The organism is Rhodococcus sp. ARP2, from assembly GCF_001029585.1.
Classification (GTDB): domain Bacteria; phylum Actinomycetota; class Actinomycetes; order Mycobacteriales; family Mycobacteriaceae; genus Rhodococcus_F; species Rhodococcus_F erythropolis.
In genome coordinates this window covers 1-50,005 of sequence record NZ_LEKE01000073.1, presented here as the reverse complement: position 1 = coordinate 50,005, position 50,005 = coordinate 1, and the positions used below count along the sequence as shown (strand labels likewise).

Annotated in this window: 23 protein-coding genes; 6 read left to right on the top strand and 17 right to left on the bottom strand. The window is 61.8% G+C overall.

What is annotated here, in order from left to right; all coding sequences use genetic code 11:
* The 8 genes from ABX74_RS19925 to ABX74_RS19890 form a co-directional block, all read right to left on the bottom strand.
* A partial coding sequence (locus ABX74_RS19925) for a non-ribosomal peptide synthase/polyketide synthase (protein ID WP_144419590.1) occupies positions 1 to 22,042 on the bottom strand: 22,042 nt, incomplete at its 3' end.
* A 459-nt stretch (positions 22,043 to 22,501) separates the two neighbouring features.
* Complete coding sequence (locus ABX74_RS19920) at positions 22,502 to 23,107, bottom strand: 3-oxoacid CoA-transferase subunit B (RefSeq protein ID WP_176749024.1); 606 nt, start codon at positions 23,105 to 23,107, stop codon at positions 22,502 to 22,504.
* 41 nt (positions 23,108 to 23,148) lie between these two features.
* Positions 23,149 to 23,904 (bottom strand): CoA transferase subunit A, encoded by a 756-nt coding sequence (locus ABX74_RS19915; protein WP_007730192.1) that lies wholly within the window; start codon positions 23,902 to 23,904, stop codon positions 23,149 to 23,151.
* A 3-nt stretch (positions 23,905 to 23,907) separates the two neighbouring features.
* Positions 23,908 to 24,735 (bottom strand): HpcH/HpaI aldolase/citrate lyase family protein, encoded by an 828-nt coding sequence (locus ABX74_RS19910; protein WP_047889534.1) that lies wholly within the window; start codon positions 24,733 to 24,735, stop codon positions 23,908 to 23,910.
* Complete coding sequence (locus ABX74_RS19905; protein WP_047889533.1) at positions 24,732 to 25,220, bottom strand: MaoC family dehydratase; 489 nt, start codon at positions 25,218 to 25,220, stop codon at positions 24,732 to 24,734. The genes ABX74_RS19910 and ABX74_RS19905 overlap by 4 nt, the downstream gene beginning before the upstream one ends.
* Positions 25,217 to 26,380 (bottom strand): acyl-CoA dehydrogenase family protein, encoded by a 1,164-nt coding sequence (locus ABX74_RS19900; protein ID WP_047889532.1) that lies wholly within the window; start codon positions 26,378 to 26,380, stop codon positions 25,217 to 25,219. The genes ABX74_RS19905 and ABX74_RS19900 overlap by 4 nt, the downstream gene beginning before the upstream one ends.
* The gene (locus ABX74_RS19895) at positions 26,380 to 28,419 is read right to left on the bottom strand and encodes an acetyl/propionyl/methylcrotonyl-CoA carboxylase subunit alpha (RefSeq protein ID WP_029254902.1); all 2,040 of its coding nucleotides are present in this window, start codon (positions 28,417 to 28,419) and stop codon (positions 26,380 to 26,382) included. The genes ABX74_RS19900 and ABX74_RS19895 overlap by 1 nt, the downstream gene beginning before the upstream one ends.
* Before the next feature lie 5 nt (positions 28,420 to 28,424).
* Positions 28,425 to 30,014, bottom strand: coding sequence for a carboxyl transferase domain-containing protein (locus tag ABX74_RS19890; protein WP_021334316.1), 1,590 nt, complete (start codon positions 30,012 to 30,014; stop codon positions 28,425 to 28,427).
* A gap of 98 nt (positions 30,015 to 30,112) precedes the next feature.
* On the opposite strand from ABX74_RS19890, the gene ABX74_RS19885 reads away from it, so the two are divergent.
* Both ABX74_RS19885 and ABX74_RS19880 read left to right on the top strand, forming a co-directional pair.
* Entirely contained in the window at positions 30,113 to 30,712 is a 600-nt protein-coding gene (locus ABX74_RS19885; RefSeq protein WP_047889531.1) for a TetR/AcrR family transcriptional regulator, read from the top strand.
* A gap of 48 nt (positions 30,713 to 30,760) precedes the next feature.
* On the top strand, positions 30,761 to 31,507 hold the full coding sequence (locus tag ABX74_RS19880) for a GTP pyrophosphokinase family protein (RefSeq protein WP_029254901.1): 747 nt from the start codon (positions 30,761 to 30,763) through the stop codon (positions 31,505 to 31,507).
* A gap of 158 nt (positions 31,508 to 31,665) precedes the next feature.
* Here the strand turns inward: ABX74_RS19880 and ABX74_RS19875 are convergent, their stop codons facing one another.
* Positions 31,666 to 31,926: a GlsB/YeaQ/YmgE family stress response membrane protein gene (locus ABX74_RS19875; RefSeq protein WP_021334317.1), complete on the bottom strand. Its 261-nt coding sequence runs from the start codon at positions 31,924 to 31,926 to the stop codon at positions 31,666 to 31,668.
* A gap of 188 nt (positions 31,927 to 32,114) precedes the next feature.
* Between ABX74_RS19875 and dctA the strand changes: the two genes are divergently transcribed.
* Positions 32,115 to 33,512, top strand: a complete 1,398-nt coding sequence (gene dctA, locus ABX74_RS19870) for a C4-dicarboxylate transporter DctA (protein WP_047889530.1) — start codon at positions 32,115 to 32,117, stop codon at positions 33,510 to 33,512.
* A 569-nt stretch (positions 33,513 to 34,081) separates the two neighbouring features.
* The gene (locus ABX74_RS19865; protein ID WP_230091115.1) at positions 34,082 to 34,915 is read left to right on the top strand and encodes a glycosyltransferase; all 834 of its coding nucleotides are present in this window, start codon (positions 34,082 to 34,084) and stop codon (positions 34,913 to 34,915) included.
* Positions 34,916 to 34,932: 17 nt separating this feature from the next.
* On the opposite strand, the gene ABX74_RS19860 is transcribed toward ABX74_RS19865, so the two are convergent.
* Positions 34,933 to 35,235: a hypothetical protein gene (locus ABX74_RS19860; protein WP_047889529.1), complete on the bottom strand. Its 303-nt coding sequence runs from the start codon at positions 35,233 to 35,235 to the stop codon at positions 34,933 to 34,935.
* Positions 35,236 to 35,596: 361 nt separating this feature from the next.
* Here ABX74_RS19860 and ABX74_RS19855 point away from each other — a divergent pair, with 361 nt between their 5' ends.
* The gene (locus ABX74_RS19855; RefSeq protein WP_047889528.1) at positions 35,597 to 36,484 is read left to right on the top strand and encodes a glycosyltransferase; all 888 of its coding nucleotides are present in this window, start codon (positions 35,597 to 35,599) and stop codon (positions 36,482 to 36,484) included.
* A 197-nt stretch (positions 36,485 to 36,681) separates the two neighbouring features.
* Here ABX74_RS19855 and ABX74_RS19850 read toward each other — a convergent pair whose 3' ends face one another.
* From ABX74_RS19850 to ABX74_RS19840, 3 genes are all read right to left on the bottom strand, one after another.
* Complete coding sequence (locus ABX74_RS19850; RefSeq protein WP_047889527.1) at positions 36,682 to 38,046, bottom strand: PQQ-binding-like beta-propeller repeat protein; 1,365 nt, start codon at positions 38,044 to 38,046, stop codon at positions 36,682 to 36,684.
* Positions 38,043 to 39,482, bottom strand: a complete 1,440-nt coding sequence (locus ABX74_RS19845) for a hypothetical protein (RefSeq protein ID WP_047889526.1) — start codon at positions 39,480 to 39,482, stop codon at positions 38,043 to 38,045. Before ABX74_RS19845 ends, ABX74_RS19850 begins: the two co-directional genes overlap by 4 nt.
* A 183-nt stretch (positions 39,483 to 39,665) precedes the next feature.
* A complete protein-coding gene (locus ABX74_RS19840) occupies positions 39,666 to 41,912 on the bottom strand; it encodes an MMPL family transporter (RefSeq protein ID WP_047889535.1) in 2,247 nt (748 codons plus the stop codon).
* 224 nt (positions 41,913 to 42,136) lie between these two features.
* On the opposite strand from ABX74_RS19840, the gene ABX74_RS19835 reads away from it, so the two are divergent.
* Entirely contained in the window at positions 42,137 to 43,585 is a 1,449-nt protein-coding gene (locus ABX74_RS19835; protein WP_047889525.1) for a hypothetical protein, read from the top strand.
* 54 nt (positions 43,586 to 43,639) lie between these two features.
* On the opposite strand, the gene ABX74_RS19830 is transcribed toward ABX74_RS19835, so the two are convergent.
* The 4 genes from ABX74_RS19830 to ABX74_RS19815 form a co-directional block, all read right to left on the bottom strand.
* Positions 43,640 to 44,752: an NDMA-dependent alcohol dehydrogenase gene (locus tag ABX74_RS19830; RefSeq protein WP_047889524.1), complete on the bottom strand. Its 1,113-nt coding sequence runs from the start codon at positions 44,750 to 44,752 to the stop codon at positions 43,640 to 43,642.
* A 48-nt stretch (positions 44,753 to 44,800) separates the two neighbouring features.
* Complete coding sequence (locus tag ABX74_RS19825; protein ID WP_019744236.1) at positions 44,801 to 46,300, bottom strand: aldehyde dehydrogenase family protein; 1,500 nt, start codon at positions 46,298 to 46,300, stop codon at positions 44,801 to 44,803.
* Positions 46,301 to 46,408: 108 nt separating this feature from the next.
* On the bottom strand, positions 46,409 to 48,076 hold the full coding sequence (locus ABX74_RS19820) for a sigma-54-dependent Fis family transcriptional regulator (RefSeq protein ID WP_047889523.1): 1,668 nt from the start codon (positions 48,074 to 48,076) through the stop codon (positions 46,409 to 46,411).
* A gap of 4 nt (positions 48,077 to 48,080) precedes the next feature.
* Positions 48,081 to 49,718, bottom strand: a complete 1,638-nt coding sequence (locus ABX74_RS19815; protein ID WP_029254895.1) for an AMP-binding protein — start codon at positions 49,716 to 49,718, stop codon at positions 48,081 to 48,083.
* Positions 49,719 to 50,005: the final 287 nt, after the last annotated feature.

The following is a 50,005-nucleotide window of genomic DNA, read 5'->3' as shown; positions in this document are numbered from 1 at the left end:
ATACGAACTCCCCATACGAAAGCACCTCATCCCCACACACCACCGCCCGCGACCCCGAAGAAACCCCCACCACAGAATCAAAACCATCCAACAACAACCCACCCACAACCGGACGAGACGTGTCGTTCCACGACTCGAGCACCAACGCGCGCTCAGGCGCCGTCATGACCTCGACGTCACCGACTGCAGTAGACGGCGTTTCACCGATTTCGGTCAGCAGAGTCTCGAGGCGACCCAGCAGGGTCTGCGCGTACGACTCGTCGAAGAAGTCGGGTAGGTAACGAAGCGTCAAGTGCAGTTGGTCGTCGAGACCGATCAGCAGTGTGAGCGGGTAGTTCGTGGAATCGTCGGAGGCGACATCATCGATCACCATGCCATCCAAGAACTCTGCTTGCGCTGCAAGACCGTCACGGTCGACCGGGTAGGACTCGAAGATCACCAGAGTGTCGAAGAGTCCGCCGACGCCCGCGGCGCTCTGCACGTCGGTCAGGCCGAGGTAATGGTGATCGAGCAATCCCGCCTGTTCGATCTGAACCCGTGAGAGCAATGCCTCGACGGACTCGGCCAGATCCAGTTGGACACGAACGGGCAGCGTGTTGATGAACAGACCCACCATCTTCTCGACGCTGTCGAGTTGTGGCGGACGGCCGGAGACCGTGGCACCGAAGACAATGTCCTGGCGACCGGTCATGCGTCCCAGCAGAATTGCCCAGGCAGCCTGGACGATCGTGTTGGCGGTAACGCCGGTCCTCGATGCCAAACCGGTCAGTGTCGCGGTCACCGATTCGCTGAGCGAGATCTGCAACTTCTGCGACAGCGCACTGAATTCCTGACCAACGACGGTGGGAGCCAACAACGTCGGCTCTTCGACGCCGCCCAGCGCTTTCGCCCAGGCATCCATGGACACACTGCGATCCTGCTGGACCAGCCACGCGAGGTAGTTCCGGTAGCTCAGTGACCGCGTCTGAGCGGGAATGTTCCCACGCATGGCGTAGTGGCCGAGGAGCGTCTGGAGCAGCAGCGGCATGGACCAGCCGTCGAGGATGATGTGGTGGTTTGCCACAACAAGGCGGTATTCGCTCGCCGCGATCTTGATCAGCGTGAACTTGATCAACGGCGGGTTCGACATGTCGAAGTGCGTGGCCTGGTCCTCGGCAAGAATCCGATCCAACTCGCGGCGTCGTTCTTCGCTGTCGGCGATTGTGGTGAGATCCAGTTCGCGCCACGGCACGTCGATGTCACCGAGAACTACCTGGACCGGCGTACCCGTTCCGTCGACCACAAATGCGGTGCGCAGGTTCGGGTGACGATCGATGATGGCCTGTGCTGCGGCGTGGAGGCGATCCGCGTCGACGCGGCCGGACAGCGAGAGAACCATCTGCACGGAGTACAGGTCGACGGTGGACTCGGCCATGACAGCGTGGAACAGCAGACCCGACTGCAGCGGAGCCAGCGGCCAGACGTCCTGCACCGCGGGGAAACGCTGCTCGAACCCGTCGAGATCCTGCTGGGTCAGCGTTACCAGCGGCACGTCCGACGGCGTGAGTCCGCCTGCGCCGACGGCCTGTGCGTGCTGCGCCAGCGCTGTGAGTGCTCCGACCCACAGGTCGGCCAGGGCTTGCACCTCGGTGGCGCTCAGCAATCCGTTCGGGAAGGCAAACGATGCTTCGAGCACCGCGCCGTCAGGGCCGTCGTTGACGATGGCATTGATGTCGACAACCTTGTTGGCCGGCATGTCCGGGTCTTCCGGCGCAGCGACATCGGAGAAGTCGCGTGCCGGAATCCATCCGAGGCCTTGCGCTGCAGCCGGAATATCCTCCGCCACAATGCGACCCAGGTAGTTGAAGCTGACCTGCCCGCTGCTCAGCTTCGACAGCTCAGTGCAGGTGTCGTCGTTGACGTACCGCAGCAGTCCGTAGCCGACACCCTTGTCGGGAGCGGCGAGCAACTGCTCCTTGACTGCCTTGATCGCCGCTCCCGCAGCAACTCCGGCGTCGAAGGCGTCGTCGATGTCGATACCGGCAAGGTCGAGTGCGACGGGGAAGGCCGCCGTGAACCAGCCGACGGTGCGTGAGAGATCGGCACCCGGGACGACGCCCTCTTCGCGGCCGTGGCCCTCGAGCTGGAGCAGTGCCGCTTCGGTGTCGATGCCCCGCTCACGGCGCCAGCGCACCAGTGCCAGAGCAAGTCCGGCCAGCAAACCGTCGTTGGCTCCGCCGCGGAACACCTCGGGCAGAGTTGTCAGCAGGGTCTCGGTGACGCCTGTGGGCACCTCCACGCGCACACGCTCGACTGTTGCCGCAACGTCGACGGACGGATCGAACGCCCGCGAACCGAGAATCGGGTCTGGAGTCGACAGCGTCTTGCGCCAACGTGGCAGTTCTGCCAGTCGCTTGTCTGATCGTGATTCCGCAGCGAGCGAGTGCGCCCAGGTACGCATGGACGTGCCCGTCGGTTCGAGCACGGGTGCACTTCCGCCACTGCGCTGAGCCCACGCGGAAATCAAGTCCGGCACGATGATCCGCCAGGAGACGCCGTCGACGATCAGGTGATGCGCAGCCATGATCAATCGGCCGGTGCGTGTGTCACCGAAGTCGATCCACACGAACTGAGCCATGACACCGGCGGCCGGATCCAACCGGCCGAGAGCGTCGTCGAGAGCACCCGACGCGATGGCCGTCAGGTCTGCGCCCGAAATCGCGGGGTCCACCAGCACCCGTCGCACCAAAGAATCAACGTCGACGGTTCCGGGCGCGGACACAGCCATGCCCGGACCACGCTGATCATCGACCAGACGCGAACGGAACATGTCGTGGTGATTGATGACGGCAGCCAGTGTGTCGACAACACCGGTCCGGTCGATGCCGAGCGGCAACTCCAGCGTCAACAACTGGTTGAAACGCTGGAAGCTGCCGGGCCGTTCGAACATGAATCGCTTGATCGGCGTGAGCGGCATCCAACCGATGCCGCCGCCTTCGATCTCGGCGAGAACAGTGATCGCATCGGCGTCGGAGCCGACGACGGCAACCTCTGCCAACTCAGCCACCGTCTTGTTCTCGAACACGTCCTTGGGCGTGAACAGAACACCGCGGGCCTTGGCCCGGGACACCAACTGGATCGACATGATCGAGTCTCCGCCCTGAGCGAAGAACGAATCGTCGGTACCGATCTGATCGAGGCCGAGAACGTCGGCAAAGACCTCGCTGAGGACGCGTTCCATCTCGGTCGTGGGAGCGCGGAACTCCTTGACCTCGAATACCGGCTCCGGCAGAGCCTTTCGGTCCAGCTTGCCGGCCGGGGTCAGCGGCATGTCGGTCAGAACCATGATCGACGCAGGCACCATGTGCGCCGGCAGAGTGCGTGAAACGAACTCACTCAGATCCGCCGAGCTGACAGCAGATTCCTTGCCGACAAACACGTACGACACCAGCGCCGGAGCACCGGACGTCAGCGTGGTGCCCATCGTCGCGGCGAACTCGACGTCCGAATGTGCCGTCAGTGCCGCGTCGATCTCACCGAGCTCGATACGGAACCCACGGATCTTCACCTGGAAGTCGTTGCGGCCCACGTACTCAACCTGGTAACGGTCAGTCCAACGCACAACATCACCGGTGCGGTACATGCGCTCACCGGACAGGCCGTGCGGGTTGGCAACAAAGCGATCCGCGCTCAATCCCGGGCGGCGATGGTATCCGCGGGTGACCTGGGGACCCGACAGGTACAGCTCACCGGCAACGCCAACCGGAACGGGCTGCAGACGTGTGTCGAGAACAAACGCGGCCATGTCGCCGATGGTTTCGCCGATGGTCATCCGGTCGCCCGGCATCAGCGGCACACTGACGTTGGTGACGATAGTGGTCTCGGTGGGGCCGTAGACATTGAGGAACGTACGTCGACGGTTCGGCTGATCCGCCCACTTGGCCATCAACTCCGGCGAGTACGCCTCGCCGCCGACACCAACCACCTCGAGATCGTTCAGGCCAGACGGATCCATGGAAGCCAACGCCGCCGGCGTGATGAAGGCGTGTGTGACGCGTTCGGACTTGAACAGCGCAGTCAACTCGTCGCCGCCGAAGATCGACGTCGGGACGATCACCATGGCAGCGCCTGTCGCGACAGCCAGGAACAGTTCGAGCATCGACGCGTCGAAACTCGGCGACGCGAAGTGCAGCGTGCGGGAGTTCGGCGTCACCAGGTAGTGCTGTGCCTGCGTTGCACTGAAGCTCGCGAGGCCTGCTCCCGTAGCAACAACACCCTTGGGCAAGCCTGTTGTGCCCGACGTGTAGATCACCCAGGCCGGATGCGCCGGAAGGACGGGGCGCACACGCTCATCTTCACGAATCGGTGAACTATCCTGCGCTGCCATCAGTTCCGCGCAAGCAGCACTGTCGATCGCGAGCCACTCCACGGTGTCGGTAAGCCCTGCGAGTTCAGCTTCGAGAGTCAGACCGACCGAGACGCCCGAGTCGGAGACCATATGCGCGATGCGGTCGGCCGGGTAGTGCGGATCGATGGGAACAACCGCGGCACCTGTCTTGGATACCGCCCACACCAGCAGGACCGATTCGATGGAACGCGGAATCGACACTGCGACCAGGTCTTCGGCGCCCAGACCGCGAGCGATCAGGACGCGGGCGAGGCGCGACGACCACTCGTCGACCTCGGCGTACGTCATCGACCGATCCTGGTAGCGGAGAGCTTCGTTGGAGGGATACAGCAACGCGGTCTCGGCCAGGATGTCGGCCAACGGCTTCGGCTCGATGCCCGAGGACGCTCGGCGACTGGTCAGTTCGATACGCTCAGGCGCTTCGAGGATGTTGATGTCGCCGACAGCCTGCGTCGCATCCACGGCGACGGCCTCGAGAATTCGAGTCAACCGCTCGGCGAAGGAGACAACTGTCCCCTCGTCGAAGAGATCCGTCGCATAAGTGAAGGTCGCCGTCATGCCGTGACCATCGGCAGCTTCCACCAGAGTCAACTGAAGGTCGAACTTCGCTACAGTTTCCGCGATATCGAATTCAGTGATATCGAGTCCCGGCAGCGTCAGGTTATTCTGCCCCAGGTTCTGGAATGCCAAGGCAACCTGGAACAACGGGTTGTGCGCTTGCGAGCGCACCGGATCGAGAACCTCGACCAGCCGCTCGAACGGCACGTCTGCGTGAGCGAAAGCCGCGAGATCACTCTCACGCGCCGACGTAAGCAGATCGAGGAAACGCATCCCCGGATCGACCTCGGTGCGCAGCACGAGCGTGTTGACGAACATGCCGATCAGATCGTCGAGCTGCGCTTCGCCGCGACCGGCCACCGGGGTACCGACTGCGATGTCGGTGGTGCCGGACAACCGGGCAAGAAGTGTTGCCAACGCCGAGTGCATCACCATGAACAGCGATGCCTGGTGCTCGCGACCCACAGCAGCCAGTCCGCGGTGAACATCCGCGGAAATCGGGAAGCTGTAGGTGGCTCCCCGTCCGGTGAACACGGCTGGACGCGCGCGGTCACTGGGCAAGGTGATCTGGTCCGGAACTCCGTCGAGAGTTTTGGCCCAGTAGCCGATCTGCTCTGCGAGTACGGATTCCGTGTCACCCTCGGAACCGAGAACCTCGCGCTGCCACAACGCGTAGTCGGCATACTGCACCGACAACGGCGCCCAGGTCGGGGCTTGACCCTGTGAGCGGGCGTAGTACGCGGTCATCACGTCGCGGATCAACGGACCCATCGAGAAACCGTCGGTGGAGATGTGGTGAATCACTATCGCCAGTACAAACGAGTCCTCCGCGAGCTGGAAGAGCTTGGCCCGCAATGGAACCTCAGCGGTGACGTCGAAGCCTGACGTGACGAAGTCCGTCACCGCCGCCACGATGTCGGATGCTTCGATTTGCACGGGAGCCAGATTCACCGGAACTGCCGCCACCGGCAAGATCCGCTGGTAGCCGGCACCGTCGACCTCGGGGTAGACCGTGCGCAGAACCTCGTGACGCTTCAACACGTCCACGACAGCGTCGTACAACGCCGCCTGATCCAACTCGCCAGTGAGAGTGATCGCCATCGGAATGTTGTTGGCTGCCGATTCGCGGTCCAATTGGTTGAGGAACCACATGCGCTGCTGCGCAAACGACAACGGCACCTGCGCCGGACGCACCTGCGCAGTCAACGCCGCACGCGAACCGCCACCAACACGAGAACCGAGGCGAGCAGCCAAACCCTCCACCGTCGACGCCTCGAACAACTCCCGCACCGACACCGAAGCATCCAACGCCTGACCCAACCGAGACGTCACCTGCGTCGCAATCAGCGAATTACCACCGAGCGCGAAGAAATCATCATCCAAACCAACACGCTCAACGCCCAGAACATCCGCAAACGTCTGCGCCACAACCTCTTCCACCACCGACGTCGGAGCCCGGAACACCGCAACCTGCAACGACGGAACCGGCAACGCCCGACGATCCAACTTCCCGTTCACCGTCAACGGAATCGCATCCAACACCACAAACGCCGACGGCACCATGTACTCCGGCAACAACGAACCCACCGACACCCGAAGATCGTCGACCGAAACGCTCACACCCGCAGCCGAAACCACATACGCCACCAACCGCTGATCACCCGGAGAATCCTCACGAACAACCACCGCCGTCTGCGCCACCGACACATCCGCCAACACCGCAGACTCGATCTCACCGATCTCGATCCGGAACCCACGGATCTTCACCTGATCATCCGCGCGACCCAGATACTCCAAATCACCAGCACTGTTCCACGACGCCACGTCACCCGTGCGGTACAACACCTCACCAGCAGCAAAAGGACTCGCCACAAACCGCGTCGACGTCAACCCCGCCTGACCCAGATAACCCCGAGCCAACTGCACACCCGAGACATACATCTCACCCGCGACACCAACCGGCACCGGAGCCAAACGCGTATCGAGCACAAACACCTGCAGACCCGAAATAGCCTGACCCACAACACTCGCCGACGCATCCGCCGCCAACGCAGCATCCAACACACGATGGCTCACATGCACCGTCGTCTCCGTGATGCCGTACATGTTCACCAACGTCGGCGCAGAGTCACCGCGGCGGCCATACCAATCCGACAAGCGTCGAAGCTCGAGCGCCTCGCCACCGAAAACAACCCACCGCAACGACAACTCGGCAGCCAGACCGGATTCCGACGCCAACCGATCAGCCTCGGCCAACTGATAGAACGCCGACGGCGTCTGATTGAGCACCGTCACCCGCTCAGCAGCAAGCAACTCCAGGAACTGCTCCGGCGACCGCGACGTCACATAGTCCACGACGACCAACGTGCCGCCGTACAACAGCGGACCCCACAACTCCCACACCGAGAAGTCGAACGCATAACTGTGGAACATCGTCCACACATCCGACTCGTCGAACCCGTACACACTCTCGGTATTCGCAAACAACTTCGCCACCGTGATGTGCGGAACCTGCACACCCTTCGGGCGACCCGTCGAACCCGACGTGTAAATCACATACGCAACATTCGACGACCGCAACGGCGACACACGATCAGCATCCGTCACCACCGAACCATCGAACTCCGACACATCCACCGCGTCGATATCAACCACCGGCAAACCAGCGGGCAACACCAACTCACGCCCGGACCACGAAATCGCAGCCACCGGAGCAGCATCAGCCAACATGAACTCGACACGATCAGCCGGATACGACGGATCCACCGGCAAATACCCCGCACCGGACTTCACCACCGCCAACAACGCCACCACAAGATCAGCCGACCGCGGCAACGCCACCGCCACCAACGACTCCGGACCACAACCCTGAGCAATCAACCTGCGCGCCAACCGATTCGACCGAACCGACAACTCCGCATACGTCAACGACTCGCCACCGAACCGCACCGCGGTCCGATCACCAAACCGCGCAGCAGCATCATCGAACCACGCCGACAACGTCGACTCCACACCACTGTCGACACCCGTGTCGCTCCATGACAGAACGCGATCCAACTCACCGGCGGTCAGAACATCCACGTCGCCAACGGCAGCGGCCGGATTCGCGACAACGCCACGGAGGACGGACACGAAGCGATCAGCGAACTCGGCCGCTGTCGCCGCGTCGAACAGATCCGTCGCGTAGGTCAGGGTGCCGGACATACCGGCGTCAGCGGCGTCTTCAAGAGTGAATTGCAGATCGAACTTGGCCAGTGCTGCGTCGAATTCCACAGCAGCGGCGGTGAGTCCGGGCAGTTCGAGAGCACTCTGGCCAAGGTTCTGGAAGGTCAATGCCACCTGGAACAGCGGGTGGTGTGCCTGCGAACGCACCGGATCGAGCGCTTCGACGATCCGCTCGAACGGCACGTCAGCGTGGGCAAACGCCTGCAGATCCACTTCACGCGCAGAAGCCAACAGATCCGTGAACGACATCGACGGATCAACCTCGGTGCGCAGCACCAAAGTGTTGACGAACATGCCGATCAGATCGTCGAGCTGCGCTTCACCGCGACCGGCGACAGGAGCGCCGATTGCGATGTCGGTTGTCGTGGACAACCGTGCCAGTAGCACGGCCAGTGCCGAGTGGACGACCATGAACGGGGTTGCGCCCGCTGCCTGGCCTGTTGCTTCCACATCGGCCCACAGTTGCGGGTCGATGGTGAAGGTGTGGTTCGTTCCTTGTCCCGTTGCGATCTCGGGGCGGGTGCGATCACTGGGAAGGTCCAGCTGCTCGGGCAGGTCGGCCAGGGCGTCAGACCAGTAATCGATCTGCTGCGCGATGATTGACTGCGGATCGTCCTCGGACCCGAGAACCTCTCGCTGCCACAGTGCGTAGTCGGCATACTGCACCGGCAACGGCGTCCACACCGGGGCTTGACCCTGTGAGCGAGCGTAGTACGCGGTCATCACGTCGCGGGTCAACGGACTCATCGAGAAGCCGTCGGTCGAGATGTGATGCACCACGAACGACAACACGAAGTCGTCATCGGCGACCTGGAACAGCCTGGCGCGCAACGGAACCTCGACGGTGACGTCGAAGCCCTGGGCGAAGAAGGCATAGAGCTCTGCCTGAAGGTTGCTCTCGGCAGTGCGCACTGTATCGAATTCGATCGAGGCATCCTCCGGTGAGAGAATCTGCTGGTAGCCAACGCCGTCGATCTCCGGGTACAGCGTGCGCAGAACCTCATGTCGTGCAATGACATCGGTAATCGCCGCACGAAGAGCATCCACTTTCAGCTCGCCGGTGAGACGAACTGCAACAGGAATGTTGTTGACGGCCGACTCTGTATCGAAGCGGTTGAGGAACCACATGCGCTGCTGAGCAAGCGACAGCGGCACCTGTGCCGGACGCACCTGCGCGGTCAATGCTCGGTCTCCGTCGCCGCCGACGTGTCCGTCGATGCGCGCAGCGAGTTCTTCCACAGTCGACGCGTCGAACAGCATCCGGACCGGAATCTTGGTTTCGAGCGCTTGCCCCAGACGAGACATCACCCGTGTCGCGATCAGCGAGTTACCTCCGAGCGCGAAGAAATCGTCATCCAAACCGACACGCTCAATGCCCAGAACATCCGCAAATGTCTGCGCCACAACCTCTTCCACCACCGACGTCGGAGCCCGGAAAGCTACGACCTCGAAAACCGGTTCAGGTAGGGCACGGCGATCAACTTTGCCGTTCGCATTGAGAGGCATTGCGTCGAGCACGATGAAAAGCGCCGGGACCATGTAATCAGGCAGACGATCACTCAGGTGTACGCGAAGTGCATCGGGATGGATAACTCCGGCATCCGGAGCCACGTACGCGACCAGTTGATCCCGATGCACTGTCACGAGGGCAGACGCCACCGTGTCCACAGATACCAGTGCCGACTCGATTTCACCGAGTTCAATACGGAGGCCGCGGACCTTGACCTGGAAGTCGGTGCGCCCCAGGTATTCCAATTCTCCCGTACGGTTCCGGCGGACCAGATCACCTGTCCGGTACAGACGAGATCCACTATCGCTGAACGGATTGGCGACAAATCGTCCCGCAGTCAGGTCGAATCGCGCGCCGTAGCCGCGGCCTACGCCGACACCACCGACGTACAACTCGCCGACGACACCTACTGGTACGATCTGCAACCGCGAATCCAGCACGAAAAGATCGATATTGGGAATCGGCGATCCGATCGGCACACCCATGATGTCATCGACGGAGGCGTCACGCCGCGACACCACGTCCGACGCCTCCGTCGGGCCGTAACTGTTCACGATTCGAACACCCGAGTTCATCAGTGCGGCAAGGCGCCTCACCTGAATCGGCTCGCCTCCAAGATAGACGACCTGAAGGCGCGACAACGCACCGTCGGAATCCGCATCCACCAACGCTTCGAACGCGCTCGGAGACATGTTCGCCACCTGCACATGCGAACTCGCCACTACACCGAGTATCTCCGACGGATCGAACCCGGCTCGGGCCACAATCACAGTTCCGCCGCTCGACAGCGGACTCCACACATTCTTCTGGGTCAGGTCGAAACTCGGAGATGACGCCACCAGGACACTGGCGGCCGGCGGAATCTCGGATCGATACCACGCGACGGTGTTGGCGATACCTGCCATCGCGACGATTGTCGGCTTCGGACGACCGGTGGAGCCGGATGTCGAGATCACATAGGCGGAACGAGAATCCGCGCCGTGCTCGACCCAGCGATCAACCCACTCAGGGGTGCCCGTCGTCTCCACCACGTCTTGTATGCGAATTACCGGCACGGTCAGAGAGACGTCGTCGACAGCGATTACGCACTGCGCGTCAATATCGGACAGAACCGCCTCAATGCGCTGCGTCGGCAATGTAGGATCCATCGGCAGATAGGCCGCCCCGGCCTTCCATACCGCTACCAATGCGACGATCCACTGCCATGAACGTGGAATTATCACTCCCACGACATCGTCCGTACCTACGCCCGCTGCAACCAACTCCGCTGCCAATACGGACGAACGAACATCCAGATCTGCGTACGACAACGTGACGTTGCCGGCAACGACGGCCGATCGCTCCGGGAACTCGACCACTGTCTGCGCGAACAAGCCGAGAATCGAGATGTCAGCTGACGGTACGTGCTGTCCGCGCGACCACCCCAGAATCTGCGACGACTCCTCTTCATCGAGGATCTCCACTGCACCCACCGGCGAAAGAGAATCAGTTGTCACGCTCGCCAGGACACGGCACAACCCGTCCGCAAACGAGGCCACTGTCGACTCGTCGAAAAGGTCTGTTGCGTAAGTAAACTGAGCTGCTAGTCCAGAAGGAACGCCGGACTGGTCGACGGCTTGAGTGAGCGTCAACTGGAGGTCGAACTTAGCCACCGGGAGATCGGAATCCAACGGCGAGACCGTCAGATCACCGAGGACAAGCTCGGTGCCCGAGAGGTTCTGGAACGACAACATGACCTGGAACAGCGGATGGCGAGCCTGCGACCGTACCGGTTCGAGAACCTCGACCAAACGTTCGAAGGGCACGTCTGCATGTGCAAAAGCCTCGAGATCGCGCTCGCGCACCGCCGACAGCAATTCGGCAAACGAACCGTCCGGATCGATCTCGGTACGGAGCACCAACGTGTTGACGAACATACCGACAAGGTCGTCGAGTTGTGCCTGCCCGCGCCCTGCGACGGGAGTTCCGATCGCGATGTCGGTCGTACCCGACAAGCGCGCCAGTGTCACGGCAAGCGCCGCGTGCACAGTCATGAACAGTGACGCATTGTGCGTGCGTCCCAAGGCTTCGAGGCGCTCCTGCATTTGTGCGTCCACGATGAAGTCGTAGTTGGCGCCTCGTCCGGACGCCCGCTGCGGGCGAGTGCGGTCGTTGGGCAGATCGAGCTGCCCCGGCAATTCTGCCAGCGCTTCACGCCAGTATCCGATTTGGCGGGAGATCAACGACTGTTCGTCGCTCTCGGAACCGAGGACATCGCGCTGCCACAGCGTGTAGTCCACGTATTGGACTGGCAGCGGTGCCCACGACGGAACGCCACCACGAGTGCGAGCCTCGTAGGCAAGCATGAGGTCACGTGTCAGGGGTGCCATCGAGAAGCCGTCAGTGGAGATGTGGTGCACAACAAATGCCAACACGTACTCGCCGTCGGACAGCTGGAAGAGCCGCACGCGCAACGGAACTTCCGTTGTAACGTCGAACCCGACGGTCACCAGCACAGCGATTTCGGCTTCGATTGCCGCTTCGGTGATTACAATCGGAGTCAGTCCCGACCACATCTCGGACACGGATAGGACGAGCTGGTAACCGATCCCGTCCGTTTCCGGATACACGGTCCGAAGCACCTCGTGGCGCTCGACGACATCGCGCACTGCGGCGTCGAGCGCGGTGACATCCAGATTCCCTGAGATACGAAGCACGGCCGGAATATTGTTGACTGCGGACTCCGGTTCGAACCTGTTCAGGAACCACATGCGCTGCTGCGCCAACGAAAGTGGGATCCGAGCGGGCCGGGACTGCGGGACCAGTGGGGCCGTGGCACCCGAACCGGCGTGCAGCTCGAGCCGGAGGGCGAGTGACTGCACGGTCGACGCTTCGAAGAGCGCACGAACCGGAACGCTTGTGTCAAGCGCCTCCCCCAGCCGTGCGGCGACACGGGTCGCGATCAGCGAGTTGCCTCCGAGCTCGAAGAAGTCGTCGTCGCGGCCAACCTGTGCGACTCCGAGAACTTCGGAGAACACCTGCGCGACAGTCTCTTCGACGGTCGTGATCGGCGCCTGATACACCTTCGACTCGAACACGGGCGATGGCAGAGCTTTGATGTCCGTCTTGCCCGCGGTGGTCAACGGAATCGAATCGAGCACCAGGACCGAGTCGGGAACCATGTAGCCGGTGAGGAACGTCGACACCGACTCGATGACCTGTGCGGGATCCACCTCGGCGCCGGCCTGTGGCACCACGTATGCAACGAGGCGATCGCCGAAGTGATCGTCGGAGCGTACAAGAGCAACAGCTTGCGCAACGCCCGCGCATCGGGTCAGTGCGGCCTCGATTTCGCCGAGTTCGATACGGAACCCACGGATCTTGACCTGGAAGTCGCTGCGGCCCACGTACTCCACCGCGCCACCGTCGATCCACCGGACCACGTCACCCGTGCGGTACAACCGCTCTCCCGGCGCCCCGAACGGGTCTGCGACAAAACGACCCGCCGTCAATGCCGGCTGTCCCAGGTATCCACGAGCGACCTGAACACCCGACACGTACAACTCACCTGCGACACCAACCGGCACAGGCTGCAAGCGGCCGTCCAAGATCCGCGCGGCCATACCTCGAATCGGGCCGCCGATGTTCATACGATCAAACGCGGTCAGCGTATCGCTGATGTTCGAGGCGACTGTCGACTCCGTCGGACCGTACGCATTGAAGAATCCACGCACACCGCCATCCGGAAGCGGCACCGCCCACTTGGCAACGAGAGACCGCGAACTGGCTTCGCCACCGACGACAACCACCCGCAACGCGTCAAGCCCGCTCGGATCCACTGATGCCAGCGCAGCGGGCGTCACGAACGCATGCGTCACGCCCTCCGAGCGCAAGATCTCGGCCAGTTCCGCGCCGCCGTACACCGTCGTCGGCGCAATCACCATCGTCGACGCGGATCCGAATGCCATCAGCAACTCGAGGACAGACGCATCGAAACTCGGCGAGGCGAAATGCAGCGTCCGAGCATCCGCGGTCAGCGCATAGCGCTCGACCTGCTCGGCACAGAAATTCGCCACACCGGCGTTGGTGACCACAACGCCCTTGGGCAGACCTGTGGTGCCGGACGTGTAGATGACGTACGCAGGCTGCCGCTCGTCGATCGCACTACGTCGATCCGAATCACTCACCGGCGCGCAAGATTCTGCCGCGCACGCCGCCACTGTCTTCTCGTCGTCGAGAACAACCCACGTCAACGCCGACGGCAATCCTGCCTCGACGTCACTGAGCGCAAGACCCAGCACCGCACCGGAATCGGAGATCATGTGGGCGATACGGTCAACCGGATACGTCGGGTCGACGGGCACGAACGCAGCACCCGTCTTCACCACGGCCCACAGAGCGAGAACCGAATCGGCCGAACGCGGAATCGCGATCGCGACCCGATCCTCCGGCCCGACACCCTTCGCAATCAGAACACGAGCGAGTCGCGACGACCGCTCGTCGAGTTCGCGGTAGCTGATCGACTCACCGTCGAAGCGAATCGCATCCGCCGACGGATCCACAGCGGCCGCCGCTGTGAGAATCTCGACCAGGGTTCCCGAGACCGACTGACCTCCATGAACATCGGCCAGCACACCCCGCTCGGCCGCATCGAGAATATCGATGTCACCGACGACAATCGAAGGAACCGACACGACAGTCTCGAGGATACGAACCAGACGCCGAGCAAACCCTTCGACCGTCGAGACGTCGAACAGATCTGCAGCAAAAGTGAATTCGGCCGAGAGCCCTTGCTGGATCCCGTCTTCGCCGATCGACTCGGTTACTGCGAGTTCGAGGTCGAACTTGGCAGTGGTCGTGTCGATTTCGGCGGCCTTGATCGCCAGTCCCGGCAGTTCCAATGCCGTTTGCGCGAGATTCTGCAAGGACAGCACAACCTGGAACAGCGGATGTCTGGCCTGCGACCGGGCGGGAGCCAAGACGTCCACCAACCGCTCGAAGGGCACGTCCGAGTGAGCGAACGCTCCGAGCGCAGAATCACTCGCTGCAGCGAGCAGATCCGTGAATGCCTGGGCCTGGTCGACCTCGGTGCGCAGAACAAGCGTGTTGACGAACATACCGACGAGATCGTCGAGCGCCTCGTCGCCGCGACCGGCAACGGGGGTGCCCACGGCGATGTCCGAGGTCCCGCTCAGTCGGGCCATCAGAACGGCAAGCGCCGAGTGCAACGCCATGAAGAGCGTTGCGTTGTTCTCCCGTGCCAGCGCGTCCAATCGACGGTGCACATCCCCGGAGATCTCGAACGCGAATCGCTCGCCGCGCATCGACGCCACATCAGGCCGAGACCGGTCCGACGGAAGCTCGATCACATCCGGTAGGTCTACCAGAGTCTCGGTCCAGTACGAGATCTGCTGCGAGATGAGTGATTCCGAGTCGTCTTCCGACCCCAGAACCTCACGCTGCCACAACGAATAGTCGGCGTACTGCACAGTCAACGGCTGCCACGCCGGCGCGATCGCGTCCTTGCGTGCCGAGTAGGCAATCATGACATCGCGTGCCAGGGGCGCCATCGACCAACCGTCAGCGGCGATGTGATGAACCACGATCGCGAGGGTGTGCTCGGTGTCGCTGACCGTCAACAGGCGGACACGGATCGGCACGTCGACGGTGACGTCGATCGCTGAGGATCCGATTGCAGCGACTCGACTTTCGAGCTCATCCTGATCCGAAACCGACTCCACGGTCAGTCCGCCGAACGCCTCCGAAAGCGACAGAATCGACTGCTTCGGTCCGGAAGCCCCGTCCGGATATACCGTTCGGAGCACTTCATGCCGGTCCAGTACGTCCTCAAGCGCAGTTTCCATCGCGGCAGTATCGAGATGACCAGTCAAGTGCAGAGCAAAAGTGATGTTGTAAGCAGCCGAGTCGGTGTCGAAGCGGTTCAGGAACCACATGCGCTGCTGCGCCAGCGACAACGGAATTTCCGCGGGACGCACCTGTGCGACGAGCGCCTTCTGCCCGCCGCTACCTACGTGCGACTCGATGTGTGCGGCGAGCGCCTCGACGGTGGAAACGTCGAATAGCGTTCGCACCGGCACCGTAGTGTCGAGCGCCCGCCCCAATCGGGAGGTGACCTGAGTAGCCACCAGGGAGTTGCCACCGAGTTCAAAGAAGTCGTCGTCGACGCCGACTCGTTCCACTCCGAGAACATCCGCAATCACCTGCGCGACAATCTCTTCCACCGGCGTAGTGGGTGCACGAAACTCGCGGACCTCGAAAACAGGCTCCGGCAAAGCCCGGCGATCCAATTTGCCCACCGGGGTCAACGGAACCTCAGCGAGTTCCATGATGACGGACGGAACCATGTAGCTCGGCAGAGATTCTGCCACGAACGAGGCGAGCACGTCCCGATCGAAACTCGACCCGTCAGCCAGTTCGACGTAGGAAACGAGGGTTGTGACACCCGCCGCGCCTTCGCTTCCGACCGTCACCGCGAAGCGCACAGACTCGTGCGAGGACAGAACTGCGTCGATCTCACCGAGTTCGATACGGAATCCGCGAACCTTGACCTGGAAGTCACTGCGGCCGACGTATTCGAGAACCCCCGCGTCACCGCGCGCGTCTCCGCCGGTCCAGCGCACGACATCGCCGGTCCGGTACATTCGCTCGCCGTCCGGCGAATACGGGTTTGCAACAAACCGTTCCGCAGAAAGACCTCGCCGCTCGTGGTAGCCGCGAGCCAATGCAGCGCCTGCAAAGTAGAGCTCTCCCCTGGTACCGACTGGAACAGGATGCAGACGCTCGTCGAGTACCAGTGCCGACATGCCCTCGACGGGACGCCCGATGTCGATCGATCGGCCGATCGCGAGGTCGCCGAACGACGAGATGATAGTGGTCTCGGTCGGACCGTACCCATTGAAGTAGGCGCGCCCTGGGGCCCATTTCGCCAGCAACTCGGGAGTGGTCACGTCACCGCCGACGGAGACGACTCGCAATTCAGGCAGCTCTGCCGGCTCCATGGTCCCGAGTACTGCGGGAGTGATGATCGCGTGTGTGACCTTCTCGGAATGAAGAAGATCCGACAACTCGTGTCCACCGATAATTGTCGACGGAACGATCACCAAAGTTGCACCCGCAGAGAAGGCGACCATCCATTCGAGTACCGACGGGTCGAAGCTCGGCGAACAGATATGGAGGAAGCGTGAGGACTGTTCTACCTCGTAGCGACGCTGTGCTGCGTCTCTGACCCCACGGAGACCACCGTGAGTGACGCTGACACCCTTCGGTTTTCCCGTGGAACCGGATGTGTAAATGACATATGCAACGTGAGAACTGTGAATCGGAGCGATTCGGTCCTCGTCCGTGACCGGCGCTGAAGATTGCGTCGACAGTTCTCCGTTCAGCGCCTGGCCGTCAAGGACCAACCATTCTGTGACCGCAGGAAGCTTATCTACGAACTGTCCCGACGTGAGTCCGATCGCGGCCGAAGAATCGGCCAGCATGTGCCGGACACGATCTTCCGGATAGCTCGGGTCGACTGGGACGTATGCCGCCCCTGACTTCGCCACCGCCCATACTGCACAGACCATCTCGTACGAGCGAGGAAAGGCGAGAGCAACAATGGTCTCGGGGCCGGCGCCACGTCCGATCAGAACCCGTGCGAGCTTCGACGACTGCTCATCGAGCTCGCGGTAGGTGATCGATCGACCCTCGAAGCGCACAGCAACCGAATCCGCCTCAGCCGTGCCGGACAGGAAGATGTCGACGAGACTCTGCCGGGGCATCGTGTAATCCGCGGCTACGACCGTCAGATCGGTGCGCTCGGAGCGTGAGAGCAGGTCGATATCGCCGACGATCGTTTCAGGTCGGGTAGCCACGGCATCGAGAATGCGCACGAACCGAGTAGCGAAAGTGTTCACCGTGGCCGGATCGAACAAGTCCGTGGCGTAGGTGAAGGTGGCACTCAAGACATCCGCGTCTTCGGTCCCTTCGGGATTCTCGGACACCATGAGTTCGAGATCGAATTTGGCGACCGGTACTTCCAATTCAGCTGCAATTGCTTTGACACCTGAGAATTCCAGTTCGCGTCGTCCACTGATCTCCGCAGTGAGCGCAACCTGGAACAGCGGGTGACGAGCCTGCGAACGCGCCGGGCTCAGAACTTCGACCAACCGCTCGAACGGCACATCGGCATGCCCGTAGGCAGACAAGCCCGATTCCCTTACCCGAGCGAGCAACTCTTCGAATCGTTCGTTCGGGTCGACCTCGGTGCGAAGCACCAGGGTGTTCACGAACATGCCGATCACGTCGTTGAGCGCTTGATCGCCTCGCCCGCCGATCGGGGCACCGATCGCGATGTCGGAGGTACCACTGAGCCGGCTCAACAGCGTTGCATATGCCGCCTGCAACACCATGAACAGCGAGACGCTCCTCGAGCGCGCCAACTCGTTCAACTTGCGCGTCGTGCGTTCGCTGATCTGAAAATGGTGCTTGGCACCGTGATTGGACGCGATGGCAGGACGAGGTCGGTCGGTCGGCAGATCCAACTGATCCGGCAAATCGGCAAGTGCCCGGCGCCAGAAGTTGATCTGGCGAGACGACTCCGAGCGCGGGTCTTCGTCGGATCCCAGTGCTTCGCGCTGCCACAGGGCGTAGTCGGCGTACTGAATCGGCAGCGGCGTCCACGCCGGCGCAGACTTCTCACTTCGCGCCGAGTATGCGACGAGAAGGTCACGTGCGAGCGGACGGAACGACAGTCCGTCTGCAGCGATGTGATGGAGAACCATCACCAGGACGTAGTCCGTCGGAGACACCTCGAAGAGGGCAACCCGTACCGGGATTTCGAGCGTCACGTCGAAGCCGCGAGACGCCACGTCGAACAGGGCCGCGTCGAGATGCGAATTCCGAATCTTGACCGGATTCAACTCCACTGCAGCCCGATCGACCGGCAGTACAAGCTGTTGCGCGGTTCCGTCGACATCAGGGTAGATCGTCCGCAAGGACTCGTGTCGCTCGAGAAGATCCATCACCGCGGCATGCAGGGCGGACGGGTCCACCGAACCGGTGAGCCGGACCGTGAACGGAAGGTTGTACGCGGGCGTCGACGGATCGAGACGGTTGATGAACCACATGCGCTGCTGTGCAAGCGAGAGCGGGACAACCTGGGGACGAGGCTTGGCGATCAGCGGGGTGAGCTGCCTGGCGTTACCCGCCACAGACTCGGCGCGGGCCGCCAAGGTAGCGACCGTGGTGGACTCGAAAAGCTCTCGAACGCCGAGTTGCACTCCCAAGGCGGAACCCACGCGGGTCACCAACTGTGTTGCAACCAGCGAGTTTCCACCGAGTTCGAAGAAGTCGTCGTCGATACCGACGCGCTCGACACCGAGAACGTCGGCAAAGACGTCAGCGACAACCCGCTCGATTTCGGTGCGGGGCTCGCGGTACTGCTTCGCACTCGCGAACACCGGCTCGGGCAACCCGGCACGATCCAATTTGCCACTCGTGTTGAGCGGCAACGCATCGAGCACCATCAACGCGGCCGGAACCATGTACGAAGGGAGGCTTCGACCGGCGAACTCACTGAGCACCGCAGCATCGATGTTTCGGCCCGGGCCCGGCACGACGTAGCCGACCAATTGATCACCGGTCGGGGTGACGGTCACCAAGACAACAGCCTGGGAAACGTCGGGGTGTGCCAGAAGGACGGTCTCGATTTCGCCGAGCTCGATGCGCTGCCCACGGAACTTCACTTGGAAGTCGGTACGCCCGATGTAGTCGAGGTTTCCGTCCTCACTGCGACGGACGAGGTCGCCGGTCCGGTACATACGCTCACCGGCCGTGCCGTACGGATTGGCTACGAACCGATCCGAGCTCAGGTCCGGTCGACCAACGTATCCGCGCGCGAGTTGAACGCCGGCGAGATAGAGCTCACCCGGCTGCCCGATGGGGGTCGGGCGAAGTTGTCCGTCCAGTACGTGCGCCTGAGTGTTCCACTGCGGCATACCGATCGGCACGGAAGTAGTATCCGTGGCCACGGCCTCGTAGTACGTGACCGATACCGCGGCTTCGGTCGGACCGTACAGGTTGTGCAGTCCGGCTCCACAGAGTTCGCGGAAGGCGGAAGACGTCTCGGGCGGGAGCGCCTCGCCGATGACGAACACGTGGCGCAACGAATCACAAGATCCGGCAGGTGCATTCGCAGTGAACAGCGTGAGCATGGATGGCACGAAGTCGGTGATCGTGACGCCGAGCTCCGCGATCTTGTTCGCCACGTAGATCGGGTCTCGATGACCGTCCGGAGTCGCGACGACGAGCGTGGCGCCGACCTGCAACGGCATGAAGAATCCCCACAGCGACACGTCGAATGTCGTAGCGGTCTTCTGCAGGTAGATGTCCGACGCCGAAAGCCCGTACTCGGCGTTCATCCACTGAAGCTGATTGTTGATCGCTGCGTGAGTGACCGCGACACCCTTGGGTCGCCCGGTCGAGCCGGAGGTGTAGATCACGTACGCAGTGTTCGAGAAATGCAAGGGAGACAGGCGATCTGCGTTGGCGATCGGCCTGCTGTCGAGCTGCCCATAGTCCAGTGTGTCGATCTCGATGACCCGTGTGCCCGAGGGCAGATCCACGTCGTCCCGCGCAGTGGTCACAACACACGTGGGCTGCGCCGACTCGAGAATGTAGGCGGTGCGTTCCGCTGGGTGGTCGGGATCCACCGGCACCCAGGCTCCGCCGGCCTTGGCAATCGCGTACAGACCGACCATCAAGTCCAAAGACCTGCGGATCGACAGTCCTACAAGCGATTCGGGCCCAACACCCATGGCGATGAGTTGACGAGCCAAACCATTTGCGCGAGAGTCAAATTCGGCGTATGTGAGGCTGGCGCCTTCGAAAACGACAGCGGTGGCATCGGGAGTTCTCTCGACCTGACGCTCGAATGCTTCGGTGATGGTCTGCGAGGCAACGTGGAAGCCGGTGCGGTTCCACAAGGCAACCTTGTTTCGCTCCTCGTCGGTGGCGACAGGAAGATCCCAGACCTTGCGGCTCGTTTCGGCCGAGACGAACTTCTCGAGAAACTCCACGAACCGCGAGTGATTTCGCTGGGCGTCCGCGGGCGCATACAGATTGGGATTCGACTCGAAGTCGATGTGTGTGCGGGTATCGCCGACGCTCTGGTACAGGTTGACACCGAGGTCTTCGATCAAACCCGTGGACAGGATGTGAAGCTCGCCGACGAGGGGCCCGAACGCCAACTCGGTGGAAAACATCATGATGTTGATCCACGGGCCGAAGAATCCGCCCCGGCCCGGCCCGTCACCGCCGCGAACCATGTCCTCGTGTCGGTATCGCTGGTGGCGCAGCGCGCCGGACATTTCGTTCCTGACGTCGTCCAGAAGCTCCTGGACGGTGGTGTCCGCAGTGACGGTCAGGCGCAGCGGCACGACGTTGGAGACCATGCCTCCGGATCGACGCAGCACGGCTGTCGTTCGACCGGAAACGGGCAGACTCAGCGACACGTCCTCTCGTCCGGTCATCTGAGCGAGGTACGCCGCAAACGCCGCGACGACAGTGCCGGCAACAGTGGTCTTCTCTATGCGCTCGAGGAACCGCCCGAGCAGCGCCTCGACGTGGTTGGACAGCGCTGCGCTGTCGATCCGACTGACTGGAGCCGGCGCGGCACTTCGACCCGCGAGGCTCGAGATCTCGTCGAGATTCTCGATCTTGTCTGCCCAGTACTTGCGATCGGTTTCGAAACGACTCGACTGGCGGTACTTGTTGTCCACCTCGTAGACGTTCCGGAGATCGGAGGCCTCACTCGGCTCCGGATCCCGGCCCTCCACGCGCGCCGAGTACAGCTCCGCCACCCGAGTGACGAACGTCGACGCACCGAAACCGTCGAGAATTGTGTGGTGGACCCGCGTGTACCAGTAGTAGCGGTTCTCGCCGAGGCGCAGGATCGTGGCAGAGATCAGTCGGTCCGTAAGCATGTCGATCGGCCGACTGCGATCTGCTCGCATCCACCGCATGGCGGCGTCGTGCGAGTCGTCTTCACTACGAAGATCGACGTAACCGACTGAATCATCGAGTGTGGGGTCGATGATCTGGTACGGCTGGGCATCGATCTCGAAGATCCGCACGAAGGCCGACCCGATTTCGCGACCGGCGTCTGCACAGGCCTGGCGAAGGGCGTCAAGCTCCAGAGCACCACGGAGTTCGACGTACTGGGCGATGTTGACCGGTACTGCGGGATCAAGGTGCTGCGCGAACCACATACCGAGCTGGGCCGCCGAAAGTGGGAATGCGTCTGATCGCTGAACGTCTTCCGGCGAGCTGCCGACCTCCGGCTTGCCGCTCCCCAGTTCTCCGTTACCCAGCGAATTCACGCCCACAGCCTCTCTTCCACACCATTGCGCACCCGTGCGAGCCGAACGTCCGATTCGCAGCAGCTACCGACCTCATCCAACCTCGACGAGCCAGAACCACCCATTGTCTCCGATACATAGGTGACAAGAGAAATCCATACCCCGGTGTATCGACGGTTTTGCTGCAATTCGTTACAAATCGCCCAGCTCATCTACCCCCCGATCGCATTGCCGAAACGCACGGTTCAGACACTGTGCGCGACATCTCCACCCCTGGAACAATCAATTTGCTGCCGACGATCTGCACCCCCATCCACACCAGTCACCTCGGACAATTTACAGGCCCCTCAGCTACTTGGTGCCCGAGCTCGAACCAGATTCGACAGTCGCTGATCGAGACTATCGGTACACGCCGACAGACCGACGAAAGAACGCGCCGACCAGCGGTCGGCGCGTTCTTTCGATTGAAGGTACGAAGCTTCAGGAAAAACCCACACCAGTCACACTCTTCAGGTGTTCACTGGTGACACCTGGAGCCAGCTCCACAAGCTCCAGCCCGTCCGCGGTGACGTCCAGCACCGCGAGGTCGGTGATGATCCGGTTGACGACGCCCTGCCCGGTAAGCGGCAGGGTGCATGCCTCGACGATCTTGGGGTTTCCGTCGCGATCGGTGTGCTCCATCACGACGATGACGCGGCGGGCACCGTGGACCAGGTCCATCGCCCCGCCCATGCCCTTGACCATCTTGCCGGGGACCATCCAGTTGGCGAGGTCACCCGTCTTCGACACCTGCATCCCGCCGAGCACCGCGGTGTCGATGTGGCCGCCGCGGATCATCCCGAACGAGAGGGCCGAGTCGAAGAACGCGGCACCAGGATTGACAGTGACGGTTTCTTTACCTGCATTGATGAGGTCGGCATCGACCTGATCATCGGTCGGATACGGTCCGGTACCGAGGATGCCGTTCTCGCTGTGCAGGACCACCTTGACACCCTCGGGCAAGTAACTGGGGATCAGCGTCGGCAGGCCGATACCGAGGTTGACGTACTCACCCGGCCGCATCTCGGCAGCAGCGCGAGCGGCCATCTCGTGGCGGGTCCAACCGATACGAGTTTCCTCTGCGCTGCTCACTTGGTACCTCCTGAGACGGTCCGCTTCTCGATCCGCTTCTCCTGTGGGCCTGTGTGCACGACCCGCGCGACGAACACACCAGGTAGGTGCACGTGTGCGGGGTCGATGTCGCCCGGCTCGACGAGGTTCTCCACCTGCGCGATGGTGATCCGGCCGGCCATGGCAGCAAGCGGGTTGAAGTTCATCGCCGTCTTGTTGAAGACGAGATTTCCTTCGGTGTCGCCGTAGTCCGCGTGCACGAGCGCGAAGTCAGCGGTGATCGCCTCTTCCAATACATACGTGCGGCCACCGAACACTGCCGTCGCCTTCGGTGGCGACGCCACGGCGATCGAACCGTCCGGGTTGTATCGCCACGGCAAGCCGCCCTCGGCGATCGGTGTGCCGACGCCGGCCGGAGTGTAGAACGCCGGGATGCCGGTACCGCCAGCTCGCAGCCGCTCGGCCAGCGTCCCCTGCGGCGTCAACTCCACTTCGAGCTCACCGGCGAGATACTGGCGGGCGAACTCCTTGTTCTCCCCCACGTACGACGCCGTCACCCTGGCGATCCGGTGCGCGCCGAGCAGAATGCCGAGACCGTAGTCGTCGACACCGCAGTTGTTGGAGAACACCTCGAGATCGGTGGCGTCGCCGTCGGCGATCGCCGCGATCAGTGCGTCGGGAATACCGCACAGCCCGAAGCCGCCCACTGCGAGCCTGGATCCGCTCGCGATGTCGGCAACTGCCTCAGCTGCCGTATTCACGACTTTGCTCATCCGTTAGTTCTCCTTCTGCTGAAAGATTCCGGCTCGGTGAAGAAGCTTCTCGGCGTGACGAAGAACGGGAGCGTCGACCATCTTGCCCTCGAACGCGAACACACCACGTTCAGTAGACACCGCGGCAAGCACTCGTGTGGCCCAGTCGATCTCTTTTTCCGAAGGTGCGAAGGCACCACGGATGACCTCGACCTGACTCGGGTGGATCGCAACCTTCACGTCGAAGCCGACTGCGACAGCATCAGCGGACTCGACGCCCAGGCCGACGAGGTCCTTGATGTCGAGATAAACGGAATCGACAGCCAACCGGCCGTAGCTCTTCGCAGCCAGGAGAGACGTCGATCGGACGTGCTTGGCAACGTCGCGGTACGAACCGTTCGGGTGCCTGCTCGAATTACCGCCGAGACCGGCCACAAGATCCTCGGCTCCCCACATGACACCGATGGCGTTCGCAGCAAGCGCGATGTCGGCCACGGCGAGGGCTCCTCGCGGGGACTCGACGAGTGCAACCACGTCCGCCGGTGCGAGCGAGAGGACGTCCTCAGCCGATTCGCACTTGGACAGCATGAGACGCGAATAGTGTGTGCCGTCCAGCGCGATCAGATCGAGTTCGTGATCAGGCGTACCGACCGGATTGACACGCACGACCGTCCGGTCCGGATCGAGAGGAGTGTCGATCAGGGCTGCACGTGCGGCTTCTTTGTCGGCCGGAGCCACCCCGTCTTCGAGATCGAGGATCACGACGTCGGCAACGGCGGCCGCCTTCGCGTAGCGCTCGGGACGATCCGCCGGGCAGAACAACCAGGCCGGCCCCGGTGGCGTCCACGTCATGAGGACACCTCGGCCGGGCGGAGCTGCACCAACGTCTTGCGCGTGGCAAGTGCGACGACATCGCCGTGCTGATTGCGCCCGGTGTGCACGAGCGTCACGATGCCTTCGCCCGGACGGCTCTTCGACTCACGCTTGTCCGCGATGAGCGTCTCGGCGTACAGGGTGTCCCCGTGAAAGAGCGGCTTCGGGAAGCTGATCTCGGAGAAACCGAGGTTCGCGACGATGGTGCCCTGCGTCAACTGCGCGACCGAGAGGCCGACGATGGTCGACAGGGTGAACATCGAATTGACCAGCCGCACACCGAATTGAGTGCCTTCGCTGTACGCAGCATCAAGATGCAGCGCCTGCGTGTTCATCGTCAGAGTCGTGAACAGTACGTTGTCAGCCTCGGTCACCGTTCGGCCTGGGCGATGCTCGTAGATCGCGCCGACCTCGAACTCCTCGAACCAGAGTCCGCGCTGAGTGATCTTCCTGGGGTTCGTCACAACCCTGCCTCACGGGCGATGAGCATCAACTGCACCTCGGTGGTTCCCTCACCGATTTCGAGGATCTTGCTGTCACGGTAGTGGCGCGCGACGGCGTACTCGTTCATGAAGCCGTATCCGCCGTGGATCTGGGTGGCGTCGCGGGCGTTGTCCATGGCAGCTTCGGAGGAGATGAGCTTGGCGATGGACGCCTGCTTCTTGAACGGCTTGCCCGACAACATGAGTGCGGCCGCGTCGTAGTACGCGGTACGTGCCACGTGGGCGCGGGCCTCCATACGCGCGATCTTGAACGCGATGGCCTGGTTGTGTCCGATGGGCCGACCGAACGCCGAGCGCTCCTTCGCGTACTTGATCGACTCGTCGACGCAGCCCTGGGCGGCACCGACGCTCAACGCGGAAATGGCGATGCGGCCTTCGTCGAGGATGCGCAGGAAGTTCGCGTAGCCGCGGCCACGCTCACCGAGCAGATTCTCTTCGGGGACGCGAACATCGGCGAACGTGAGGGGATGGGTGTCGGATGCGTTCCAGCCGACCTTGTTGTACGCGGGCTCGGCCGTGAAGCCGGGGGTCGTTGTCGGTACCAGGATGGTCGAGATCTCCTTCTTGCCACCGTCCTTGACACCCGTGACCGCGGTGACCGTCACGAGCTTGGTGATGTCGGTGCCCGAGTTGGTGATGAACTGCTTGTTGCCGTTGATGATCCACTCACCGCTGTCGAACTTCGCGGTGGTCTTGGTGCCGCCGGCGTCGCTACCCGCACCCGGCTCGGTCAGGCCGAAAGCAGCCAACGACTTTCCGCTGGTGAGCTGCGGGAGCCACTCTTCCTTCTGCGCCTCGTTGCCGAAACGGTAGATCGGCATGGCGCCGAGGGACACACCAGCTTCGAGAGTGATCGCGACGCTCTGGTCGACCTTGCCCAGCTCTTCGAGCGCCAGGCAGAGTGCGAAGTAGTCGCCGCCCATTCCGCCGTACTCCTCGGGGAACGGCAGGCCGAACAGTCCCATGTCGGCCATCCCGGCCACTACCTCGTACGGGAAGGTGTGGTTGGCGTCGTGCTCGGCAGCAACCGGTGCCACGACGGTCTTCGCGAAATCCGCAACCGTCTTGGCGAGCTGCTGGTATTCGTCCGGAAGCGCTCCGGTGGCAAGGTAATCGGACATCAGGCGTCTTCCTTCTGCGTCGTGTTCTCGGTCTTTTCTTCTGCAGTCTCTTCGTCCGCGACAGGTACCACGCGGGCCAGAACCTGATCCACCATCACCTGATCGCCCTGACGGACAAGCACTTCCACGATCCCGTCGATCGGGGACGTCAAGGAGTGCTCCATCTTCATGGCCTCGACAACGACGAGTGGTTGTCCCGCGCTCACTGCCGCGCCGTTCTCGACGTTGACTGCGATGACGGCACCGGGCATGGGGCTGGCGATTTCGGCGTCACCGGCATGCTTGTCCTCACCGCGAACGCTGACTTCGGCAACCTCGCGCACGTGCCAGGTTCCGCCGCCTGCCAGCCACAGACCACCATCGGTCTCGGCGACGACAAACGTGCGTCGGCGTCCGTCGATCACTACCGCCAGTTCGGATCCCGTCAGGGTCGCGCTGAATGCGCGCGGCTGTGAACCTTCGACCTCGACCTTTGCATCGGCGGGAACGCCGACGATCGCAACGTGCGACGTTCGGGTGCCGGCGGCGAGCCTGATGCTGGTCGGAGCGGGAGTTCCGACGCGCCATCCACTCGGGACGTCCCAGGGATCAACGGATTCCGAAGTTGTCCATCGCGAGAGCCAGCGATACGCCGCGGCAGCAATGAGAACCTCGTCGGAGGCGTCGGCCGCGACAAAGTCTTCGACGCGACGATCGAGCAGACCGGTGTCGAGGTTGCCCGCGATCACATCCGGATCAGCGAGGAGGAATCGTGCGAACTCGATGTTGGTCACGACTCCGAGCACTGCGGTGTCACCGAGTGCGCGATCGAGCTTGCGCAGTGCGCCCGCCCGGTCGGGGGCGTGGGCGATGACCTTGCTGAGCATCGGGTCGTAGTCACTGCCGACGACGGTGCCCGCGAGCAGTCCCGAATCGACGCGCACGCCGGAACCTGACGGCTCGACCAGATCGACGACGCGGCCGCCGGTCGGCAGGAACCCACGGCCCGGATCCTCCGCGTAAACACGAGCTTCGATAGCGTGCCCGGTCAGTGTGATGTCGCTCTGGGAGAAGGCCAACTTCTCCCCTGCTGCCACACGAACCTGCCATTCGACCAGATCCAGTCCGGTCACCATTTCGGTGACGGGGTGCTCGACCTGCAGGCGGGTGTTCATCTCCATGAAGAAGAACTCGTCCGGCTTGTCGGCGGAGACGATGAACTCGACAGTGCCGGCGCCGGTGTAATCGACGCTTCGAGCGGTGTTGCAGGCTGCCGCGCCGATCCGGTCACGGGTCACCTGATCGAGCAGCGGCGACGGAGCCTCTTCGATGACCTTCTGGTGACGCCGCTGCAGGCTGCATTCGCGCTCACCGAGGTGAACGACGTTGCCGTGCTGGTCGGCGAGAACCTGGACCTCGATGTGCCGGGGCCGCAGGACGAATCGCTCGAGGAACAGGGTGTCGTCGCCGAACGACGACGCGGCCTCACGGCGGGCACTGCGAAGAGCCTCGGCCAGATTGGCCGGATCCTCGACCAGACGCATTCCCTTGCCACCGCCGCCTGCCGAAGGCTTGACCAACACCGGGTAGCCGATGTCCTCGGCCGCTGCGATCAGTTCTTCGTCGGTCAGATTCGGGCGAGCGATACCCGGGACCACCGGCACGTCGAACGCGGCAACCGCGTTCTTCGCGGTGATCTTGTCGCCCATCACCTCGATAGCCCGCTCGGAGGGGCCGAGGAAGGCGATTCCGGCGGCCGCGCAGGCAGCCGAGAACGCCGAGTTCTCCGACAGGAAGCCGTAACCGGGGTGAATACCCTGAGCACCGGTGGACTTGGCAGCGTCGATCACCTTGTCGATGACGAGGTAGCTTTCACGCGCCGCGGCCGGTCCGATGTTGACGGCAGTGTCGGCCTCGCGGACGTGGCGAGCATTCGCATCGGCGTCGCTGTAGACGGCGACGCTGCGAATTCCCAATTCACGCAACGTGCGGATCACGCGAACCGCGATCTCACCGCGGTTGGCCACGAGAACAGTATCGATAGTGCGCAACTCAGTCATTTCGCTCACATCCGGAAGACGCCGTAGGAGACCGGCTCGATCGGTGCGTTTGCGCACACCGAAAGGGCCAGGCCGAGAACAGTTCTGGTATCTGCGGGATCGATGACACCGTCATCCCACAGCCGCGCAGTGGAGTAGTACGGATTGCCTTGAGCCTCGTACTGCTCACGGATCGGCGCCTTGAACGACTCTTCGTCCTCGGCCGACCACGGATTGCCCGCGCTGTCGAGCTGCTCGCTACGAACCGTCGAGAGCACCGAAGCTGCCTGCTCGCCGCCCATGACCGAGATGCGCGCGTTCGGCCACATCCACAGGAAGCGAGGCGAATACGCGCGTCCACACATGGAATAGTTGCCGGCGCCGTACGAGCCGCCGATGACAACTGTCAGCTTGGGGACCCGTGCACACGCAACTGCCGTGACCATCTTGGCGCCGTGCTTGGCGATGCCGCCGGCCTCGTAGTCGCGTCCCACCATGAAGCCCGCGATGTTCTGCAGGAACAGCAGCGGCACACTGCGCTTGTCGCACAGTTCGATGAAATGTGCTCCCTTCATGGCGGATTCACCAAAGAGCACGCCGTTGTTGGCGATGATGCCGACCGGGTGGCCCTCGATGTGGGCGAAACCGGTGACGAGCGTCTTGCCGTACTCAGCCTTGAACTCCTGGAACGCGCCACCGTCGACAAGCTTGGTGATCACCTCGTGCACGTCGTACGGAGTCCGAGGATCGGTCGGGACGACGTCGTAGAGTTCGCTTTGATCTGCGACAGGCGGAACCGTGGAGATGACGTCCCACGGGCGCTCGGAGCGGGGGCCGAGCGTGGCAATGATGTTGCGCACGATACGAAGTGCGTCGCGGTCATCCTCGGCCAGGTGATCGGTGACGCCGGAAACCTTGGAGTGCAGGTCGCCGCCGCCGAGTTCTTCGGCGGTGACGATCTCACCGGTGGCCGCCTTCACCAGCGGCGGACCACCGAGGAAGATCGTACCCTGGTTGCGGACGATCACTGCTTCGTCACTCATCGCGGGCACGTAGGCGCCGCCCGCGGTGCACGAACCGAGAACTGCGGCGATCTGGGGAATCCCCTTGGCGCTCATGGTCGCCTGGTTGTAGAAGATCCGGCCGAAGTGCTCGCGGTCCGGGAAGACTTCGTCCTGGCGCGGCAGGAAAGCGCCGCCGGAGTCGACGAGGTAGATGCAGGGAAGGTTGTTCTGCAACGCAACTTCCTGCGCGCGCAGGTGCTTCTTCACCGTCATCGGGTAGTAGGTGCCGCCCTTGACCGTCGCGTCGTTGGCGACGATGACGCACTCGCGGCCCGACACACGGCCGATACCGGTGATGACGCCGGCGCCCGGGCACTCGTCGTCGTACAGGCCGTTGGCCGCCAGCGGGGACAACTCGAGGAACGGGCTGCCCTGATCAAGTAGCGAGTCGACGCGATCTCGCGGCAGCAGCTTCCCTCTGCTCACGTGGCGCTCGCGAGAGCGCTCGTTGCCACCCAGCGCTGCTTGCGCCAGTTTCTTCTTCAGTTCGTCCACCAGAACGGTGTGATCGGACCGGTAGCCCGATCCTTGCGTGATTCCACTGGGAGTCATCCCGCCGCCTTCGCCATGAGTTAATGCTCGATAACTGAAACTAGATTAACTATGATTAACTGAGTTGTCCAGAACACAAGCGAAGAAAGATCGAGAGAATGACCTCTGAGCAGGTAGCAGCTCCGACGCGACGCGATCAGATGAAGGCCGACCGTCGTCGTCAGCTCTTGGATGCCGCCGCACGGTTGATCGCCGAACGCGGATTCGTGAGTGTGCGACTCGAAGACCTCGGCGCGGCCGTCGGTATCAGCGGCCCGGCCGTGTACCGGCATTTCCCCAACAAGGATGCCGTCCTCGTGGAACTTCTCGTCGGCATCAGCACGCGCCTGCACGAAGGCGGTTCTGCGGCAGCGGAGGCAGCGGACTCACCGAGCGCCGCTCTCGACGCACTGGTGGAGTTCCACCTCGACTTCGCGCTCGGCGAGCCGGACCTGATCCGCATCCAGGACCGCGACCTCGAAAGCCTGCCGGCCGACGCGCGTCGACAGGTGCGCCAAACGCAGCGCAAGTACGTCGAGGTGTGGGTCGGAGTCCTCGAGCAACTCGATCCCCAGCTCGACCAGGCGGATGCCCGCATCAAAGCGCATGCCACTTTCGGTCTGATCAACTCGACCCCTCACAGCGCCAACCCAGCTTCGCCGGCACGCGCACGTCGCGTCCTGCGGGATATGACGCTCGCCGCACTGCGCACCCGCTGAAACCGGACACGGCACAATCGGTGGCAGACTGGTTGCACCAGCTAACAGATGAGGGTGCCGAACGTGGAAGACAGCAGTGGGGTCAGCAGAGCCGATTTCGCCGAACTGCGGACCGAGTTCTCCCGCTTCATGATGTTGTACCAATTCGGAATCTCCGAACTGATGACCAAGGTGAACATCCTCAAGGACGAGTTCACTCACATCAATCAGTACAGCCCCATCGAACACGTGACGTCACGGGTCAAGTCGCCGGACAGCATCCTGCGTAAGGCTCAACGACTGAACATCCCGCTCACGATCGACGACATCGCGAAGAACATCTTCGATATCGCCGGCGTACGCATCACGTGCAGCTTCATTTCCGACACGTACCGGATCGCCGAGATGCTCACCAGTCAGACGGACCTTCGGGTGATCGAGCGAGAGGACTACATCGCCGATCCGAAACCCAACGGCTACAAGAGCTTGCACCTGATCGTCGAGGTCCCGGTTTTCATGAGTGACCGCGTCCGGCACGTACCGATCGAACTCCAGATCCGCACCATCGCGATGGATTTCTGGGCGAGCCTCGAGCACAAGATCTATTACAAGTACAACCGCGAGGTTCCCGTCGAGCTCCTCGACGAACTCACCGAGGCTGCTGCCGCGGCACACCGCCTCGACGTCAAGATGGAACGCCTCAACGACGAGTTCGCGAAAATCAAAGCGCTACCGCATCCCGATGACGAAATCCTCGAGCAGGATCTGCCGGCGCAGTTCCTCGAGGCGCTGCATCTTCAGCGACGAGCGCTCTGAATTTACGGCGACCCTCCCCCTGAGCGAACGCGCCTTTCGGCGCATCTGAGGCGACGAGAGTGCCGTTCGCTCACAACTGGGGTCGGACAACCAGGGCAAACCAAAAGTGCGCCCTCCCGAACTTCGGGAGGGCGCACTTCGCGAATCGCGTTGGCTTGCTATTTCTTGCCCGTGACGGCGCTGTAGCCGATCGAGAGCACGGCCGCCGCGGCGATGCTGATGATCCAGCGGATCCAGTCGATTCCACCCGTGTCGCCCTTGTCCGAGATCGCTCCCCAGACCCAGTACCCGATAAGCGCTCCGGCGACACCGAGGACGACGGTGATGATCATGCCGTACTGCTGCTTACCTGGCAGTACGAGACGAGCCAGGATTCCGATGACTGCGCCGAAAATGATGGTTCCGATAATTTGCCCCATGACAGCCCCTCTCACACGTCGTGCATGCACGCGGACGGAAGATCACCGCTCAGGGAAACAATAACCACAGTCACACACAACTGTCGCTTGTTGACCGAATTATTGTCCGAGATGCAACCTCGACGCGTTACATCCACGACATTCGCGAGTTATTTTTTCGCAATCAAGCAGACCTACCGTTCCCATCCATGCCAACTTCCGTAAAACTGCCGAACAGCGAGCTCGCGCGACTCGCCAACAAGCCGCCCTGGTACCGATCACTGTTCGTGCAATTGATCGCCGCTATCGTCATCGGTGTTCTCATCGGCTGGTTGTGGCCGGAATTCGGCGCGAACCTCAAGCCGCTCGCCGACGGCTTCATCAAGCTGATCAAAATGCTGATCGCACCGATCATCTTCTGCACCGTCGTGATCGGGATAGCTCACGTCGGGGATCTGAAGGCCGTGGGGCGTATCGGCGTCAAAGCACTCATCTACTTCGAGGCCGTGACAACCTTCGCCCTGTTGTTCGGGCTGCTCATCGGAAATCTGATGAAGCCGGGTGCGGGATTCAACATCGATCCGGAGACGCTGGCGAACGGTGCGGACGCCGTGGCCGCCAAGACCGGAAGTGGTGAACTTCCCCACACCGTGGAATTCCTGCTCAATATCATTCCGGTGTCGATAGTTTCGGCCTTCGCCGAGAACGCACTCCTCCAAGTCCTCTTCTTCGCCGTACTGTTCGGGCTCGCCTTGGCCAAGGCAGGCGAGAGTGGACCACCGATCGTGTTCGAACTAGTCGATCGTCTGAGTCATCTGTTCTTCACGATCATCGGCTGGATCATGAGACTGGCGCCGTTGGGCGCTTTGGGCGCGATGGCGTACATCGTCGGCCAGTACGGGATCGCTTCGCTCGGAAGTTACGGAAAGCTGATCGCCGCATGCTATCTCGCCGCCGTCCTGTTCATCCTCATCCTGGCCGCGATAGTCAGGTACTTCGCGGGCGTGAACCTGTGGAAGTTCGTCAAGTACATCAAGGACGAACTCTTCCTCGCGTTGGGAACGGCGTCGACCGAAGTAGTTCTGCCCCGAATCATGGTCAAGCTCACCAACGCCGGATGCTCGCGCACTACAACAGGATTGGTGGTGCCTACCGGCTACTCGTTCAATCTCGACGGCGCCACGCTGTACCTGTCGATCTGCATGCTGTTTCTGGCTCAGGCACTCGGCGTGGACCTGACACTCGGTGAACAGATCACTGCCGTCCTGGTACTGATGCTCACGTCGAAGGGAATGGCCGGCGTGCCGGGATCGTCATTCCTGGCACTGTCCGCCACCGTGGCCGCAATCGGTCACGGCGCAATTCCGGTTGCCGCAGTCGCCCTCCTACTGGGCGCCGATCGAATCATGGACTCGATGCGAGTCTCGGTGAACCTGCTCGGGAATTGTGTCGCGACCTTCGTGGTCGCGAATTGGGAGGGGCAGCTCGACAAGGAGCGCATGCGCCGAGTGCTCGACGGAGAAGACGTTCCACCGCTCGAGGAAGTCGATCCGATCACCGGGAAAACTGTTCCGGCACCCGAAACCGAGGGCGCCGTGCCCCGCTGAGGAGATGGTGACCACCGGCTGCACGTCGGAATCGGTGCTGAAGGTTCGCGGGGACGTACTTCACCGGAATACTCAGACCAGCACGCCCGAACGCAAATATTTGCAGGGGGTGGCGAGCTTGCCGACTAAGAACTGGTGAATTCACAGATATTCCACGTGCGCTGGGCTAACTCGGCACCAGGGAAAGCATCTTCCACTATCTCAATATTGCTACGCGGTTGCCATTGTTCGGATCCGAAGATCAGCGAACTGACAGCATTATGTTTGCCGCAAATAGAAGGACTAAAGTCCACTGTTCAGCCGACAAACAGACTCGAGTGAGCAAAGAATCAAACATCGCGGAAACCATTCTTCCGAACACAGAAACGCGCATCTAGCTGCACTTATGTCGACGCCTCAACGGAGTGGGCATTTGCAAAAATGACCGAAACCTCACCACTCCAAATTGCCGAAACGGACACCCATTGCTATCGTAACCTTTGCGAAGGACTGGACTAATTGCCCAGCAAAGGAGCCAAGTGACCGAGTCCATGCAAGAAATTGAACACTTGTCCACTAATCGACTCTCCGTGGTTGTTCCAGTATTCAACGAAGAAAACTCCCTTTCGAACTGCATCGAGCGCTTACTGATCCAGTCCGAAATCGACGAGATTCTGGTCGTCGACAACAACTCGACGGACAGCACCGCATCGATCATTCACAAGTTCGCCGAGAAGCACGACCGAGTGAGATATGTCTTCGAGGCCCGGCAAGGCGTCGTTCATGCGCGGAACGCCGGCTTCGACGCCTCGACCGGCAACATCATCGGTCGGATCGACGCAGACACGCGGGTCCAACCGGGATGGGCCCGTGCGGTCAAAGGTTTCTTCCAGCGCAGCACTGCGCATTCAGCGGTCGCCGGACTCACCTATCTCTTCGAATCGCCGTTTGCCCGAATCCACCGTTTCGCACTGGACCGTCAGGTCAAGCAGGGAAAGTTCGATTGCGAACGTCAAGTACTTGCTGTCGCCGGAGCAAACATGGCGATCAGAAAAAGCGCATGGCTGGCCGTCCGCGAACGAGTCAGCGACCGGCCGGACATCCACGAAGATATCGACCTTTCACTGTGCCTTCGGAAGGAAGGGATGACGATCGGTCAGATCGCCGACATGCGAGCAGAAACGTCCGGTCGACGCGGTGAAACCCCTCCGTTGGAGTACCTGAAGTACAACCAGGCATCCGAATCGGTTTTGCACCTTCACAACATCATGAATTGGCGCCTCAAACTGACAATCTGGGGCGACTCGATGCTCCACGCGCTCGTGTGGCCCGTTTACCGCCTCTACAACTTCGAGCAGGAGCGCCTGGAGTTCAGGCGCTTGTTTGGCAGATCGCAGGGTCGAATCATGCCGGTTCACCAGTAGCCCATCGATTTCGATAATCACCGCAGATTCGAAGTGATAGTGCAGAATACGGTCTCGTAGCTGATCCACACGATCGTTCGCCGACAACTGGTCGAGGTATACCGATGCCCGGTCACCATCGACGACAATTCGGCCGCGAGGGCGAGGTCGACGACCTCTTCGTCGATCACCCGTCGCGTTGCGCCATTGATCAGTGGAATCTTGAACACCTTACCGACGGCGGTTGGCAACTCGACGACGAGCTCATGCGCCGAGTACACGGGGGCGAAGACGTTCCATCGCTCGGGGAAGTCGATCCGCACGGGAAGGCCGTTCGGCATAGTTCGATCTGAATCTCGCAGTAAACCTACGCCGAGGCCAAACAGTCGGGCAGTCCGTCTCATCAAGTCATCCACCACGGTATGGAATGCGTGAGGTACGGCATAAGTTCTGGCACTCGAACGACGGCCCACACATCGACCGACAGCCGGCGCCGCCACAGCCCTCTTATCGATCAGATATCCCGCTACCTGCAATTTTACAAACAAGAATCTCAACAAAAAGAACAAATCGTACACCAGTAGCCATGCGGCCGTTTCGGCATGGCGTACCTACCCGAGTGCCACGATTTTGAAGGTGAAAAATTGATTGATACCGTTATTTTGTGAAGATTCACCTGAACCGTAAACCTCAGGAACGATTGTGACGTCCCCAAAGCAATCGACTGAGAATCCTCACCGAAATCAATTGTCGGTCGTTGTACCTGTGTTTAACGAAGAGGCAGGAATCGCGGACTGCATTGACCGTCTGCTCGCGCAAGGTGACACAATCGACGAAATCTTGATAGTCGACAACAACTCCACCGACCGAACTGCCTCGATAATAGAACGCTACGCAGGGTCACACGAAAAAGTTCGATATATCTTCGAGTCACGCCAAGGTGTTGTGCATGCCCGAAATGCGGGTTTTGACGCGTCTTCTTGTGAACTGGTCGGCCGAATCGACGCCGACACCCGGGTCCAGACCGGATGGGCGGCCGCGATTTGCGAATTCCTCGGCCCCAACTCCACCCACTGCGCCGTTGCGGGCGTCACATACCTCTTCGAATCCCCTTTCTCGCGCGTCCACCGGTTCGTACTTGACCGACAAATTCGACGTGGAAAGTTCAATCATGATCGCCGAGTGCTAGCTGCTACCGGAGCGAACATGGCCGTGAAAAGATCAGCGTGGCTAGAAGTGCGGAAGAATTTGAGCGAGCGCACTGACATTCACGAAGACATGGATCTCTCGATATGTCTCCAGAAGATCGGGTTGACAATCGGACAGTGCGACTCCATGCGCGTCGAAACATCGGGGAGGCGGGGAGAAACACCTCCGCGCGAATACTCGAAGTACAACCGCGCTTCTGAATCGGTCCTTCGACTCCACAACGTCATGAATTGGCGCTTCAAGTTCCTGATCCGGCTGGACACAGTTGTCCACGCCTTGGCATGGCCGATATACCGTGCATACAATTTCGAGCAGGAGCGTTTTGAGTTCAGACGCTTGTTCGGCAAATCGCAAGGACGAATCATGCCGGTCAACCAGTAGCCAATCCAGCCTCGCTATTCACTACAGGTGCGAAGTGACAGTGCAGCAGAGACCCCTCGTTGCTGATGCGCACAAAAGTCCGCCGCGTCCTCCACGAGGTACACCGAAACCCGCTCATCGATGACCGTGCGGGCCGCTGACCGCCGAGTACCGAGCGCTTATCCGAGTGTATTAACGGACATGCACCACACCGGATCTCACGACACCTTCAACGCCGTGATGCGGTCTTCACTGGAACGCAACAGCACCTTGTCCCCCGCCCACAGCTCCCGCGGCATCGCCCAGGGGGTGAACTCGTCGTCCCCGTCCTGATCCACCCGAACCTCCCAACTACGTTGGCCCGTAAGGACATCCGTTCCGTAGACGTTTCCCTCGTCGATAACGACATCGCCGTGCCAGACAACCGCCCCTGCGCGCTCAGCGTTCGATCGCCACAGGACCTCACCGGTGAAGAGGTCCACGAACTGGACCTCGGGTTCGGAACCGGAACGTGTCACGGCAACCACGTTGCGGATCACCGCCAACGACTGTGCGGTGTCGAAGACTTCACTGTTGGACCACAATTTCTCGCCGGAAGTCCGGTCGAAACCGCTGTGTCCCAGAATGATCGGAGTCGATCCTCCTGCGGGATCATCTCGGCTGTATCGTCCACCGTAGTACGAGGACTCCGAGGGCAGTTCGTCCGTCCTGGCGAACTCGCGCCCGTTCTGATCGAGCGCGTACTCACTTGTCGGACGGCCATCGCCTTCGCAACCGCCATCCGACACCAATGTCACCCCATCGGACGATGTATGCGCGGTCGAACAGGTGGAGTAACCGTGTACCCACCGCTGTTCGCCCGTCTTCAGATCGAATCCCAGAGACTCGTCGAGAGCGATCACACCCAGATCGCCGTGCACCGACATCACCGGATCGACGTATCCGGCTTCCCACGATCCACCGACGTCGAACGCTTTGGACCAGTTCGCTTCCGGATCGTCGACGGTTCCGCTGTGCACGCGAACGTCGTTGCTCTCGATATCACCCTCGAGCGCGAGGACCGTGTCACCCGAGACAACCGCGATGATCGGTGCCCACGGCGTCTTGATGTCTCGACGCTCTCCTGTCTCGATATCGAAAAGTGAGTACGAACCACCGGATACGTACGGCCCGGAGAAACACAGCACCGAACTGCCGAGCAGAGTCTCGGAGCAACCACCGATGTCGACCGCCGACGTGCGCCAACGAACTGTGCCATCTTCGGCGTCCAATCCGACCAATTCTGCGTCGTCCAACGAATACGCCTGACGATCCGGCATACCGATCATCGTGACCACGAGTGATCCGGCGTCGATGAATCCGCCCATGTCCATGTTGAATTCGGTGCCAACAAGTGGGCTCCGAAATATCGCGAACTCGCGCCCGAGAATCTCGGAGGCCTCGACGCTCCATAGCGGCGACGAGATCGCTGTCGGTTCGGAACTCGTCGACGTGACCACCGTGGCGATGGCGGCAGTGACGGTGACTACGGCTGCGGCGGCCGCGATCCGAAGGCGCGATTTCGGGGAGAATCTGGTGGTCATCGAATCTCCAAGCCTTCGGTCGTCGCGAGAAACTCCAACTGCTCGAACGTCATCGGCACGTTCGGGATCGCAGCCGACGACGAAACCGAGACTTGGGTCCCATTCGGACGGGTGACGACCACCGACCTGCTCGTTTCCTGCGTCGATTCTGCTTTCGAGCCGTCATTTGTCATGGGTACGGTCGAGTAATCCCGTTCGTCTCGCTCGATCACGGATCCATCCGGTCGCGTCACGAACTCCAAGGGGTGCCCGTAGTAGGAGGGGTCGTATTTGTTGGGCTCCGCGGGGAGTGGTTGTCCGCCGGTAATTGTCATGTTGAGCGTCGACTCGTTCTCTCCCGTCCGAGTGAGAAATCTCTGACATGCGGTGGACCTGTCATTCTCCGCGACCGTCAGAGCGCCCGGTCCGGCATCAAGAATCGGAAAACCCGGAGGTACAGCACGCCATCTGATCTCGAGTACGGCGTTGAGACGTTCGATCGTCGCGCGATCGAGTTCGGCCACGTCGCTAGAGTCTCGAGGGATCCCGTGGCACCCGGGCGAAAGCGGTGCCGTACCCGGGGGAACTGGCGTGGTGATTCGCAGCTGTGGCATTTCGACAAGGGTTACAAGTTCGTCGAGCGTCAGTGGCACCACGCCGGAACTCTCGGCGTCCGGACCTCCGTCGTTGTTCGTGTCGTTGAGATACGCCTGAATACGGGTCCCGTCGACTCCGTACAACATTGCCGACCGATTAAGGGTGCGTACACCATTGGTTTCGCTCCACGTATCCTGCAGATCCACCACAGACTGGTCGGCCAGCACCCGACGTTCGACGAGCGACCCCGCAACACACGATGGGATCGGATCAGAACTCGAGTGCAGCATCAGGCTGAGCGCGCCGATCTTCCCGTCCCGAATCAGCGTCCCGGACGCAGTGGTGGACGCCAACTCCTCGAGCGAGAATCCCTCGGGCAGCCCATCTGTGTTCGGAGGTGCAGAGATCGGCCCGAACTGCAGCGAATTACCCGGGCTGGCGAACTTCAGCTCGACATCTTTCGGGAGCGCCTGTTTGACCGCGTCGGACATCGCGGCTGCCTTGGCGCTCGAGAACCACGGAAAACGCGGATCGTCGTACGTGTCAGAACCGTCCAGAATGTAGGAGAAGAACGTCTCCTCCTCTGGCGCTTCGACACTCGCACAACCCGGAATCGTTGTCGGGTACACCGCGCTCGGCGTGACGTACGAGAATTCAGGCACGTCCTCCGCCGGAATCTCGTCCGGTGTAGACGTCATGGTGATCGAAGATGACGCAGCTACAGAGATGTCATCGGACGGCGAGCTGCTCCACCGATCCACCAGCCCGGCAACCACTGTCCCACCGGCGATCAGGGAGACGACCGTCAGCGCGAAGGTCCACTTCTCGGCCCGCTTCGAATCGGTTTGCTCCTTCGACACGTACCCTCGCAGTCGCTGTCACGGCTCGCTCCCGATGCGCGTCGCCTCTGGAAGTCCTGTCGCGATCACAGCGATTTCTGTTACCAACCGGATGGTTTCCTATCGCGCGAGCGCCGCATGAAGACAGAAGAACGGGGTGCCAGTTGCTGTGCAACCGGCACCCCGTCCTGACGACCTGAGTGCTTACACCCTCACAGGCACCTGATTCGGGTCTGGATCGGAATCCGGATCCTGCTCGATCGGAATCCGCCGAATCGCTTCACCCTCGATGTCGACGTTCGGCAGGATCTTGTCGAGCCACGCGGGCAACTTCCACGCCGAATCACCGAGGATCGACATGACCGCAGGGATCACGATCATGCGGATGATGAAGGCGTCGAAGAAGACTGCCGCCGCGAGACCGAAGCCCATCATCTTGCTTGTCGTCTCCGAGGACAGCATGAATGCGCCGAACACGGAGATCATGATGATGGCCGCCGATGCGACCACGCGAGCACCATGGGTGTAGCCGGAGATGATGGCGTCCTTGGCCGACAATCCGTGCACGTATTCCTCGCGCATTCGCGTCACGAGGAACACTTGATAGTCCATCGCCAACCCGAAGACCACACCGATCATGAAGATCGGCAGGAACGAGATGATGGGTTGTGTGTGCTCGATCAGCCCGAAGTCGCCCAACTGGAAAATGGCAACCGTGGCGCCGAAGGTCGCACAGACGGAAAACAGGAATCCGAGAGTTGCGGTCAGCGGCACCAAGATCGAGCGGAAGACGACCATCATGATGATGAACGCCAGCCCCACAACCACGATGAGATACGGGATGAGCGCGGAACTGAGCTTCGACGACATGTCTGCAACGATCGCGGTTTGACCCGCTACACCGAGTTCTGCGCCTTCCGACTTCACCGTCGATCCGTAGTCCCGGATCTGATTCATCAGCTCGTGGGTTTCGGGGCCGCTCGGAGACATCTGCGGGGTGACCGCGATGAGCGCAGAGTTTGCGCCCGCCATCGGGTTTGCCGCGTCCGGTCCGTTTCCGACCCACATCAACTGATCCGGCGTTGCGACGTTGTCGAGGCCCTTGATGTGCGCGACAGTGCCTTCGGCAATCGCAGCGATGTCGGTACCGTCGGGCGCGTCGAGCACGACGAACAATTCGCCGTTGACGCCTTCACCGAATCCTCGTTGCAGGAGGGCCAGTGCCGGTCGCTCTTCGTCTTGAGTGAACGAGAGTCCGAGTTCGAGCTTCGTCATCGGAATAGCCGCGATCACCAGGAGGACCAGAGCAGCACCCGCGATCGGCCACGGGTACTTGGTGACTATCTTGGCCCAGCGATGTCCGTTGGATTCCATCGTCTCGGGCTCGTCACCGTGGCGAAGCCCGGGAATACGAGGCGAGAACGCGAACCGACCGAAGATGCCCAGAACTGCCGGGATCAACGTGATTGCGCCGAGCACGGCGATGATGACGGCAACCGCCGCCGAGATTCCCATCTGCGTGATCATCGGGACCCCGACCACCGCCAGGGCTGCCAGCGCGACCACCACTGTCAGGCCCGCGAATACGACCGACGAACCTGCTGTACCTACTGCGCGTCCGGCAGCAGCTTCCCTGGTTCCGCCCAGATTGAGCTCACTGCGGTAGCGCGAGACGATGAACAACGCATAGTCGATCGAGACTGCGATGCCGATCATCGTGACGATTCCCGTGACACCTTCGTTGATGTCGAAGAAGCCCGAGCCGAGTGTGACCGTCAGAGTGGCCAGCGCAATTCCAAGAATTGCAGTGAACAACGGGATGAACGCCGCGATGAGTGCGCCGAACGCCACGATCATCACGATGAACGCCACCGCGAAGCCGAGCATCTCCGACAGACCGCCCGCGGCCTGCACCTGCATCATCGAACCGGTGCCTTCGACTTGCAGGCCACCGGTGCGGAATTTTGCCATCAAATCGAGGAACGCCGTCTTGTTCGCCTGCGTCTGATCCTCGATGCGAATCGACTGATTGAGCTGGATCAGCCCGACCTTGCCGTTGTCGCCGAGAACGGCTGACGCCACCGCCGGATTGGCCTCCGCGAGAGTGACCGGATTGACGATCTTCTCGGGATCGACGATGTCCGGCAACGTCTTCGCCTGTGCGATCAACTGGTCGATCTGATCGCTGTGCGCGGCAAGCCCGTCGTCTGCCGCGATGAGAATGCTGGTCGACGCCTGAGTTTGCTGCTCCGCTGCCGCTGCAAAGTTCTCGTTCATCAACTCGGTCGCACGCTGTGAATCGGTGCCCGGAAGATTGAATTCTTTGGAGAACGTCGGATTTGTGGCGCTGATAGCGCCTCCCACCACCGCGATCACGATAATCCACGCGGCCACCACAAGATACTTGTGGCGGAAAGCGAACTTCCCCAACCTGTAAAGATACGTAGCCAACGTAGGCCTCTCTCGCCGTGGACTGGTCTGTCCGAAGAACACGGAGTCTTTCGGTGCCAAGGTCATACGGTACGGACCGATAGGCCCATTGGCACCCGGTATATCTGCGAAAACGGCATATCCGGCGCGCTCTCCGTCTCCTTTTCAGACCGCTCGGTACCGTGGACACGACACGGGCAGGCGCCTCACCAGAGCAGACGTCGCGTAGTACGAAAGGCAATCCCATGAATCACGGCCAGGCCGTCGATCGCGATCTCCTCCTTGCAGGCCAACAGCGACTCGACGCGCTGGGGCCACGATTGACGGGATCACCTTCACACCACGCGGTGGTGGAAGAAGTCGCGAACGAACTGACCGAACTTGGCCTCGAAGTCCGGCGTGATTCACACACTTTCGAACGCTGGGATCTACCGGACACATCTGAGGGGCTTCGCATCGAGTTGCCGACGGGACCGATCAAGGTTTCGTCCGCATTCCCCTACTCGGGATTGACCGGGCCCCAGGGAATCTCCGCTCCCCTGGTCTACGTCAGCGCGCGACGCCCCAAATGGTCCGCGGCCAAGGGCGCGATCGCGGTGATCGAGGTCCCGCACGTCGATCTTCCCCGCAAGCTACTGGTCAGCGAGTGGGGTCCGATCGCCACCGACGAGACTCTTCGAAATCCGGTTCTCTCCGCAACCCTTCTTGGCCCGAAACTCGACAAGGCCCGCAAGGCCGGAGTGCTCGGCGTGATCGCGGTGTGGCGTGACATCGCTCCGGACAACGCACTGGGACAATATCTTCCGTTCACGCAGCCGTACCACGACATCCCCGCCGTCTGGGTGGCCGGCGACGAGGGCAGGAAGGTTGTCGCTGCAGCTCGTTCCGGTCAGCGGGCGACTCTGGTTCTGGATGCAACTCTGCATCCGGACACCCGGACCGACACGGTGTGGGCGGTATCCCCGGGGACATCACCGGAAGAGACGATTCTGCTCATCACTCACAGCGACGGAACCAACGGCGTCGAGGAGAACGGGCATCTGGGAATGTTGGCCTTGGCGCGGCACGCCGTCGCGCAGCCGCATCGACGGTCGTACGTTTTTGTGCTGACGACTGGCCACCTGCGAATTCCAGCGGTGTCCAAGCACGGACAGGCAACCTCCACCTGGCTCGAAGCGCACCCCGAGATGTGGAAGGGCGAAGCCGGTCAGGCGCGCGCAGTAGCCGGGATCGCGATCGAACACCTCGGCGCGCTGGGTGATACCGAGGACACCTCGACCGGCAGCTATGCGTTGGTGACCACTCCGGAACCGGAACTGCTCTACGCGACGAGCCGAGAAGCACACGACATCGTTGCACCGCTGTGGCGCGACATCGGGGCAGGCGATCGCCGAATCGTGGCGCCAGGACCGGTCATTCATTTCGGCGAGGGTGAACCACTGTTCGAGCGGAAGATCCCGGCAGTCGCCTTGGTGACGGCGCCGCAGTACCTACTAGCTCTGCGTGATGCCGACGCCGCCACGCACGTCGATCTCGACGCGATGGTCAAACAGGTCGAAAGCTTCCGCGATCTGCTCGACGCGTTCGATGCAACCGACACCGCGGCTTTCGGTCCGGTGGTCTCGCGCTCGGTATTCGCGAAGTTCTCAGCACTACTTCAGTTGATGCAGATTTTGTCGAAAGCCAAGAAATAGTGCTGTGCGCCTTTATTAACCGCCCGCGGTTAATAAAGGCGCACAGCAGTTGTCCTACTTGTCGTGAATGATCACGCCACGGATGTTCTTGCCATCACGCAGATCCTGGTAGCCCTGGTTGACGTCTTCGAGGCTGTAGGTGTTGGTGATCAGTTCGTCGAGCTTGAGCTGACCCGCATCGTAGAGACGAAGCAAACGCACGATGTCGTACTGCGGGTTCATTGATCCGAACAATGTGCCCTTGATCGTCTTCTGGTTCAGCGTCAGATCGGTTCCCGACACGTGCACGGTCAGCTTGGCCGGATCGGCGAGACCCGTGATCACCACGGTGCCGCCCTTGCCGATCACTGCTGTCGCTGCACTGACCACGTCCTCGTCGACGGTGCCGACAAGGATGAGCGCCGCGTCGGCGCCCTGTCCCCACGTCAGCTCGTTGACCTTGGCAGCAGCGCTCTCGGCGTCTGCAAAGGCATGGGTTGCACCGAACTTCAGTGCGGTCTCACGCTTGAGAGCAACCGGATCGACCACCACGACGTACTTGCAGCCGGCCGAAACGGCGCCCTGGACGGCATTGATGCCGAGGCCACCGATGCCGTAGATCACCGCGGTGTCGCCGGCGCGAAGGTTACCGGCGTTGACTGCCGTTCCCCATCCCGAAGGCACGCCGCAGCCGACGACCACTGCTGTCTCCAAGGGAAGCCAGTCGTCGATCTTGACCACCGAGTGCTGAGAAATGGTGGCGCGCTCGGAGAACGTTCCGAGCATGCACATTCCGCCGAAATCCATTCCGTTGCCGTGGAAACGGAAGGAACCGTCCGTCATCGAACCTTCGAGGATGGTGGCACCCATGTCACAAAGGTTCTGGCGACCGGTCGAGCAGTAGCGACAGGTGCCGCAGTTGGGGATGAAGCTACATACGACGTGGTCGCCCGGCTTGACCTTCGTGACGCCGGGTCCGACCTCTTCGATGATGCCCGAGCCTTCGTGTCCGCCGACAATCGGGTAACGCGGCGGGAGATCACCGTCGGTCAGGTGCAGATCCGAATGGCACAGTCCGGCAGCGGTGTACTTGATCAGTATCTCACCCACCCCCGGGCCGTCGAGGTCGAGTTCCATGATCTCGAAAGGCTTTCCGGGCTCGAGCAGTACAGCAGCTTTGGTCTTCACTGGTGATCTCCTTGATTGTCGGACGAGAGAATGAGCGATGGGGGTCGGTCAGAGGGCGATGTTGACGGCCTTGGTCTGGGTGTAGAGATCGATAGCCGAAGCGCCGAGCTCGCGGCCCCAACCGGACTGCTTGTATCCGCCGAAAGGCATTGCGGTGTCGAAGCCGTTGTACTGGTTGATCCACACCGAGCCAGCCTTGAGACGCTTGGCCGTGCGGTGGGCCTTGGAAATGTCACGGGTCCAGATGCCGGCGGCAAGTCCGTAGATGGAATCGTTTGCGGCAGTGATGGGTCCGTCGTCCGCGTTGAACGGCAGCGCTGCCACGACGGGTCCGAAGATCTCCTCCTGAACGATGGAGAATTCGGGCTTGACGTCGACGAAGACAGTCGGCTCGACGAAGTAGCCCTGATCGCCCCAGCGGTTACCGCCGGTGAGTGCACGTGCGCCGTCGGCGATTCCCTCTCGGAGGTAACCGGTGACCTTGTCGAACTGCTCCTGCGAGACCAGCGGTCCGAGCTGGGTGGTGGGATCGAGGCCGGGTCCGATCTTGACCTGGCTCGCTGCGTGCGCGACGGCCTCGGTGAACTTCTCGAAGATGGTGTCCTCGACGTACAGACGGGTACCCGCAACGCAGCACTGACCGTGGTTGAACAGCCAGGCGTTGAGTGAACCCTCCACCGCGGAATCGAAATCCGCGTCGGCGAATACGATGTTGGGGCTCTTGCCACCGAGCTCGAGCGTAACCTTCTTCAGGTTGCCCTTGGCGGCGTCGACGATCTTCTTACCCACCTCGGTGGAACCGGTGAACGCGACCTTGTCCACGTCGTCGTGGCCGGACAGTGCAGCACCTGCATCGCCGAAGCCGGGAACGATGTTGACGACGCCGGGCGGGAAGCCTGCTTCTTCGAAGACCTCCGCGAGAAGCAGTGCGGTGAGCGGGGTCTGCTCAGCGGGCTTGAGGATCACCGTGTTGCCGGCGGCGAGCGCGGGGGCGAGCTTCCACGACGACATCAGCAGCGGGAAGTTCCACGGCACGATCAGTCCACAGACGCCGATTGCCTCACGCAGGGTGTAGGCGTGGAACTCGCCGCCCGGAGAGAAGGGCATCGACACGTTGACGGTGCTGCCTTCGATCTTGGTGGCCCAACCCGCGTAGTAGCGGAAAACGTCTGCGGCCCAAGCCACGTCGACGGCGGTGGCGATGGCAACGGACTTGCCGTTGTCGAGAGCTTCGAGCTGACCGAATTCCTCGGCACGAGCACTGAGAATGTCGCCGACGCGCCAGATCATCCGCTCGCGCTCGTTTGCCTTCATCCGAGACCAGGGGCCGTCCTCGAAAGCCGTTCGGGCGGCGCGTACCGCGCGGTCGATGTCTTCGGCCTGGCCGTGTGCCACGTCTGCGAGCTTCTGTCCGTCAGCCGGGTTGTACGTCGCGAAGGTCTGACCCGAAGCGGCGTCGACGAATTCGCCGCCGATGTAGAGCTTCTTCGGTCCGTTCAGGAAACCTTGTACCGCGGAACTGATGGTGTGTTCGGCTACTGCCGTCATCGGAAACTCCCCTGAAGTAGTGAGGTGCGAATGTGATGCACGCCATACTTCCGCGCTTCCGGGGGTGCTAACTGTCCGAACTTTGTACAACTCAATTCGGACAGTCAACTACACAGTGATGTCGAGCGCCCGCATCCGTGTGTAGAGAGTGCTTCGGCTGATTCCGAGTTGCGCCGACGCGTGAACCTTGTTGCCGCCGCAGTCTTTCAACGCTCCGATAATCGCCTGGCGCTCGGCCTTCTCCCGCCCTGCCAACCGCGACACCTTGGCCGTGGTGCGATAGTCCTCGGGCAGATCGACGACGTCGATGCGATTGCTCGAGCGTTCGCCGGACGCGCGATGGAGCACGACGCGTAACTCGGCCAGATTGCCCGGCCAACTGGCCGCCGCGAGCGCTTCGGCAGCGCTGGCAGTCAACCTCAACTCGGGCGAGATCCCCTCCAACATCACCTGAGCCAACTCGGCGATCTCAGCCTGTCGCTCGCGCAGAGGGGTGATGACAACCCTGGAGGCGCATCGTGAAAGCAGCGCCGCGATGGTCGGCGGAAGATCAACTGCCGCCCCGCTGGTCAGTACGATCTTCGGCCCCTCGGCGCTGGCGTCAATCAGGTCTGCGACCAGCGGCAACACCGAACCGGGAAGGAGCTGCACCTGTTCGATCACGACCACGCCCGAACGCTTACGGGCTGCTCGCACAAGATCGGTGATCCACTGCTCACGGCCGTCGAACGCGATTCGCGTGGCATCGTGCCAACTGGCGTCGACGCTCCCGACCACGTCCGATGCTGCCGAAGTTCGACCGGAACCTGCTTCACCCGAGATGGCAACTGCGGACGACGACGCCCGCGCCCGCATCAGGTCGCGGCGCAGTCGTTCGCCCGGAGATGGTGCCCGCTCGTGGGTTCTGCGGATGGGTGCCCGTTCCCGCTGGAGTGGTTCGACCAGGAAGAGTGCGCCGCCGTCGGCCCCGGAAATCCGGTCGGCTTGAACTCGCGCCAGCGCACCGGACGCCAATTCGACTGTCACAAGCCTTGATTGATCAGGATTGAGATCGGCGATCAAGGACCGGAGTGATACGTGGTCGGCGGTGTCGAGCAGATCCAAGGCCGTTCGGTTGCTCAGCAGGATGTCGTCGCCGATGGCCGCGACGGCAATGTGGCGCTGATGTGACACTCGCTGGAATGCGTCGACCAGCCGCTGCTCCGACGCCTTGGAGCCTTCGAGCAGTCGTTTCTCGATATCCGCTGCAGCACGCGCGAGGAAGGGCGCGAACAGCGGGTTGGCCTGCGAGACAACGCCAGTCATGTCGAGAATACCCTCGACGCGACGTGTGACGGGATGCAGGATCGGCTGGCCGTAGCAGCTCAATCCCTTGAGGCTGTCGAGGAAATGCTCGTCCCCGTGGATCACCACACTTCGACCTACCTCGAGCGGCGTACCGAGCGCATTGGTACCGGCGTGCTCTTCACCGAAGCGTGAACCGTTGACGACGCCCAACCGCTCGATCGTCCGCTCGACGCGGCTGTCGGAGTACACCGAAGCGACCACGCGGCATTCTCGATCAGCAAGCAGCACACAGAAACCGGTGCCCGCGATCTGTTGCGACACCTCGTCGAGCACGGGCGCGGCGGCCCGGAGCAGACGAGACTCGCCGTCCTGCTCCTCGGTGTCCACGGCGATTGCCGACGACGGATCGAGGCCACTCAGTCGAGAACGCTTCCAGGAGAGCGCGATCTCGGGGCGTACCGGCTCACGCTCCCCTGGGTTCGCGGACATATGCTCAGGCCTGACCGATCAATTCGATCGCCTGTTCTCGCATCGCGATCTTGCGGACCTTGCCTGTGACTGTCATCGGGAACTCGTCCACGACATGGACGTACCGCGGAATCTTGTAGTGCGCGAGCTTGCCGGTGCAGAAGGCACGGACCGAATCGGCGTCCAGATCGTCTGCACCTTCGCGCATCTGGACCCACACCATCAATTCCTCGCCGTACTTGGCGTCCGGCACACCGATGACCTGCGCGTCGAGAATGTCGGGATGGGTGTAAAGGAACTCCTCGATCTCACGCGGATAGACGTTCTCGCCACCGCGGATGACCATGTCCTTGATGCGTCCGGTGATAGCGACGTATCCGGCCTCGTCCATGACTCCGATGTCTCCGGTGTGCATCCACCGGGCAGCGTCGATAGCCTCGGCGGTCTTCTCCGGGTTCTCCCAGTAGCCGAGCATGACCGAGTAACCACGCGTGCACAGTTCGCCCGGCTCGCCGCGCGGCACCGTCAGTCCGGTTGCCGGATCGACGATCTTGATCTCGAGGTGCGGCCCCACCCGACCGACGGTTTCGGTGCGCTGCTCGATCGAATCGTCCGAGCGGGTCTGCAGCGACACCGGCGACGTCTCCGTCATGCCGTAGCAGATGGACACCTCTGCCATACCCATGCGATCGATGACCTGCTTCATCACTTCGACCGGGCAGGGCGAACCCGCCATGATGCCGGTGCGAAGGGACGACAGATCGAAGCTGTCGAAGTCCGGCAGCGCCAACTCGGCAATGAACATCGTCGGAACGCCGTAGAGGGACGTGCACTTTTCGGCCTGGACGGCCTCGAGCGAAGCGCGCGGATCGAATGCGGGGCCCGGAATGATCATGGCAGCACCATGACTGGTGCACGCAAGGTTGCCCATCACCATGCCGAAGCAGTGATAGAACGGCACCGGGATGCACACCCGATCGACCTCGCTGTAGTGGCACAACTCGCCGACGAAGTAGCCGTTGTTGAGGATGTTGTGGTGGCTGAGCGTCGCGCCCTTCGGGAAACCGGTAGTGCCCGAGGTGTATTGGATGTTGATCGCGTCGTCGGCCGACAGCGCGGCTTGGGCAGCTGCGAGCGGAGCCGGATCGCTGGCCTGGGCCGCCAACCCGTCGGCAAGCACCGCGTCCCACTCGGGTGAACCGAGCAGGAGCACCGACGTCAGATCCGGGCACTGCGGCCGCACCGTCTCGATCATCGACGCGTAGTCCGAGGTCTTGAAGCTGGCCGCAGACACCAGCGTCGAGATTCCGGCCTGCTCGAGCACGTACTGCAACTCGTGCGAGCGGTACGCCGGATTGATGTTGACCAGGATCGCGCCGATCTTTGCCGTCGCGTATTGCGTGAACGTCCATTCCGGACAGTTGGGAGCCCAGATTCCCACCCGATCGCCCTTCCCCACACCACGGGAAAGTAGTCCGGCAGCGAGCCCGTTCACCTGCTCGGCGAACTCCCGGTACGTCCATCGTCGACCGCTGGCATGGTCGATCAACGCATCGCGGTCACCGTGTGCGGCAACCGTGCGATCGAGGTTGTCTCCGATGGTGTCGCCCAGCATCGGACCGTCCCATACTCCGGACGTATAGCTGGGCAGCGGCGTACTCATGTGTTCTGTCCTCTCCGGTTGCCTGTTCAGGCACCTATGAGAGGGGCCGCCGCAGCGGACCCTCTCATCTACGAATTTACTCGATTCGGTGTGATGCACGACATACTTCCCGGTGCGGGGTGGCCGTAACTGTTCGAAGTCCGGACACCCCACCCGCCTGCTGTGCGCCTTTATTAACCGCCGGCGGTTAATAAAGGCGCACAGTGTTTACAGGGCGTGGTCCTTGGTCTCGACGAGCGCCCAGGTGCAGACCAGACTCACCACACCGAGGATTGCCAACATGATTC

Bases quoted from the DNA above. Each gene is read 5' to 3' on its own strand.
- ABX74_RS19815 (WP_029254895.1), bottom strand. From the start codon at position 49,718: ATGAGTACGCCGCTGCCCAGCTATACGTCCGGAGTATGGGACGGTCCG.
- ABX74_RS19875 (WP_021334317.1), bottom strand. From the start codon at position 31,926: ATGGGGCAAATTATCGGAACCATCATTTTCGGCGCAGTCATCGGAATC.
- ABX74_RS19835 (WP_047889525.1), top strand. From the start codon at position 42,137: ATGAATCACGGCCAGGCCGTCGATCGCGATCTCCTCCTTGCAGGCCAA.
- ABX74_RS19850 (WP_047889527.1), bottom strand. From the start codon at position 38,046: ATGACCACCAGATTCTCCCCGAAATCGCGCCTTCGGATCGCGGCCGCC.
- dctA (WP_047889530.1), top strand. From the start codon at position 32,115: ATGCCAACTTCCGTAAAACTGCCGAACAGCGAGCTCGCGCGACTCGCC.
- ABX74_RS19920 (WP_176749024.1), bottom strand. From the start codon at position 23,107: ATGGCCGCTCGCGCTGCTGCCGAGATGCGGCCGGGTGAGTACGTCAAC.
- ABX74_RS19825 (WP_019744236.1), bottom strand. From the start codon at position 46,300: ATGACGGCAGTAGCCGAACACACCATCAGTTCCGCGGTACAAGGTTTC.
- ABX74_RS19880 (WP_029254901.1), top strand. From the start codon at position 30,761: ATGAGGGTGCCGAACGTGGAAGACAGCAGTGGGGTCAGCAGAGCCGAT.
- ABX74_RS19915 (WP_007730192.1), bottom strand. From the start codon at position 23,904: ATGAGCAAAGTCGTGAATACGGCAGCTGAGGCAGTTGCCGACATCGCG.
- ABX74_RS19890 (WP_021334316.1), bottom strand. From the start codon at position 30,014: ATGACTCCCAGTGGAATCACGCAAGGATCGGGCTACCGGTCCGATCAC.
- ABX74_RS19820 (WP_047889523.1), bottom strand. From the start codon at position 48,076: ATGTCCGCGAACCCAGGGGAGCGTGAGCCGGTACGCCCCGAGATCGCG.
- ABX74_RS19895 (WP_029254902.1), bottom strand. From the start codon at position 28,419: ATGACTGAGTTGCGCACTATCGATACTGTTCTCGTGGCCAACCGCGGT.
- ABX74_RS19860 (WP_047889529.1), bottom strand. From the start codon at position 35,235: ATGCCGAACGGCCTTCCCGTGCGGATCGACTTCCCCGAGCGATGGAAC.
- ABX74_RS19885 (WP_047889531.1), top strand. From the start codon at position 30,113: ATGACCTCTGAGCAGGTAGCAGCTCCGACGCGACGCGATCAGATGAAG.
- ABX74_RS19900 (WP_047889532.1), bottom strand. From the start codon at position 26,380: ATGTCCGATTACCTTGCCACCGGAGCGCTTCCGGACGAATACCAGCAG.
- ABX74_RS19910 (WP_047889534.1), bottom strand. From the start codon at position 24,735: ATGACGTGGACGCCACCGGGGCCGGCCTGGTTGTTCTGCCCGGCGGAT.